This window comes from Nonomuraea sp. NPDC049695 (assembly GCF_040674955.1).
Taxonomy (GTDB): domain Bacteria; phylum Actinomycetota; class Actinomycetes; order Streptosporangiales; family Streptosporangiaceae; genus Nonomuraea; species Nonomuraea helvata.
This window is the reverse complement of the sequence record NZ_JBFANV010000011.1, coordinates 57672-112804: the sequence shown is the minus strand read 5'-3', so window position 1 is coordinate 112804 and position 55133 is coordinate 57672. Positions and strand designations below refer to the sequence as shown.

General features: G+C 70.4%; 56 protein-coding genes and 1 tRNA gene (2 of these 57 cut by a window edge). 32 read left to right on the top strand and 25 right to left on the bottom strand.

The genetic code is table 11. The annotated features are described in order from the left end of the window. The 6 genes in view from sucC to AB0J64_RS13000 are tightly spaced (at most 10 nt apart) and all read left to right on the top strand, a layout consistent with a single transcriptional unit that may run on beyond the window. On the top strand, positions 1 to 633 hold the 3' portion of the coding sequence (gene sucC, locus AB0J64_RS13025; RefSeq protein ID WP_364025126.1) for an ADP-forming succinate--CoA ligase subunit beta. 498 nt of this gene lie to the left of the window's left edge; only the last 633 of its 1131 coding nucleotides appear in the window; the start codon falls outside the window, past its left edge; the stop codon is at positions 631 to 633. Then, positions 633 to 1508 carry a succinate--CoA ligase subunit alpha gene (gene sucD, locus AB0J64_RS13020; protein WP_364025123.1) on the top strand — a complete coding sequence of 292 codons (876 nt, stop codon included), beginning with the start codon at positions 633 to 635 and terminating at the stop codon, positions 1506 to 1508. The genes sucC and sucD overlap by 1 nt, the downstream gene beginning before the upstream one ends. Beyond that, positions 1505 to 2269 carry a TIM barrel protein gene (locus AB0J64_RS13015; RefSeq protein WP_364025120.1) on the top strand — a complete coding sequence of 255 codons (765 nt, stop codon included), beginning with the start codon at positions 1505 to 1507 and terminating at the stop codon, positions 2267 to 2269. The genes sucD and AB0J64_RS13015 overlap by 4 nt, the downstream gene beginning before the upstream one ends. After that, positions 2266 to 3126 carry an NAD(P)-binding domain-containing protein gene (locus tag AB0J64_RS13010; protein WP_364025117.1) on the top strand — a complete coding sequence of 287 codons (861 nt, stop codon included), beginning with the start codon at positions 2266 to 2268 and terminating at the stop codon, positions 3124 to 3126. Before AB0J64_RS13015 ends, AB0J64_RS13010 begins: the two co-directional genes overlap by 4 nt. Then, on the top strand, positions 3123 to 4844 hold the full coding sequence (gene gcl, locus AB0J64_RS13005) for a glyoxylate carboligase (protein ID WP_364025114.1): 1722 nt from the start codon (positions 3123 to 3125) through the stop codon (positions 4842 to 4844). The genes AB0J64_RS13010 and gcl overlap by 4 nt, the downstream gene beginning before the upstream one ends. A gap of 10 nt (positions 4845 to 4854) precedes the next feature. After that, complete coding sequence (locus AB0J64_RS13000) at positions 4855 to 6384, top strand: aldehyde dehydrogenase family protein (protein ID WP_364025112.1); 1530 nt, start codon at positions 4855 to 4857, stop codon at positions 6382 to 6384. Positions 6385 to 6424: 40 nt separating this feature from the next. Here AB0J64_RS13000 and AB0J64_RS12995 read toward each other — a convergent pair whose 3' ends face one another. Next, on the bottom strand, positions 6425 to 6769 hold the full coding sequence (locus AB0J64_RS12995) for a DUF6703 family protein (protein ID WP_364025109.1): 345 nt from the start codon (positions 6767 to 6769) through the stop codon (positions 6425 to 6427). Between the two features lie 58 nt (positions 6770 to 6827). Between AB0J64_RS12995 and AB0J64_RS12990 the strand changes: the two genes are divergently transcribed. The 3 genes from AB0J64_RS12990 to AB0J64_RS12980 all read left to right on the top strand — a co-directional run bounded on the left by AB0J64_RS12990 (position 6828) and on the right by AB0J64_RS12980 (position 9428). Then, on the top strand, positions 6828 to 7115 hold the full coding sequence (locus AB0J64_RS12990) for an antibiotic biosynthesis monooxygenase family protein (RefSeq protein ID WP_364025106.1): 288 nt from the start codon (positions 6828 to 6830) through the stop codon (positions 7113 to 7115). Between the two features lie 95 nt (positions 7116 to 7210). Then, positions 7211 to 8596 carry a glycine--tRNA ligase gene (locus tag AB0J64_RS12985; RefSeq protein WP_364025103.1) on the top strand — a complete coding sequence of 462 codons (1386 nt, stop codon included), beginning with the start codon at positions 7211 to 7213 and terminating at the stop codon, positions 8594 to 8596. 271 nt (positions 8597 to 8867) lie between these two features. Then, positions 8868 to 9428 carry a GNAT family N-acetyltransferase gene (locus tag AB0J64_RS12980; RefSeq protein ID WP_364025100.1) on the top strand — a complete coding sequence of 187 codons (561 nt, stop codon included), beginning with the start codon at positions 8868 to 8870 and terminating at the stop codon, positions 9426 to 9428. A 6-nt stretch (positions 9429 to 9434) separates the two neighbouring features. Here AB0J64_RS12980 and AB0J64_RS12975 read toward each other — a convergent pair whose 3' ends face one another. Continuing rightward, a complete protein-coding gene (locus AB0J64_RS12975; RefSeq protein WP_364025097.1) occupies positions 9435 to 10442 on the bottom strand; it encodes a WYL domain-containing protein in 1008 nt (335 codons plus the stop codon). Positions 10443 to 10543: 101 nt separating this feature from the next. Here AB0J64_RS12975 and AB0J64_RS12970 point away from each other — a divergent pair, with 101 nt between their 5' ends. Then, the gene (locus tag AB0J64_RS12970) at positions 10544 to 11122 is read left to right on the top strand and encodes a DinB family protein (RefSeq protein WP_364025094.1); all 579 of its coding nucleotides are present in this window, start codon (positions 10544 to 10546) and stop codon (positions 11120 to 11122) included. 103 nt (positions 11123 to 11225) lie between these two features. Here the strand turns inward: AB0J64_RS12970 and AB0J64_RS12965 are convergent, their stop codons facing one another. Then, positions 11226 to 12494 carry a sigma-70 family RNA polymerase sigma factor gene (locus tag AB0J64_RS12965; protein ID WP_364025091.1) on the bottom strand — a complete coding sequence of 423 codons (1269 nt, stop codon included), beginning with the start codon at positions 12492 to 12494 and terminating at the stop codon, positions 11226 to 11228. Further along, complete coding sequence (locus tag AB0J64_RS12960; RefSeq protein WP_364025088.1) at positions 12491 to 12853, bottom strand: YciI family protein; 363 nt, start codon at positions 12851 to 12853, stop codon at positions 12491 to 12493. Before AB0J64_RS12960 ends, AB0J64_RS12965 begins: the two co-directional genes overlap by 4 nt. Positions 12854 to 13456: 603 nt before the next feature. On the opposite strand from AB0J64_RS12960, the gene AB0J64_RS12955 reads away from it, so the two are divergent. Further along, on the top strand, positions 13457 to 13765 hold the full coding sequence (locus AB0J64_RS12955; RefSeq protein ID WP_364025085.1) for a helix-turn-helix domain-containing protein: 309 nt from the start codon (positions 13457 to 13459) through the stop codon (positions 13763 to 13765). Between the two features lie 343 nt (positions 13766 to 14108). On the opposite strand, the gene ppdK is transcribed toward AB0J64_RS12955, so the two are convergent. Continuing rightward, positions 14109 to 16742, bottom strand: coding sequence for a pyruvate, phosphate dikinase (gene ppdK / locus AB0J64_RS12950; protein ID WP_364025082.1), 2634 nt, complete (start codon positions 16740 to 16742; stop codon positions 14109 to 14111). A 231-nt stretch (positions 16743 to 16973) separates the two neighbouring features. Between ppdK and AB0J64_RS12945 the strand changes: the two genes are divergently transcribed. Continuing rightward, a complete protein-coding gene (locus tag AB0J64_RS12945; RefSeq protein WP_364025079.1) occupies positions 16974 to 18326 on the top strand; it encodes a cytochrome bc complex cytochrome b subunit in 1353 nt (450 codons plus the stop codon). On the opposite strand, the gene AB0J64_RS12940 is transcribed toward AB0J64_RS12945, so the two are convergent. Continuing rightward, entirely contained in the window at positions 18323 to 18892 is a 570-nt protein-coding gene (locus AB0J64_RS12940) for a helix-turn-helix domain-containing protein (protein WP_364025076.1), read from the bottom strand. The two genes, AB0J64_RS12945 and AB0J64_RS12940, sit on opposite strands and share 4 nt — an antisense overlap. Positions 18893 to 18973: 81 nt before the next feature. Here AB0J64_RS12940 and AB0J64_RS12935 point away from each other — a divergent pair, with 81 nt between their 5' ends. After that, positions 18974 to 19408, top strand: a complete 435-nt coding sequence (locus tag AB0J64_RS12935) for a nuclear transport factor 2 family protein (protein WP_364025073.1) — start codon at positions 18974 to 18976, stop codon at positions 19406 to 19408. Here the strand turns inward: AB0J64_RS12935 and AB0J64_RS12930 are convergent. Then, positions 19389 to 20174 (bottom strand): FHA domain-containing protein, encoded by a 786-nt coding sequence (locus AB0J64_RS12930; RefSeq protein ID WP_364025070.1) that lies wholly within the window; start codon positions 20172 to 20174, stop codon positions 19389 to 19391. The two genes, AB0J64_RS12935 and AB0J64_RS12930, sit on opposite strands and share 20 nt — an antisense overlap. 88 nt (positions 20175 to 20262) lie before the next feature. Further along, positions 20263 to 21132 carry a GNAT family N-acetyltransferase gene (locus AB0J64_RS12925; RefSeq protein ID WP_364025067.1) on the bottom strand — a complete coding sequence of 290 codons (870 nt, stop codon included), beginning with the start codon at positions 21130 to 21132 and terminating at the stop codon, positions 20263 to 20265. 96 nt (positions 21133 to 21228) lie between these two features. Here AB0J64_RS12925 and AB0J64_RS12920 point away from each other — a divergent pair, with 96 nt between their 5' ends. Further along, a complete protein-coding gene (locus AB0J64_RS12920) occupies positions 21229 to 21603 on the top strand; it encodes a VOC family protein (protein ID WP_364025305.1) in 375 nt (124 codons plus the stop codon). A gap of 103 nt (positions 21604 to 21706) precedes the next feature. On the opposite strand, the gene AB0J64_RS12915 is transcribed toward AB0J64_RS12920, so the two are convergent. Beyond that, complete coding sequence (locus tag AB0J64_RS12915; RefSeq protein WP_364025064.1) at positions 21707 to 22246, bottom strand: DUF1062 domain-containing protein; 540 nt, start codon at positions 22244 to 22246, stop codon at positions 21707 to 21709. Between the two features lie 418 nt (positions 22247 to 22664). Here AB0J64_RS12915 and AB0J64_RS12910 point away from each other — a divergent pair, with 418 nt between their 5' ends. Together AB0J64_RS12910 and AB0J64_RS12905 are read left to right on the top strand one after the other, a co-directional pair. Further along, entirely contained in the window at positions 22665 to 23522 is an 858-nt protein-coding gene (locus AB0J64_RS12910; protein ID WP_364025061.1) for a methyltransferase domain-containing protein, read from the top strand. A gap of 40 nt (positions 23523 to 23562) precedes the next feature. Continuing rightward, complete coding sequence (locus AB0J64_RS12905; RefSeq protein ID WP_364025058.1) at positions 23563 to 24093, top strand: GNAT family protein; 531 nt, start codon at positions 23563 to 23565, stop codon at positions 24091 to 24093. Positions 24094 to 24096: 3 nt separating this feature from the next. Here AB0J64_RS12905 and AB0J64_RS12900 read toward each other — a convergent pair whose 3' ends face one another. Further along, positions 24097 to 24564 (bottom strand): DUF6194 family protein, encoded by a 468-nt coding sequence (locus AB0J64_RS12900; protein ID WP_364025055.1) that lies wholly within the window; start codon positions 24562 to 24564, stop codon positions 24097 to 24099. Positions 24565 to 24650: 86 nt separating this feature from the next. On the opposite strand from AB0J64_RS12900, the gene AB0J64_RS12895 reads away from it, so the two are divergent. Then, positions 24651 to 25382, top strand: a complete 732-nt coding sequence (locus tag AB0J64_RS12895; RefSeq protein ID WP_364025052.1) for a phosphotransferase — start codon at positions 24651 to 24653, stop codon at positions 25380 to 25382. Positions 25383 to 25388: 6 nt separating this feature from the next. On the opposite strand, the gene AB0J64_RS12890 is transcribed toward AB0J64_RS12895, so the two are convergent. Further along, the gene (locus AB0J64_RS12890; protein ID WP_364025049.1) at positions 25389 to 26915 is read right to left on the bottom strand and encodes a M48 family metallopeptidase; all 1527 of its coding nucleotides are present in this window, start codon (positions 26913 to 26915) and stop codon (positions 25389 to 25391) included. Positions 26916 to 26995: 80 nt separating this feature from the next. Between AB0J64_RS12890 and AB0J64_RS12885 the strand changes: the two genes are divergently transcribed. After that, on the top strand, positions 26996 to 28216 hold the full coding sequence (locus AB0J64_RS12885; protein ID WP_364025046.1) for a deoxyguanosinetriphosphate triphosphohydrolase: 1221 nt from the start codon (positions 26996 to 26998) through the stop codon (positions 28214 to 28216). Positions 28217 to 28283: 67 nt separating this feature from the next. Further along, a complete protein-coding gene (locus AB0J64_RS12880) occupies positions 28284 to 29447 on the top strand; it encodes an FAD-dependent oxidoreductase (protein WP_364025043.1) in 1164 nt (387 codons plus the stop codon). On the opposite strand, the gene AB0J64_RS12875 is transcribed toward AB0J64_RS12880, so the two are convergent. Next, positions 29407 to 30330 (bottom strand): peptidoglycan DD-metalloendopeptidase family protein, encoded by a 924-nt coding sequence (locus tag AB0J64_RS12875; protein WP_364025040.1) that lies wholly within the window; start codon positions 30328 to 30330, stop codon positions 29407 to 29409. The genes AB0J64_RS12880 and AB0J64_RS12875 overlap by 41 nt on opposite strands. Positions 30331 to 30472: 142 nt before the next feature. On the opposite strand from AB0J64_RS12875, the gene dnaG reads away from it, so the two are divergent. From dnaG to rpoD, 4 genes are all read left to right on the top strand, one after another. Further along, entirely contained in the window at positions 30473 to 32314 is a 1842-nt protein-coding gene (dnaG, locus tag AB0J64_RS12870) for a DNA primase (protein WP_364025037.1), read from the top strand. 79 nt (positions 32315 to 32393) lie between these two features. After that, positions 32394 to 33350 carry a hypothetical protein gene (locus tag AB0J64_RS12865; protein WP_364025035.1) on the top strand — a complete coding sequence of 319 codons (957 nt, stop codon included), beginning with the start codon at positions 32394 to 32396 and terminating at the stop codon, positions 33348 to 33350. Beyond that, positions 33350 to 34237 carry a hypothetical protein gene (locus tag AB0J64_RS12860; RefSeq protein ID WP_364025033.1) on the top strand — a complete coding sequence of 296 codons (888 nt, stop codon included), beginning with the start codon at positions 33350 to 33352 and terminating at the stop codon, positions 34235 to 34237. Before AB0J64_RS12865 ends, AB0J64_RS12860 begins: the two co-directional genes overlap by 1 nt. Before the next feature lie 305 nt (positions 34238 to 34542). Then, positions 34543 to 35679, top strand: coding sequence for an RNA polymerase sigma factor RpoD (rpoD, locus tag AB0J64_RS12855; protein WP_138670751.1), 1137 nt, complete (start codon positions 34543 to 34545; stop codon positions 35677 to 35679). Positions 35680 to 35737: 58 nt separating this feature from the next. Here rpoD and AB0J64_RS12850 read toward each other — a convergent pair whose 3' ends face one another. The 7 genes from AB0J64_RS12850 to AB0J64_RS12820 form a co-directional block, all read right to left on the bottom strand. Next, a complete protein-coding gene (locus AB0J64_RS12850) occupies positions 35738 to 36544 on the bottom strand; it encodes a transporter substrate-binding domain-containing protein (RefSeq protein ID WP_364025031.1) in 807 nt (268 codons plus the stop codon). Next, positions 36541 to 37926 (bottom strand): hypothetical protein, encoded by a 1386-nt coding sequence (locus AB0J64_RS12845; RefSeq protein ID WP_364025028.1) that lies wholly within the window; start codon positions 37924 to 37926, stop codon positions 36541 to 36543. The genes AB0J64_RS12850 and AB0J64_RS12845 overlap by 4 nt, the downstream gene beginning before the upstream one ends. Further along, positions 37923 to 38555, bottom strand: a complete 633-nt coding sequence (locus tag AB0J64_RS12840) for an FHA domain-containing protein (protein WP_364025025.1) — start codon at positions 38553 to 38555, stop codon at positions 37923 to 37925. Before AB0J64_RS12840 ends, AB0J64_RS12845 begins: the two co-directional genes overlap by 4 nt. After that, entirely contained in the window at positions 38555 to 39841 is a 1287-nt protein-coding gene (locus AB0J64_RS12835; RefSeq protein WP_364025022.1) for a VWA domain-containing protein, read from the bottom strand. The genes AB0J64_RS12840 and AB0J64_RS12835 overlap by 1 nt, the downstream gene beginning before the upstream one ends. Further along, positions 39834 to 40688, bottom strand: coding sequence for a protein phosphatase 2C domain-containing protein (locus AB0J64_RS12830; protein WP_364025302.1), 855 nt, complete (start codon positions 40686 to 40688; stop codon positions 39834 to 39836). Before AB0J64_RS12830 ends, AB0J64_RS12835 begins: the two co-directional genes overlap by 8 nt. 68 nt (positions 40689 to 40756) lie before the next feature. Beyond that, positions 40757 to 42874: a tetratricopeptide repeat protein gene (locus AB0J64_RS12825; protein ID WP_364025019.1), complete on the bottom strand. Its 2118-nt coding sequence runs from the start codon at positions 42872 to 42874 to the stop codon at positions 40757 to 40759. Then, positions 42871 to 44037, bottom strand: a complete 1167-nt coding sequence (locus tag AB0J64_RS12820; RefSeq protein WP_364025016.1) for a hypothetical protein — start codon at positions 44035 to 44037, stop codon at positions 42871 to 42873. Before AB0J64_RS12820 ends, AB0J64_RS12825 begins: the two co-directional genes overlap by 4 nt. Before the next feature lie 180 nt (positions 44038 to 44217). On the opposite strand from AB0J64_RS12820, the gene AB0J64_RS12815 reads away from it, so the two are divergent. Genes AB0J64_RS12815 through AB0J64_RS12805 form a run of 3 tightly spaced genes read left to right on the top strand, consistent with a single transcriptional unit; the run spans position 44218 to position 46156 of the window. Then, on the top strand, positions 44218 to 44376 hold the full coding sequence (locus AB0J64_RS12815) for a hypothetical protein (protein ID WP_364025014.1): 159 nt from the start codon (positions 44218 to 44220) through the stop codon (positions 44374 to 44376). A gap of 32 nt (positions 44377 to 44408) precedes the next feature. Then, positions 44409 to 45683 carry a hypothetical protein gene (locus AB0J64_RS12810; protein WP_364025011.1) on the top strand — a complete coding sequence of 425 codons (1275 nt, stop codon included), beginning with the start codon at positions 44409 to 44411 and terminating at the stop codon, positions 45681 to 45683. Then, positions 45680 to 46156, top strand: a complete 477-nt coding sequence (locus AB0J64_RS12805; RefSeq protein ID WP_364025008.1) for a hypothetical protein — start codon at positions 45680 to 45682, stop codon at positions 46154 to 46156. Before AB0J64_RS12810 ends, AB0J64_RS12805 begins: the two co-directional genes overlap by 4 nt. Before the next feature lie 22 nt (positions 46157 to 46178). Here AB0J64_RS12805 and AB0J64_RS12800 read toward each other — a convergent pair whose 3' ends face one another. Beyond that, positions 46179 to 46496 (bottom strand): YtxH domain-containing protein, encoded by a 318-nt coding sequence (locus AB0J64_RS12800; protein ID WP_364025005.1) that lies wholly within the window; start codon positions 46494 to 46496, stop codon positions 46179 to 46181. A 126-nt stretch (positions 46497 to 46622) separates the two neighbouring features. On the opposite strand from AB0J64_RS12800, the gene AB0J64_RS12795 reads away from it, so the two are divergent. Together AB0J64_RS12795 and AB0J64_RS12790 are read left to right on the top strand one after the other, a co-directional pair. Then, positions 46623 to 46694 (top strand) — tRNA-Asn (locus tag AB0J64_RS12795). 137 nt (positions 46695 to 46831) lie between these two features. Further along, positions 46832 to 47896 (top strand): M48 family metallopeptidase, encoded by a 1065-nt coding sequence (locus tag AB0J64_RS12790; RefSeq protein ID WP_364025002.1) that lies wholly within the window; start codon positions 46832 to 46834, stop codon positions 47894 to 47896. A gap of 7 nt (positions 47897 to 47903) precedes the next feature. Here AB0J64_RS12790 and AB0J64_RS12785 read toward each other — a convergent pair whose 3' ends face one another. Beyond that, positions 47904 to 48086, bottom strand: a complete 183-nt coding sequence (locus tag AB0J64_RS12785) for a hypothetical protein (RefSeq protein ID WP_364024999.1) — start codon at positions 48084 to 48086, stop codon at positions 47904 to 47906. Between the two features lie 78 nt (positions 48087 to 48164). Here AB0J64_RS12785 and AB0J64_RS12780 point away from each other — a divergent pair, with 78 nt between their 5' ends. The 3 genes from AB0J64_RS12780 to AB0J64_RS12770 all read left to right on the top strand — a co-directional run bounded on the left by AB0J64_RS12780 (position 48165) and on the right by AB0J64_RS12770 (position 50454). Then, complete coding sequence (locus AB0J64_RS12780) at positions 48165 to 49310, top strand: sensor histidine kinase (protein ID WP_364024997.1); 1146 nt, start codon at positions 48165 to 48167, stop codon at positions 49308 to 49310. After that, entirely contained in the window at positions 49295 to 49915 is a 621-nt protein-coding gene (locus AB0J64_RS12775; RefSeq protein WP_364024994.1) for a response regulator transcription factor, read from the top strand. The genes AB0J64_RS12780 and AB0J64_RS12775 overlap by 16 nt, the downstream gene beginning before the upstream one ends. Before the next feature lie 95 nt (positions 49916 to 50010). Next, the gene (locus tag AB0J64_RS12770) at positions 50011 to 50454 is read left to right on the top strand and encodes a hypothetical protein (RefSeq protein ID WP_364024991.1); all 444 of its coding nucleotides are present in this window, start codon (positions 50011 to 50013) and stop codon (positions 50452 to 50454) included. Positions 50455 to 50493: 39 nt separating this feature from the next. Here AB0J64_RS12770 and AB0J64_RS12765 read toward each other — a convergent pair whose 3' ends face one another. The 3 genes from AB0J64_RS12765 to galK form a co-directional block, all read right to left on the bottom strand. Then, positions 50494 to 51267 (bottom strand): enoyl-CoA hydratase-related protein, encoded by a 774-nt coding sequence (locus AB0J64_RS12765; protein WP_364024988.1) that lies wholly within the window; start codon positions 51265 to 51267, stop codon positions 50494 to 50496. Between the two features lie 43 nt (positions 51268 to 51310). Next, a complete protein-coding gene (locus AB0J64_RS12760; RefSeq protein WP_364024985.1) occupies positions 51311 to 52444 on the bottom strand; it encodes a nitric oxide synthase oxygenase in 1134 nt (377 codons plus the stop codon). Between the two features lie 414 nt (positions 52445 to 52858). After that, positions 52859 to 53971, bottom strand: a complete 1113-nt coding sequence (galK, locus tag AB0J64_RS12755) for a galactokinase (protein ID WP_364024982.1) — start codon at positions 53969 to 53971, stop codon at positions 52859 to 52861. A 43-nt stretch (positions 53972 to 54014) separates the two neighbouring features. Here galK and AB0J64_RS12750 point away from each other — a divergent pair, with 43 nt between their 5' ends. Further along, complete coding sequence (locus AB0J64_RS12750; protein WP_364024979.1) at positions 54015 to 54815, top strand: pyridoxal-phosphate dependent enzyme; 801 nt, start codon at positions 54015 to 54017, stop codon at positions 54813 to 54815. Here the strand turns inward: AB0J64_RS12750 and AB0J64_RS12745 are convergent. Beyond that, a protein-coding gene (locus AB0J64_RS12745) for a DUF6766 family protein (RefSeq protein ID WP_364024976.1) crosses the window boundary here: on the bottom strand, positions 54788 to 55133 show its 3' portion. It continues 326 nt past the right edge of the window; the window shows 346 of its 672 coding nt (coding positions 327–672); the start codon falls outside the window, past its right edge; it ends in the stop codon at positions 54788 to 54790. The genes AB0J64_RS12750 and AB0J64_RS12745 overlap by 28 nt on opposite strands.

The window sequence follows — 55133 nt, the reverse complement described above, 5'->3', positions numbered from 1 at the left end:
GAGGTGCTGGAGCGGCTGTGGCGCGTCCTGGTCGAGGAGGACGCCCTGCTCGTCGAGGTGAACCCGCTGATCTGCACCACGGACCAGCGCATCGTGGCGCTCGACGGCAAGGTCACCCTGGACGACAACGCCGCGTTCCGGCACTCCCGGGAGCACGACGAGCCCTCGGACGGCTTGGAGGCCCGCGCCAGAGCCAAGGGACTGAACTACGTCAAACTGGACGGGCAGGTCGGGGTGATCGGCAACGGGGCCGGGCTGGTCATGAGCACGCTCGACGTGGTCGCGGGAGCCGGGGCCCCTCCCGCGAACTTCCTGGACATCGGCGGCGGCGCGTCCGCCCAGGTCATGGCCGACGGGCTGGAGATCATCCTGGCCGATCCCGACGTGCGCTCGGTCCTGGTCAACGTCTTCGGCGGCATCACGGCCTGCGACGCGGTGGCCAACGGCATCGTCACCGCGCTCGGGCTGCTCGGCGAGCGCGGCCTCGGCAGGCCCATCGTCGTACGGCTGGACGGCAACAACGCCGAGGTGGGCCGGCGCATACTCAGCGACGCCAGGCACCCGGCGGTACGGCAGGTCTCCACCATGGACGGCGCCGCCGAGATGGCGGCCAGACTCGCGGCAGGTGCGTGATGGCGATCTTTCTGACCAAGGAGAGCCGGGTGCTCGTGCAGGGCATGACCGGCGCGGAGGGCACCAGGCACACGGCCCGCATGCTGGCCGCGGGCACCGACGTCGTGGCCGGGGTCACGCCCGGCAAGGGCGGGCGGTCCGTGGACTTCGGCGAGCGCACGGTGCCCGTGTTCGGCTCGGTCGCGGAGGCGATGGAGGAGACCGGGGCCGACGTCTCGGTCGTGTTCGTGCCGCCCCGGTTCACCGGCCCGGCTGTGGAGGAGGCCGTCGCGGCCGGGGTGCCGCTCTGCGTGGTCATCACCGAGGGCGTCCCCGTGCACGACACGGTACGCTTCCGCGCCCTGGCGAGCGGCCGGACCAGGATCATCGGGCCCAACTGCCCCGGCCTGATCAGTCCGGGGCAGTCGTCGGCCGGGATCATCCCCGCCGACATCACCTCGGCCGGGCGCATCGGGCTGGTGTCGAAGTCGGGCACGCTGACGTACCAGCTCATGTACGAGCTGCGCGACCTCGGCTTCTCCACCGCCGTCGGCATCGGCGGCGACCCCGTCGTCGGGACCACCCACATCGACTGCCTCCAGGCGTTCCAGGACGATCCCGGCACGGACGCCATCGTCATGATCGGCGAGATCGGCGGCGACGCCGAGGAGCGGGCCGCCGCCTACATCGCCGCGAACGTCACCAAGCCCGTGGTCGCCTACGTGGCCGGCTTCACCGCGCCGGAGGGCAGGACCATGGGGCACGCGGGCGCGATCGTGTCCGGTTCGTCCGGCACCGCCCAGGCCAAGAAGGAGGCACTGGAGGCGGTCGGCGTCCGCGTCGGCCGCACCCCGTCGGAGACGGCCCGCCTCATGCGCTCGGCGATCCCGTCATGAGATTGGACGTCAACCTCTCCATCCTGTTCACCGAGCTGCCGATGCTGGAGCGCCCCGCCGCTGCGGCCAAGGCCGGGTTCGACGCCGTGGAGCTGTGGTGGCCGTTCGACGGGCCGGAGCCGTCGAGCAGAGAGCTGGGCGCGCTGCGGCAGGCCATCGAGGACGCCGGCGTCCGGCTCGCCGGACTGAACTTCGACGCGGGCGACCTGGCCGCGGGGGAGCGCGGCCTGCTGGCCAGGCCGGACGGCTCCGCCCGGTTCCAGGCCAACATCGACGTGGCGGTCCAGCTGGCGGGCGAGCTGGGCTGCGGCGTGCTCAACGCCCTGTACGGCAACGAGCCGGGCACCGACCGGGCCCTGGCCCTGGCCAACCTGCGCAGGGCGGCCGACGCGGCGGCGGGCATCGGCGCGACCGTGGTGGTCGAAGCCCTCAACTCCCACGAGAACCCGAAATATCCGATCACGTCGTCGCGGGCGGCGTTCGAGCTGATCGACGAGGTGGACCGGGAGAACGTGGCCTTCCTGGCCGACCTCTACCACCTGCACCGGATGGGCGAGGACGTGCTGTCGCTCATCGACCGGCACAGCGCCAGGTTCGGCCACGTACAGATCGCCGACGACCCCGGCAGGGGGCGGCCGGGCAGCGGGCGCATGCCGTACGACGAGATCTTCGCCCGGCTGTCGGCGGCGGGTTACCGGGGCCACGTCGGCCTGGAGTACCGGCACGAGGGGCCGGGCGCGTTCGACTGGAGGCGGCCATGAACATCGGGTTCATCGGCTTGGGGATCATGGGCAGCCCGATGGCGGCGAACCTCCTCAAAGCCGGACATGTAGTGATCGGATATGACGTGAGCGCCGAGCGCGTCGCGCAGCTCGTCGCCCTGGGCGGCAAAGGCGCGTCCGGCGTGGTCGAGGCGGTCGGCGGCGCCGACGTGGTGATCACGATGCTCCCCGACTCGCCGCAGGTGGAGGAGGTCGCGCCGCTGGTCGTCGAGTACGGCCGCCCGAACCTCCTCTACATCGACATGAGCACCATCAAGCCCGAGACCTCCCGCCGGGTCGCCCGGCAGGCCGCGGCCGCCGGCGTACGGGCACTGGACGCCCCGGTCAGCGGCGGCGAGCGCGGCGCGGTGGACGGCACCCTGTCGATCATGGTGGGCGGCGAGGCGGAGCACGTCCAGGCGGCCAGGGCGGTGCTCGGGGTGCTCGGCACGACGGTCGTGCACGTCGGCCCGGCCGGCGCCGGCCAGACCGTCAAGGCGGCCAACCAGCTCGTCGTCGGCGGCATCTACGGGCTCGTGTCGGAGGCGATCGTGCTGCTCGAAGCCTCCGGCGTGGACCCGGTCGCCGGGCTCGACGTGCTCGCGGGCGGCCTGGCGGGCTCCAGGATCCTGGAGCTCAAGCGGCACACCATGGTCAGGCGGGAGTTCGCCCCCGGGTTCCGGATCGACCTGCACCACAAGGACATGGGCATCGCCGTCGCCGCCGCCCGCGAGGCCGGCGTCAGCCTGCCGCTCACCGGCCAGGTCGCCCAGCTCGTGGCCGCGGCCAGGGCGCAGGGCCACGGCTCGCTCGACCACTCCGCCCTGCTCAAGGTCGTCGAAAGGCTGAACGGATGACTCGAATTCCGTGCATGGAGGCCGTGGTCGCCGTGCTGGAGTCGGAGGGGGTGGACACCGTCTTCGGCATCCCCGGCGCGGCCATCCTGCCGCTCTACGCCGCGCTCCAGCAGAGCTCGATCAGGCACATCACCGTACGCCACGAGGAGGGCGGCACCCACGCGGCCGACGGCTGGGCCAGGGTGACCGGGAACGTCGGCGTCTGCGTCGGCACCTCCGGCCCCGCCGGCACGAACATGATCACCGGCCTCTACACCGCCCTCGCCGACTCGATCCCCATGATCTGCGTCACCGGGCAGGCGGTGAGCTCCAAGCTGCACCAGGAGGCGTTCCAGGCGGTGGACATCGTGGAGATCGCCCGGCCGGTGACCAAGTGGGCGGTGCAGCTGAAGGAGCCGGCGCAGGCGCCGTGGGTGTTCAGGGAGGCGTTCAGGATCGCCCGCTCCGGACGGCCCGGGCCGGTGCTCATCGACCTGCCGCTCGACGTCCAGCGGGGGACCTGCCGGTACGACCGGGAGCTGGACGCGCCGCTGCCCGTCGAAGAGCCCAGGCCGCTGCCCAGGGTCGTGCGCAAGGCCATGGACCTGCTGGCCGGCGCCAGGAGGCCGATCATCCTGGCGGGCGGTGGCGTGATCATCGCCGAGGCGTGCGACGAGCTGCGCGCGCTGGCCGAGCACCTCCAGGTGCCCGTGCAGGTGACGCTCATGGGCAAGGGCGCCTTCCCGGAGGACCACCCGCTGTTCGCGGGCATGGCGGGCATCCAGACCCAGACCCGCTGGGGCAACGCCGCGTTCCTGGACAGCGACCTGGTCCTGGCCGTGGGCGCCCGCTTCGGCGACCGGCACACCGGCGACCTCGACGTCTATCGCAGGGGGCGCACGTTCGTGCACGTGGACATCGAGCCCACGCAGATCGGCCGGGTCTTCGAGCCCGACCTGGGGATCGTCGGCCACGCCCGGCCGGTGCTGGCGGAGCTGCTGGCCGAGGCGCGCCGCCGTACCGCGCCGAAGGAGCCGGGCAAGTGGGTACGGAGGGTCGCCGACCTGCGCCGGACGATGGCCCGCCGCGACGACTTCGACGACGTGCCGATCAAGCCGCCACGGGTGTTCAGGGAGATCAACGAGTATTTCGGCAGGGACACCACGTTCGTCACCGCCATCGGGCTCTACCAGATCTGGTCGGGCCAGTTCCAGACGACGTACCTGCCGCGCCGCTACCTGGTCTGCGGCCAGGCCGGTCCGCTGGGCTGGGAGGTGCCCGCGGCCATGGGCGTCAAGTGCGCCCATCCCGAGCGCCAGGTCGTGGCGGTGGTGGGCGACTACTCCTTCCAGTTCCTCATGGAGGAGGTCGCGGTGGCCGCCCAGTACCGGATCCCGTTCGTCATCGTCATGATCAACAACGAGTACCTGGGACTCATCCGGCAGGCTGAGCTCCCGTACGGCATGAACTACGCCGTGGACCTGCACTACGGAGAAGGCGGCATCGACCATGTCAAGGCCATGGAGGCGTTCGGCTGCCCGGCGCGGCGGGTGGAGCTGCCGGGCGACATCCGCGACGCGCTCGCCTGGGCGACGGCGGAGTCGGCGCGGGAGCGGCTTCCGGTGCTGGTGGAGGTGATGGTGGAGCGCGAGGCCAACGCCGCCATGGGGCCCTCGCTGGAGAAGATCAAGGAGTTCGAGCCGCTGCCCGAGCTCATCACCGCCGACTGGTCCGACTGAGGAGGGACGCATGCGGCTCAAGCCGGGTACGGCCTGGCGGGACGCCTACGACAGGTGCTGTTCCGCGGCTCCCGAGGCCTTCCACGACGACCGGGTGCTGAACCACTGGGGCGGCATCTGGCACCGCGACGGGCGCACCGTGCCCGGCTTCTCGCCGCTGGACGGCACCGCCATCGCGGGGCTGCCCAGGCTCGACCGGGCGGGCGCGGGACGCGCGGTGGCGGGCGCGGTCGAGGAGCACCGGAGGTGGCGGCACGTGCCGCTCGCCGAGCGCAAGGCCATGGTCTCCGCCGCCGTGGAGTCCATGGCCGCGCACCGCGACCTGCTGGCCCTGCTGCTGGTCTGGGAGATCGGCAAGCCGTGGCGGACGGCCTGCGCGGACGTGGACCGCTGCCTGGACGGCGTGCGCTGGTACGTCGAGGAGATCGACCGCCTGATCGCGGGACGCGCGCCGCTGCCCGGTCCGGTCAGCAATATCGCGAGCTGGAACTACCCGATGAGCGTGCTCATGCACGCCATGCTCGTGCAGGCGCTGGCCGGCAACGCGGTGATCGCCAAGACGCCCACGGACGGCGGGCTGTGCTGCCTCACGCTCGCCTGCGCGCTGGCCGTGCGGGAAGGGCTGCCGTTCACGCTGGTCAGCGGGGGAGGGGCGGAGCTGTCGCCGGTGCTCGTCGGCGGGCGCGCGCTGGGCTGCGTGTCGTTCGTGGGCGGCAGGGACGCGGGGGCGAAGGTGGCGACCTCGCTGGCCGACGTCGGGCGCCGGCACGTGCTGGAGCAGGAGGGGCTCAACTGCTGGGGCGTGTGGGAGTACGGCGACTGGGAGCTGCTCGCGCGGCAGATCCGGGCGTCGTTCGACTACGGCAAGCAGCGGTGCACCGCCTATCCGCGGTTCGTGGTGCAGCGGTCGCTGTTCCACGAGTTCCTGGGGGCGTACCTGGCGGCGGTGGGCTCCCTGCGGTTCGGGCATCCGCTCGCGGTGGACTCTCCCGGCGACCCGCTGCCCGAGCTGGACTTCGGGCCGCTGATCAACGCCTCGAAGGCCAAGGAGCTGGCCGATCAGGTGGACGAGGCGGTGGCCAGGGGCGGGGTGCCGGTGCACCGGGCGCCGCTCGACGCCGGACATTTCCTGCCAGGGCAGGATATTTCGGCGTATTTCGCGCCGACGGCACTGCTCAACCCGCCCCGCTCCTCGCCGCTCTTCCACGCCGAGCCGTTCGGGCCGGTGGACACGTTCGTGCTGGTGGACACGGAGGCGGAGCTGCTGGCCGCGATGAACCCCAGCAACGGCGCCCTGGTGGCCACGGTCTCCTGCGACGAGGAGGAGACGTTCCGGCGGCTGGCGCCGGAGGTGCGGGCGTTCAAGGTGGGGCACAACCGGCCGCGCTCACGGGGCGACCGGGAGGAGTTGTTCGGCGGGCTCGGGGCGTCCTGGCGCGGCGCGTTCGTCGGTGGCGAGCTGCTCGTCCGCGCCGCCACCACGGGCCCGGACGGCGAGCGCCTGCCGGGCAACTTCCCCCACTACACCCTGCTCCCTTAGCCCGTCGAACGGCCCTTCGAAAGGCCCGTCGAAAGGCTTCTCAGAAGGCGCCGAAGCGGGTCGCGACAAGCAGCACGAGGAAGGTCAGCATGGCGACCCGCAGCACCTTCCCGCCGATCCCCAGCGACGGCCACGACAGGTACGCCAGCCAGCCGATGAACGCGATCACCGGCAGCACGGCCACACCGCCCAGCGGGTTGGCCACGGCGAACCCGGCCAGCAGCAGGATCACCAGCACGGCGGGCGCCACCCAGCGGGGCACCTGCGTGAACAGATAGGTCATCGGCACGGCGCTGCGCTGCTCGACGGCCTTGCGCAGGCCGGTCACGCCCGGCGTGAAGAACTGCTCGCCCTCGGGAAGCGGGCGCTTGCTGTCAGGGGCCACCCCCAGAGCCTACGGCAGTTGGCATGTCAGGCTCTCGTAACGCCTTTAATCTGGTCGGGTGCTCGCCGTGATCCGATACACCGTTCCTGAGTCCCAGTCCCAAGATTTCGTCAAGCAAGGCCAAACCATCCTCGACACACTCGCCGCCCAGCCGGGCTACCGGCGTGGCAGGCTGGCCCGTTCGATCGATGAGCCCAACCTGTGGGCGCTGGTCACGGAGTGGGAGGGCGCCGGGTTCTACCGCAGGGCCCTGTCGGCTGCGAGGATGGCGATGTACCCGCTGATGATCCTCATGGTCAACGAACCCGGCGCCTACGAGGACGTCTACACACAAGACGGGCAGTAACGATTACTGGCGAGCGAGAGGGTGCGAGCGTCCCCTAAGCTGGGATCTCATCAATTTCACTCGCCGACCTCCAGCCGGAAAGAGAATCAACCAAAATGGCACGACGCACCGACGTCATGGACACCATCGTCAGCCTCGCCAAACGCCGCGGGCTCGTATACCCGTCGAGCGAGATCTACGGCGGACTGCGCGCGTCGTGGGACTACGGTCCACTGGGTGTCGAGCTCAAGAACAACGTCAAGCGGCAGTGGTGGCTGTCGATGGTCCAGTCGCGCGACGACGTGGTGGGCCTCGACTCCTGCGTCATCCTGGCGCCCGAGGTGTGGCGGGCCAGCGGTCACGTCGACACCTTCACCGACCCGCTGACCGAGTGCCTCTCCTGCCACAAGCGCTTCCGCGCCGATCACCTCATCGAGGCGTACGAGGAGAAGAACGGCAAGTCGCCCGAGGGCGGCCTGTCCGACATCACCTGCCCCAACTGCGGCAACAAGGGCACCTTCACCGAGCCCAGGCAGTTCAGCGGTCTCCTCAAGACCTACCTCGGCCCGGTCGAGGACGAGTCGGGCCTGGCCTACCTGCGGCCCGAGACCGCGCAGGGCATCTTCATCAACTACCTCAACGTGCAGCAGTCGGCACGCAGGAAGATCCCGTTCGGCATCGGCCAGATCGGCAAGTCGTTCCGCAACGAGATCACGCCGGGCAACTTCATCTTCCGCACCCGCGAGTTCGAGCAGATGGAGATGGAGTTCTTCGTCAAGCCGGGCACGGACGAGGAGTGGCACCAGTACTGGATCGACGAGCGTTTCCGCTGGTACTCCGACCTGGGCATCAGCAAGGACAATCTGCGCCTCTACGAGCACCCGGCCGACAAGCGCTCCCACTACTCCACGCGCACGGTGGACGTCGAATACCGCTTCGGCTTCGCCGGCTCGGAGTGGGGTGAGCTCGAGGGCATCGCCAACCGCACCGACTACGACCTCACCGCCCACTCCAAGGCTTCGGGCGTCGACCTGAGCTTCTTCGAGCAGGACACGGGCGAGCGTTACGTCCCCTACGTCATCGAGCCGGCGGCCGGTGTCGACCGGGCGGCGCTGACGTTCCTGCTCGACGCCTACAGCGAGGACGAGGCGCCCAACGCCAAGGGCGTCATGGAGAAGCGCACGGTCATGCGGCTCGACCACCGGCTCGCGCCGGTCAAGGCCGCGGTGCTGCCGCTCTCGCGCAACGCCGACCTGTCGCCGAAGGCCCGCGACCTGGCCGCGCAGCTGCGCCGCCGGTGGAACGTGGAGTTCGACGACGCGGGCGCGATCGGCCGCCGCTACCGCCGCCAGGACGAGATCGGCACGCCGTTCTGCATCACGGTCGACTTCGACACGCTCGAGGACCAGGCGGTCACCATCCGGGAGCGCGACTCGATGGCCCAGGAGCGCATCTCCATCGACGCCGTCGAGTCCTACCTACGCCAGCACCTCAATGATTGATTTCTGATATTCCTCTGACGGGCCGCTCGCCGTTGTTGCGGCGGGCGGTCCGTTGTGTGTGCAGAACCATGATTTTTTACGGCTGCGCACGGGCAGGCCACCCGCCGCACTTCGGCTGACCCCCTTCCAGGAAACGGCCGCTGACCCTTCACCGGCTGAGCGCCGTTACGGTGCGCATGCTTGACCGGCTCCGTGGTCACTCGGGAAGCACCGGCTTCGAGAGGTCCGCAGTCTGTACGCATCCCGTCAGGTTCGCTGCCAGGATGGGCCCATGATCCAAATGCCCACGCTGTCCGCGACGGAAATCGCCACAGACCGGCTCCTGCTCCGCAAAGCGCAGGGCGCCGACCGCGAAGGGCTCATCGAGCTCGCCACCGATCCCGAGATCAGGACATATCTCGGCGGCCCGAGACCCCGCGGCGACGTCGAGCGGTACATCGACGCGGTCGGCGCCGCCGGTCTGACGTCCGCGCCGGGAAGTTTCGTCATCGCGGACGCTGTGACCGACGAGCTCATCGGAACACTGGCCCTCGCCCGCCGGTCCGCCGAGCGCCCCGGGCACGTCACGGAGGACGGCGAAGAACTGGAGCTCTCCTATGTGCTCAGGCGGAGCGCGTGGGGCGTGGGGCTCGCGTTCGAGGCCGCGACGGCCGTGCTGCGCGCTGCCGCCGGCGAACTCCCCGACCAGCCGGTCGTGGTCGTGACCCAGACGGCCAACCGGCGTTCGCTGAAGCTCGCTGCCCGCCTCGGCTTCCGCCAGGTCGGCACCTTTGAGCAGTTCGGCGCGGAACAGACACTCAGCACCGCCGACCTGCATTCGTTTGCCGTCTGACCTGGCTCATCGGGCCGGGGGAGGCGTTGCGGGCGCACCGTCTGCCGCATCGGCATAGCGGCGGGCCAGGTGCGCGAAGGCGTCCCTGAGCTCGGCCGGGCCGACGACCTCGATGTCGGCGTCGAACCTGCCGATGGTGGCGGCCAGGCCGGGCCATGACCACGAGCCCAGGACGAGCCGGCAGCGGTCCGGGCCGAGCTCCTCGACCACTCCGTCCCTGGTGAAGCGGGACACGGCCGAGGCGGGCAGGCCGAGGATCACCTCGCCGCGGCAGGGCCAGTCGCCGGAGCCGTCGGAGCCCCGGAACCTGCCTGTCACGAAGGCGGCCACCCCGCCTCCGGGCAGCTCGCGCGGGGTGAAGCGGGGCCCCGTCGGGGTGCGCGGGGCGATCCGGTCGGCCCGGAAAGTACGCCAGTCCTCGCGGTCGAGGTCCCAGGCGACGAGGTACCAGCGCCCGCCCCAGGTGACAAGGTGATGGGGCTGCACCCGGCGCGGTGGGGGCTGCATGACCTGGTCGTCCGGGTATACGGGGGTGTAGTCGAAGCGCAGCACCTCGCGGGCGTGGACGGCCGCGCTGAGTGCCATCAGCACGCCGCTGTCGACCTGTGGGTCCGGTCTCGTCGCGGGCCGCTCGACGGCGGTGACCTGGAGGGTGTCGATCCGGCGGCGTAGCCGTACGGGCATGACCTGCCGGACGGTGTTCAGCGCGCGCGCCGCGGCTTCCTCGATGCCGGCACCGGTGGTGGTGGCGATCTGGAGTGCGATGGCCAGAGCGACGGCCTGCTCGTCGTCGAACAGCAACGGGGGCAGCTCCGTGCCGGCCTCGAGCCGGTAGCCACCGTCGGGTCCCTTGAAGGCCACGATGGGATAGCCGAGCTCGCGCAGGCGGTCGACGTCGCGGCGCACAGTGCGCGGGCTGATGTCCAGCCGCTCGGCCAGCAGCGCTCCCGGCCAGTCGCGGCGCGTCTGGAGCAGCGAGAGCAACGCCAGCAGTCGCGCTGAGGTCTTCGGCATGATTCCCATAGTGCCCTGAGTAGCGGACACTTCCTGTCCGCTTCATCTGCGACCGTTGTCGCGTCCCAGTCAGTGACAACAATGCGAAGGACCCGAACGCCGTGACCGACACCACCACGCCCCCCTCAACCCTCGACGCCGAGCGGGCCGACCTGCTCGCCGCGCTCGCGACCGCGCGCTCCGCCCTGACCAACACCATCCGGGAGCTCGGCGACGAGCAGCTCGGCGAGCACCCGACGGTCAGCGCGCTGTGCCTGGGCGGGCTGATCAAGCACGTCACCTCGATGGAGGAAAGCTGGCTGCGCTTCGTGCTCGAGGGCCCGTCGGCGATGCGCCACGACCTGCCCGACGGTGTCACCTGGGCCGACCTCGCGGCCGGCACCGCACGGGAGATCCCGCAGTGGGCGATCGACCACCAGAACGACTTCCGGATGCTGCCCGGCGATACGTCGGCCGGGATCCTGGCCCGCTACGAGCAGGTCGCCGCCCGTACCGAGGAGATCATCGCCACCGTGCCCGACCTGTCGGCGACGCATCCGCTGCCGGAGGCGCCCTGGAACGCGCCGGGAGCGGTGCGCAGCGTGCGCCAGGTGCTGATGCACCTCATCGCCGAGACCGCCCAGCACGCCGGGCACGCCGACATCCTGCGCGAGACGCTCGACGGCCAGAAATCGACCTGACCGGCGATCGGGGCCCTGCCGGATCGGCTACGCCCCGCCCAGCCACGGGTTGCCGGGCAGGGCGGGGCCTTTGCGTTTTCGACCAAACGGTCTAACTCGGTACCTATGCCCGATGCGGACCCGCGAGGCGTTCGGCCAGGAACTCGCGCTCGGCGTCGTTCGCGGTCAACTCCAGCGCCTGGCGGTAGGCGATCGAAGCCTCCTCCGAGCGGCCGAGGCGATGCAGCAGGTCCGCCTTGATCGCCGGTAGGTACTGGTATCTCGCGAGTCGGCCGTCCTTCTCCAACTCCGCAACCTCTTCCAGCGCCTGTGCCGGCCCGGAGACCATCGATACCGCCACCGTGCGGTTCAACGCCACCACCGGTGAGGGCCACACCGACAGCAGTTCGTCGTACAGGGTCACGATCTGTGGCCAGTCCGTCTGGTCGTAGGACGGCGCCTCGGCGTAGAGCGAGGCGATCGCGGCCTGCAGGACATAGCGGCCCGGTCGACCGCCGCGCAGCCCGTCCACGATCAGGTCGTGCGCCTCAGCCATCGCCGAGCGGTCCCAGAGCGACCGATCCTGGTCTTCCAGCCGCAGCAGGCGACCGTCGGCGTCGACCCGGGTGCCCCGACGGGCGTCGGTGACCAGCAGCAGGGCGAGCAGCCCCCACACCTCCCGCTCGTCAGGCATCAGCTCCCGCAGCAGCCGGGCCAGCCGCAGCGACTGGTCCACCAGGTCCATACGCACCAGCGATGCGCCGGACGGCGCGGTGTGCCCGGCGGTGAACAGCAGATGGATGACGCCGAGCACCGCGCGCAGTCGATCCGGCAGCTCAGCCGCTCCCGGCAGCCGGTAGGGGATCCGCGCAGCCGAGATCTTCTTCTTCGCCCGGGTCATCCGTGCGGCCATCGTCGACTCCGATACCAGAAACGCCCGGGCGACAGTGGCGGTCGTCGCCCCGCACACCAGCCGCAGTGTGAGTGCCAACTGCGCGTCCTGCGCCAACGCCGGATGACAGCACATGAAGATCAGCCGCAGCCGCTCGTCCGGTACCACGTCCTCCGGCCCGAGGGCGGTCGGTTCGTCGATGGCCGCCTCGTCCTCCGTCTTCGCGGGCTCTACCAGCAGCGGGAGCTTCGAACGGAACGTCTGCTGACGCCGCACCGCGTCCATCGCACGGCGCTTGGCCGCAGTGGTGAGCCAGGCCACCGGATTGTCCGGGATCCCGTCGCGGGCCCAACTCGCCAGGGCCGCGGCATACGCCTCCTGCACGCACTCCTCGGCCAGGTCCACGTCGCGCGCGACGCGCGCCGTCGCGGCGAGCACCAGGGCCCACCCGCGACGGTGCGCGTCGGCGACCGCGGCTTCGACGTCTGCCCAGGGCGTCATCCCGCGGCGGGCCGATCCGAGATGAAGCCGCCTTCGACGGGCCGCACCTCGACACCACCGCCCTGCTGAGCGGCGGGATTGGCCCGAGCGATCTTCAAAGCGGCGTCCAGGTCGGGCGCCTCGATGATGGCGAAGCCGGCGATGACCTCCTTGGCATCGACGAACGGACCGTCCGTCACCACGTCGCCGCGGATCGAGGTTGCTGTGTCTGCGGCAGGCTGCAGCGCGAATGCCGCGACCAGGGCGCCGGACTCCACCATGTCCTCGAAGTGGCGGTCATGGCCCTCCCGCGCCCCGGGAATGACCTCGGCCTCGGTGACGTGGGCCTTCGCGTAGATGAGGATCGCATACTGAGCCATGGCAGCTGTCCTTCCAGGTGCTTGTTGTTGCCTGACACCCTTACGTCGAACGGTCGGCCCCGATTCGACAGCCCACCTCGAAATTTCTTCGGCCGATACCCCGCGACGTGACGGTCAGCCAAGCAGACGCGGCGGACCAGTGAGGGATCGGTCTCTCGCCGGGCCGTCACTCGGCGTGTGGCAGGCCGCTGCCAGCTCACGCCGATCAGATGTCGGTGCAATGATCGTCCAGAGGACAATGTCAGAACTGTCCAAGGCTATAGGCGGCAACTGTCCCCCGATAAATGTCAGAACTGTCCGTCCGCACGCCCGGAGACGGTGCGCCGCCCCCTTGAGTGCGAGGTCGAGAGAGGCGAACGCGGGCCGGGTGGCTATCGTCTCGCCGACGCCGACTTCGCCGGGTACCACCCAAGGGCGCGTTCGGCGACGCGCAGGTGATGCGGGCGGCGACTTCGATGGATGCTTTCACCGTGCCGGTCGGAGCTGCTGGCTTGCCACGCATACAGACGGCCATTCCCCTCAGGGGGAGCTCCGAGTTCGGCTTCGTGTCTGCGAGCGAGATCATTGGGGTCCGATAACCGAGGTCTTCGAAAGGCATGTGTGATGTCCGGGTACCACACCCGCTGGGTACGCCCTTCCGAACAGGTCGAAGACCCCGAACGGATCGCTATTCGCGAGGCGCTGGCGTTCGGCAAGGCCCTGTACGATCGGCGCGTCGCACTCGGGCTCAGCACTGCCGAAGTCGCCGAGCGAGCGGGCATGGCCGAGGACGAGATCGAGTGCATCGAGGAAGGCGGGACCGCGCCGACCGTTGCGCTGCTGCGTCACCTGGCCGCTGCTCTGGATGCCGACGTCCGCCTCACCGCTGGCCATGATCTTGGATCAGTCTGGTTCGGAGCCCACGCCGCCTAACATGGCGGTCTCGATCGCCAAACCGGAAAGGCGCTGAGTCCCCCCTCGTCCCTGCCGTTCCTAGCCGCAAGCGTTTCGCTTCGACTGCCGCAGTGGTGACCGTGTGCCCTCTTCTGCTGGTCCGTTTGGCCCTTGAACTGTGGCTTCACGGCATACGACTTGACCGCGTGGAATACCGGCCCACGACCCGGGGGAGCGCGAGGGGGCAGGCATGCCCCCTCACCCGGGGATCGGGGCGGAGCCCCGATCCCATCGGCACGCCCGAGTGCTCGCATGGCGCGTAGCGCCCCCGAATGCGAGGACCGCGCTTCTCGGGCCGGAGCTCCAGGAGGCGTTGGTGGGGTCAGCGGGTGTCGGAGTCGGTTTCGGCGAGGGCGGCGCGGCCGGCCTCCAGGCGGGCCACCGGGATGCGGAACGGTGAGCAGGAGACGTAGTCCAGCCCGACCTCGTGGCAGAAGTGCACCGAGTCCGGGTCTCCGCCGTGCTCCCCGCAGATCCCCAGGTGCAGGTCCGGCCGGGCCGATCTGCCCTCCTCCACGGCGATCCTGATGAGGCGGCCCACGCCCTCCCTGTCCAGGGTCTCGAACGGGGAGACGCCGAAGATGCCCAGGTCGAGGTAGCGGGAGAAGAAGGCCGCCTCCACGTCGTCCCGCGAGAAGCCCCAGGCCATCTGGGTGAGATCGTTGGTGCCGAACGAGAAGAACTCCGCCGCCTCCGCTATCTGGGCCGCCGTCAGGGCCGCCCGGGGGACCTCGATCATGGTGCCGATCAGGGCCTCCACGCCGGTCTCCGCGAGGATCCGCTCCGCCTCCTCACGTACCGACTCCAGCTCCTGTACGGCCGCCACCAGCGGGATCATGATCTCCGGTCGAGCGCCGGGCACCTCCTTGGCCGCCTGGGCGATGGCCCGCACCTGCATCGCGAACAGGCCCGGGATCACCAGGCCCAGGCGGACGCCCCGCAGGCCCAGCATCGGGTTCTGCTCGTGGAGGCGCTTCACCGCGGCCAGGAGCCGGCGGTCCTTCTCGGTGGCCTCCTCCGTGGCGACCTTGACCGAGAGGTCCACGATGTCGGGGAGGAACTCATGGAGGGGCGGGTCGATGAGGCGGATGGTGACGGGAGCGCCGTCCATCGCCTGAAATATCTGGGTGAAGTCGGCCTTCTGGAGCGGCTCCAGCGCGTCCAGCGCCGCCTGGCGCTCCTCGTCCGTCGAGGCCAGGACCAGGTCCTCCACCAGCTGCCTGCGCTCGCCCAGGAACATGTGCTCCGTGCGGCACAGCCCGATGCCCTGCGCGCCGAAGCGGCGGGCCCGCGCCGCGTCCTCCGGGGTGTCGGCGTTCGCCCGAACACCCAGCCGCCGCGCCGAGTCCGCGTGACGCATGATCCGGTCCACGGCCTTGACCAGCTCGTCCTCCGGCGGGGCGCCCTCGAAGTACTCGACCACCGCCGAGTCCACGACCGGCACCTCCCCGAGGAAGATCTCCCCGGAGGTCCCGTCGATGGAGATGACGTCGCCCTCGGACACCACCACCCCGCCGGGCGCGGTGAAGCGGCGCTCGGGAGGAGAGACCTCCAGTTCCTCCGCCCCGCACACGCACGTCTTGCCCATGCCCCTGGCCACCACGGCCGCGTGGGAGGTCTTGCCGCCACGGCTGGTCAGGATGCCCCTGGCGGCGATCATGCCGGCCAGGTCGTCGGGGTTGGTCTCGCGGCGGACCAGGATGACGTCCTCGCCCTGCTCCGACAGCTCCACCGCCCGCTCGGACGAGAAGACGGCCTTGCCCACGGCGGCGCCGGGGGAGGCGTTCATGCCCTTGGCGATCCGCTTCTTGTCGGCGTCGCCGTCGAAGCGGGGGAACATGAGCTGCGCCAGCTGGTCGCCGGTGACGCGGGTGACGGCCTCGTCGAGCGTGATCAGGCCCTGGTCCACGAGCTGCGTGGCGATGCAGAACGCGGCCGCCGCCGTGCGCTTGCCGACCCGCGTCTGCAGCATCCAGAGCTTGCCGCGCTCGATCGTGAACTCGATGTCGCACAGGTCCTTGTAGTGGTTCTCGAGGGTCTTCATGATCCCGAGCAGCTCGTCGTACGAGGTCTTGTCGATGCGCTCGAGCTCCTCCAGCGGGATCGTGTTGCGGATCCCGGCCACCACGTCCTCGCCCTGGGCGTTCTGCAGGTAGTCGCCGTAGATGCCCTGCGTGCCGGTGCCGGGGTCGCGGGTGAAGGCGACGCCGGTGCCGGAGTCGTCGCCGACGTTGCCGAAGACCATGGCCACGATGTTCACGGCGGTGCCGAGGTCGGCGGGGATGCGTTCCTGGCGGCGGTAGAGGATGGCCCGGGGGGCGTTCCAGGAGTCGAAGACCGCCATGACGGCCAGGCGCATCTGCTCGCGCGGGTCGGTGGGGAAGTCCTTGCCGGTCTGCTCGCGGACGATGCCCTTGAACGTCTCCACGAGCCGCTGCAGCTCGCCCGCGTCGAGGTCGGTGTCCTGGCGCCTGCCCTTGAGCTCGTCGAGCGCGCGCTCGAACAGGTCGCCGTCGATCCCGAGCACCGTCTTGCCGAACATCTGGATGAGCCTGCGGTACGAGTCCCACGCGAAGCGGTCGTTGCCGCCCGCCTGCTTGGCCAGGCCGTGGACGGACTCGTCGTTGAGCCCGATGTTGAGGACGGTCTCCATCATGCCCGGCATGGAGAACTTCGCCCCGGACCGCACGCTCACCAGCAGCGGGTCGTCGGCCTGTCCGAGCCGCCGGCCCATCTGCTTCTCGAGCGCGTCGAGGTGCTCGGCGACCTCCTGCTCCAGGCCGTCCGGTACGACGCCGTTCGCCAGGTAGTGGCGGCAGGCGTCAGTGGTGATCGTGAATCCGGGGGGAACGGGCAGTCCGAGGTTGGTCATTTCGGCAAGATTCGCGCCCTTGCCGCCGAGAAGATCCTTGAGATTCCTGTTGCCCTCGGTGAAGTCGTAAACGTACTTGGCCACCACACGCTCCAATCCAACGCCTCTGCCCGGGACTCTACCGGCGAAATTGATGATGAAACTGCACCACCTGGATAAGTTGCCGTTTCCGCTGGTAAACCGCACAGGAGAGGTCTAATCCAATTAAAGTTCTGGAAGATAGCAAATTGGATTAGACCAATTGGTTTACACCAATTCTTGAGAAAGGCGGGCGGCGGGTGCAGAATCAGATCACACCCCCATCAGGAGACCCTCATGGCCACTCCTACCAAGCCCAAGCGGCGCGCCCGCATAGTCGCGGGTTCCGCAAAGGCGGCCGTCGATTCCGTGATCTACCTTGACGACCGCCTGCCGTTCGCCCGCTGGCTCCGGCCGCAGCTGCGCAAGCTGTTCCCGAGCCACTGGACGTTCCTGCTGGGCGAGCTGGCGCTCTACTCCTTCGCGCTGCTGGTGCTCACGGGCACGTTCCTCACGCTGTTCTACAAGCCACACCCCGGCGTGGCCTTCGCGTCGGCCACGGAGATCAGCCTCGACGTGCGCGGCGGGCTGCTGATGCGGCAGCTCCACCACTGGTCGGCCACGGTGTTCGTGCTGGCGATCGTGGCCCACCTGTGCCGGGTGTTCTTCACCGGGGCGTTCCGGCGGCCGCGCGAGCTGACCTGGATGCTCGGGGTCGTGCTGTTCGGGCTGGTGCTGTTCGAGTCGTTCCTGGGCGTCTCGCTGCCCGGTGACCAGCTCGCGATGACCGGGCTGCGCGAGGCGCACGGGCTGCTGCTGTCGATCCCGCTGGTGGGCACGTACCTGGCGGCGTTCGCCTTCGACGGCGGGTTCCCCGGGCAGGTCATCCCGCGGGTCTTCGTCACCCATGTGCTGCTGGTGCCGGGCATCCTGATGGCGGTGGTGCCGCTGCACGCGCTGGTCCTGACGTGGCGGCAGAAGCACACCGAGCGCAGAGCCACCGCAGCCGATGAGCACCGGGTGACCGGTGGCCCGTTCTTCCCGTACTTCGCGGTCAAGAACGGCGCCACGGCGCTGTTCACGATGGCAGCCATCGCGGCGCTGGCCACGTTCGTCCGGGTCAACCCGGTGTGGGAGCACGGGCCGTACCGGGCGGGCGGATATGTGCCGTCGGCGCAGCCGTTCTGGTACTTCGGGGTGCTGGACGGCGCGCAGCGCCTCGTCCCGCCGTGGGAGATCACGATCGGCGGGTACGTGTTACAGCCCGGCCTCTGGATCCCGCCGCTCGTCCTCACGGTCTTCTTCGGCGTCCTGCTCCTCTACCCGTTCATCGAGCGGCGCTTCACCGGCGACGGAGACCATCACCACCTGCTGGACCGGCCGTCGCAGGTCCCGGTGCGCACGGCGCTGGGGGTCGCGGTCATCGCGTTCTTCGCGGTGTCGTGGGCCGGGACGTGGGTGTCGGAGGCGTCGCCGCGGATGCACTCCGCGCCCGGCTTCCCGCAACCCGCGCAAGCCCCCGGCGCGCTGCTGACCGTGCCGCACGACACGTACACGACGGTCGTGGCCGGGCTGCGGGCGGCCGTGTTCGTGGTGCCGGTGGTGGCGTTCCTGATCACTCGGGCGGTCTGCCGCAGGCGAGCCGGTTAGGGGCCCGCGGGCAGCAGGCAGTCGAGCACGACGGCGGCCATGCGGCCGGGCCGGTCGGGGGCGGGATTCTGCCGCTCGGCGGTGAGCGCCCCCAGGACCACGGCCTGCACGTCCTCGGCGTCCACGTCCGTCCGTACGGCGCCGGCCTCCTGCGCGCGTACGAGCAGCTCGCCGAAGGCCTGGCGCAGGTGAAGGGCCGTCTCCTGGGTGCGCTCGGACAGCTTGACGTCGGCCTGGGAGAGCGCGTCGGCCAGGTCCTGCTTGGCGCGGGCCTCGCTGATCAGGCTGTGCAGGAACGGGAAGAACGCCGAGCCGTCCCGGTCGGTCCTGACGGCCTGGCGGGCCTGCTCGGTGAGCGAGGCGAGGTGCTCGGTGAGAACCTCCTCGACCAGCGCTTCCTTGGCCGGGAAGTGGCGGTGGACGGTGCCGGGGCCGACTCCGGCCCGGCGGGCTATCTCGTCAAGTGACACGCCCAGACCCTCGGCGGCGAAGGCCTGCCGGGCGGTCTGGAGTATGCGTTCCCTGTTGCGCCGGGCATCGGCACGCATCGGCCGCTGGCTCTCCACTCGACCCCCTTGTTATCCGGGGCGGTCGCCCCGCATAATGATTAAGCGGTGCGAACGCCCCGCTTAATTGAGGAGTATGCCATGACTGTTGCCAGCGCACACCAGATCGTCGAGCAGCTGCTGCACCTCGTCGCCCACGGCCCGTCAGAGGAGATGGCCGACCTGTTCGCGGAGGACGCCGTCTTCGAGATGCCGTACCTGCCGCCGGGCATGCCCGCCCAGGAGCCGGGCCGCGAGGCCTTCCGCGCGCATCTGCGCGAGGGGGCGCGGGTGCAGCGCTTCGACGGCGTCACCGACGTCCGGATCCACCGGACGGCCGACCCGGAGGTCGTCATCGCCGAGTACCGGCTGCACGGCACCGTCACCGCCACCGGCAGGCGCTTCGCCTCTGACCTGGTCATGGTCGCCCGGGTACGCGACGGGCTCATCGTCACCCACCGGTCTTACGCCAACCCCCTCGACGCGGCGATCGCCTTCGGCGCCGTCGGGGACCTGCTCACCGCTCTGGCAGATTGACGAGCGTGGACTCCAGGAGATCCAGGTCCGGCGGCACGAGGGTCGTCGACTCCACCAGGCCTCTGAGGAGGTTGTGCAGCAGGTTGTTGTCGTAGGGGCGGCCTTCTGCCTTGTCGTGACGGAGCGGGTACGGGAAGCCGGCGGCGTGGAGGCGGTAGCGGACGGCCTCGACGCGGTCCTCGATGATGTTCGGCCGCCAGTCGTCCTCCGGGCGGAGATACGCCAACCGGGCCGCCGCCTGCTTGTAGGTCAGCGGCCGAGGGGCCTCCTCGTACAGCAGGTAGCGTTCGCCCAGGACCACCAGGAGGAGGCGCTCCGTGGGGCTGATCTCCCAGATCTTCGGCGGGACGGTCTCGGCCTCGTGGCGCTCGGTCTGGGTGTCGCCGTAGGGGCCGGTGACGAAGAGCTCCACCAGGTGCTGACGGTAGCCGGAGCCCCTGATGAACAGCGGGGTGTAGCCCGCCGCCAGCGGGACGGGATCGGATGACCGGTGCATCAGCTGGCCCCGTGGCAGGCGCATGAGCTGCCGGCCCACGTTCCGCAGCCACCAGTAATCGTCCTCGTACGTCACCTCGGCGTGCAGACGGCTCACCGACTGGTCGTCCGTACCCACGCTCAGGTCGACCGTCGGCCGCTTGGCCCGGCCGAAGCGGACCTGGCGGCCCGGGCGCGGCCGGACCCTGATGCCGCCGGTGATCGTGCGGGCGTGGAGTGTGCCGGGGACGGCCGCCTCCACGCCGTGCGCGAGGCTGTCGGCGACGCTCATCCACTCGCCTCCTTGGTGCTCGTCGTACGCGCGTCCCGGTATGGTGCCGCACCCTAACCGGGACCCTCCCCGAAGGGTCGCACAAGTCTCAGGGAGCGTTGCGGCACAGGTCCCGTCTCTCGGGCAACTGCTCGAGGCCGGCCGACCGGTAGGTGGCGACGGCGCCGACGTTGGAGCTCGGCGTGCACACGGCCACGCTGGACGAACCCAACTCCTGGAGTGCGCGCGCCGCGGCGAGCGTGATCGCTCGGCCGAAACCCTGACGGCGGTGTGCCCGGTGCACCCCCATCGGCTCGATCAGCCCTGGCCTGCCCTCACCCGCCGACCACACCGCCACGACCGCCACCGCGTCGCCCTGCTCATCGCGGACGGCCAGGCACCGCGCGTCGGCATACGGCGCACCTGCCGCCATCGCGTGCCAGCGCTCGTCGGTGAACGTCGACCCGTCGAATGACGCCCGCATGACCGCCGCCCACTCGTGCGCCTGTTCCGGCCCGATCACCTCGACGCGAACGCCGGGATCCGGCACGGGCGCGCCGAGGTCACGCCGGAGCGGTGTCCACGGCTCGCCGCTCTCCCAGCCGTCCTTGACCAGCAGGTCCTGGACCAGCGCACCCGTCGGCGCCTCGACGTACGCCTTGCCCTCGGGCAGCACACCACGCTCAGGTGCCGACACATCCTCGACCACCTGCCGCGCCAGCTCCTCGTCCCGCAACGCCTGCGGCGCGAACGCCAGCCTCAGCAACTCCGCACCATCCAGCAGCCCGACCGCCAGAACCTCCCCAGCCCGGCTCCAGGTCCGCGTGGCCTCCGCCGTCCGCTCCGCGCCGAACCGCCAGAACCACCCCACATCCCCCGGATGCAACTGCACGGGCCCTCCGTCGTCCGGCCACTCCGCCAGCACCCGCACCACGTCACCGAGCCCGTCGATCCCCGGCCGGCCCATCTCGATCGTCATCCCCCGATCACACACCACCTCACCGACCCACCGCACCCGGATTTCCCGCCTTCGAGGATTGGCTGCGTGCGGTTGACGCCCTGTAGTGTGCCGATCATGGCTTGCCGCATTTCCGAACTGATCATCGCATGCCAGGACCCGCAACGACTGGCGGCGTTCTGGTGCGAGGTGCTGGACTTCATCGTGCTCGACACCGAGGACGACGGCTCGATTGAGATCGGACCACGCGAAGGGTTCGGCGGACTGCAGCCGACTCTGATCTTCAGCCCCACCACCGAGCCCAAGTCGGGCCTGCTTCGGCTGCACTTCGACGTCAACGCCACCGACCGCGATCAGGACGCCGAACTCGAACGCCTCCTGAAGCTCGGGGCGCGCCCGGCCGACGTCGGCCAGACCGGCGAGGAGCCCTGGCACGTCCTGGCCGACCCTGAAGGCAACGAATTCTGCCTCCTGCGAGCCCGCCTGAGCTGAGCACCGGCCCGATCCGCCCTGGGCGACTCCATGCCGCTGGAGCCGCCCAGGGCGGATTGCGTACGGATGCGTGACGGGATCGCGCGCCCCGGCTACATCCCCGCTAGTCCCCGGCCATCACGGTGAAGGTGAACCCGGAGCTGGTCGGACGGCGCAGCGGAATGTCGCACTTGATCCGGCGCAGCACCTCGTTCCTGCTGAGGCCGAGCCCCTGCGCGATGAGCCAGTCCGGGCGCATCGGCACCGGATCCTCGAAGACGACCTCCACCTTGACCGGCCACGCCTCGTCGAGCCATGCCGACGGGATGTCCACCCGCCAGGCCTCCGTCCAGTCCAGGGTGAAGCGGTTGCGCCGGGCGAGCAGCGGATCCAGCAGCCTGGACGCCACCAGCTCCGGATCGTTGGCGTGGTAGCCGTCGAGCTCGGCCGGATCGAAGGATCTGACCGGCGCTCGCTCGTGCACGGTGAGCTTGCTCGTCCGGCCGCAGGACACGCAGCGGACCAGCAGCCACACGTCCAGCAGCTTGCCATTGGCGTTGACGCGGAACCTGCCCTCGCCCGCGGTGGCCGACTCCGACCGGCAGTCCACGCACCGCAACGACAGCAGAGGCAGCCTGGTCCGACGCACGACCCAGGGCAGCACGGTATGAGGTTGTGAAGACATGATCTCTCTAGACCTGACACGAGGCCGATTGCGCGCGGCCTCAAACGCTGCATGACCGGGCGCACACGGGCAGCCCGGCAGAGCCGACGGGAGGGTCGGCTTGAAGGTGAGCGGAAGAAGATGTCAGGTCTGAAGAGCAGGCGGGGTCACGCGGTCTTGTCCTCTGTCCTCACTGCGATGGGGTCGCAGGCAACCTAACGGAACGCTGAAGGAAGGCTCAACCGGTTTTCCGGCGGCGGTGGCCCGTGTGTACCGGGGGCTCCCGTCACTTCCCTGGAACCCCTTGCCGCATTCGGATCGTAGCCGTACCGTCACGGATAGCGTTTCCCGGCGGTTATGGAGGTGGAGCTGTGGGATGGCACGAAAGCGGGCATCCTCGCACGTACGGGGAGGCGTGATGTTGCCGCACATCGCTTGGCGGGTGGACGCCATGATCGCGGCCATCACCGAGCACCGCGCACCCTTGACCCGCCCGATCGAGCAGGCGCTGCGGGCGGTTCCCCGCCACTGGTTCGTGCCGCTCGCCGGCGAGTCGCTCGAGCGTGACGGGGCTCGCGCGCCGATCGACCGCGACGCCGACCCGTCGGCCTGGTGGGACGCCGTCTACGCGGACCGGCAGATCATGGCGGGCGAGTGCTCGTGTCCCGCACCGAGCGCGGTCGCCGACCTGCTGGAGCTGCTCGGGCCGGTGTCCGGGCAGCGGGTGCTGGAGGTGGGCACGGGCACGGGGTGGACCGCCGCGCTGCTCGGCCGCCTGGTCGGCCAGCAGGGGAGCGTGACCACGGTCGAGGCGGACGCCGCCGTGGCCGAGCAGGCCGCCAAGAACCTGGCCGCCGCCGGCGCCATGCCGCACCTGGTCGTGGGCGACGGCACGGGTGGCTGCCCCGACCGGGCGCCGTATGACGGGGTGCACGGGACGTACGCCGTGCGCCCCGTGCCGTACGCCTGGGTCGCGCAGGCCCGGCCCGGGGCGGTGATCGTCTGCGGGTTCGGCGACGATCACGCCCTGCGGCTGGTGGTGGGGCCTGACGGCACGGCGAGCGGCCGGTTCTCGCCGCTCACGACGATGTGCGCGCGCCAGGACGACCCGCCGGGCGCGGTCCTCGTCGAGGAGGTGCTCGGATCGCGGGGTGCGGCAGAGCGGATGTGGCCGATATGGGGCGAGCCCGGGCCGGAGCGGTTCGGCGTGACGGTCACGCCCGAGGCGCAGTGGATCTGGCTGAACAGCCCCGAGTACAGGATCGCCAAGGATTAATTCGTTTGCCGGGGGTGGAGCCGACGCGGAGGATGCGGGGATGCGCATCGAGTTCGCGAGATTCTCCACCGACGACACCGACCTGCTCGTCGACTTCCTGACCCGGCAGGAGTGGCCCTTCCACGCGGGCACCCAGGACCCCGATGCCGTGAAGAGCCGCGCCGCCGACGGGCTCTATGACAACGAGGACGTCAGGACGTTCTGGGTGCTCGCCGACGGGGAGCACGCCGGCCTGATCAAGCTGATGGATCTCACCGACGGGACACCCATGTTCGACCTGCGGATAGGGCAGGAGTGGCGGGGCCGGGGCCTCGGCACCAAGGCGGTCGCCTGGCTGACCGGCTACCTGTTCGCCGAGCTGCCTGACATCAACCGGATCGAGGGCAACACCCGCCAGGACAACCGGGCGATGAGAGCGGTCTTCCGCAAGAGCGGCTACGTCAAGGAGTCGCACTACCGGGAGGCGTGGCCCGACCCGGACGGCAAGCTCCACGACTCCGTCGGCTACGCGATCCTCCGGCGCGACTGGCTCTCCGGCACGGTCACACCGGTGGACCTGCACGACGAGTGATCCCTACGCGTCCCTGAGGGGGCGGTGGTGGGCCACGGCGCGGGCGTGGGCCTCGGCCAGGAGGGGGCGGGCCTGCTCGCCCGGGTTCACGATCGAGATCCAGCCCTGACGCGCGTAGACGGGGTGCGGGACGACGCGGTCCTCGGCCGTGTAGTCGGTTTCGGCGTGGTGCTCGGCGTGCTCCTTCGGCGGATAGCCGACGAGCCGCCGGAACTCACTGCTCCCGACGGCGATGTTCAGCCGGAACACGCCCGGCCTGTTGAGGTCGGAGGCGGTGTCGTACCCGTCGTAGTCCTTCGTGACGATGGTCGCGAATGGCTGACGCGGCCGGGCCTCCAGCGTGCCCTCCGGGTCGTAGTAGAAGAACGTGTCTCCCCAGGCGATCTCGGGCGCGCCGCTGTCCTCGCTGACGGTCATGGCCACGACTCCGGGGAAGCCGGACACGAATCCAATGATCTCGTTCTCGTTCATGGCTTAAAGTCTTTCATTGACGCACCCAGTGAGACTTTTCACTCGATTTCTGCGGCTGACCGTACAAAACCCTCAAAAGGAGGACCATGTCCGAGGCGCACCTTCCCGGGGGCTTCGTCAACGCCGTCGTCCGCGTCGGCGACACCGTCCGCAGAACGCCCGGGCAGCGGGCCGCGTACGTGCACGAGCTGCTGCGCCTGTTCGAACGGAACGGGTGGGCGGGCGCGCCCCGGTTCCTGGGCCTCGACGAGCAGGGCCGCGAGGTCCTGAGCTTCGTGGACGGCCACGTGGCCTGGGAGGAGGCGCAGCCGGACGGCGTCACCTCGGACGAGAGCCTGGCGCGGGTCGCCGAGCTGGTGCGCGAGTTCCACGACCTGACCGCCGGCACGGCGCCGGCCGGGGACGAGGAGGTCGTGTGCCACAACGACCTGTCGCCCAGGAACACCGTCTACCGGGGCGAGGAGCTGCGGCCGGTGGCGTTCATCGACTGGGACATCGCCGGGCCGGGCCGGCGGATCCACGACGTGGCGCACGTCTGCTGGCAGTACGCGGGCCTCGGCCCCGCCGTCGAGGACCCGGCCGACGCCGCCCGGCGGGTACGCCTGATCTGCGACGCCTACGGGCTGCGCGAGCGCGGCGAGGTGGTCGAGACGATCCTGTGGTGGCAGGACAGGTGCTGGCGCGGCATCGCGGCCGACGCGGCCGCCGGGATGGCGTACGCGGTCAGGCTGCGCGAGGGCGGGGCGGTGGCGCACGTTCGCGCCTGCCACGACTGGGTCGCCGAGCGCCGCCCCATGTTGGAGCGGGCGCTGCGCTGAACAGAGCTAGACGGAGGAGACCGGGGAGAACGGCGAGGCCGGGGCTCCGGGGGCGGGCTCCTCGAAGGGGACGTAGTCGTGGCGCATGCCGTGGTCGCCCAGCCACTGCCGCAGCCCCGGCACGGCCGCCGGGTCGGTCGCGACCTGCGCGGCGTACTCCGACAGCGCCACCTCCTCCCCGTCGTCGTACAGCAACCGCGCCGGCCCCGACCACGACAGGGTCCACTTGGCCTGACCGAGCTGGATCAGCACCGCCTCCAGCGCCTGCCCCAGCACACCGGCCAGCAGGGTGTCGGACGGGTTCCAGCCGAGCTCACGCAGCGCGGCCTCCAGGTCCGCCTGCCGCCCCCGCGCGATCGCCTCGAAGGCGGCGTCCAGGTACGGCCGCGCGGCCCCCATCACCCGCTGCCCGGCCACCGCCAGGTCGCGCAGGGCGTCGGCGTTGCGGCCCGCGTACATGCCGTGGGCCACCAGTTCCTCCCACGCCACCGGCCGCAGCTCCGTGAGCGCCTCCGGCGTCCACATGGCCTGCTCCACCGCCTGCACCGCCACGTTCGCGTCGTGCAGCAGCGTCAGCGCGGACCGGGGATCGGGTACGTGCGGCGGCTCAGGCAGGTGCTCGATGGCGGCCAGGCGCTCGGCCAGGCTGGGATGGGAGTCGTACGGCGAGACCTCCTCCGGCTCGGCGCCCAGCTTGGCGATCTCGGCCTGGCGGTCGGGGTCGCTCATGAGCGCGTGGAAGCCTCCGAACACCGAGGACGGCCTGGTGCCGCCCGCGCCGGTCAGCGAGAGGTAGTCGTTGACGTACAGGTTCCAGCCCGTCGCGGTGGCGTGGATCTTGCGCAGGGCGCCCGCCATGGCCTGCCGGCCGCTGATCGCGACCGCGAACTGGTCGGCCTCCAGCTCCTGCTTGCGCGAGACGGCTTGGGAGACCCGGAAGTAGAGCTTGGCGTACCAGGTGAACAGGCGCTGGAAGAACGGCTGGTTGCGCAGCCCCTGGATGGTCGCGATGAGCGAGACCCGCCCCCGGTAGACCGGCGCGCCCAGGCGGGTGTGGGCGCCGCTGTAGTGGCCCAGCTCGTGCCCGAGCACCGCCCGCATCTCGTCCACCGTGAGCGTCTGCAGCAGCGGCAGGCCGACGAACATCCGCCGCCGCGTCGCCTTCATCCCCAGCCAGCGCGTGTCCTCGGAGACGGCCGCGTTCACCTCCGCGACCAGCCGGATCTCGTCCGGCGGAGCCGTGCGGACGCGCTGCGCGAGCTCCTCGACGGTCTGCCAGAGCACCGGCTCGTGCTCGCGCCCGACCGGCACTCCGGGCTGCTCGCCGCCCTGGCGGCGGCTCACCACGAACAGCGCCCGTACGAGCGCGCCCGCGGCCAGGGTGAGGACGATCGCGATCTTGAGAGCGTTGGCGTGGAAGTCCACGAGGAGCAGGACGTCGAAGAAGATGGCCGCCACCAGGATGAGGCCGACCAGAACATAGAAACCGGCGAGCAGTGTGAAGGCCAGCACCGCTCGGAACGCTGTCGTCATGGGGGAGGGCTCCCGGGGAAGGGGTTCTCGCGAGGCTTGACCTTAGCGGAGACCGGAAACTGGATAAAATCACCGAAGCAATGCCGTACTACGACGAGCACGATCAGGACCGTTGGGTTCCGGAACCTCCCGGCAATCCTGAACGGTCCGCGTTCGAGCGCGACCGGGCCCGGGTGCTGCACAGCGCCGCACTCCGCAGGCTGGCCGCGAAGACGCAGGTCGTGGGCCCTGGCGAGACGCTCGGCGGCGGCCAGCACATCCCGCGCACCAGGCTCACGCACTCTCTCGAATGCGCTCAAGTCGGCAGGGAGATGGGCGCCACACTGGGCGTCGATCCCGACCTGGTGGAGACGGCCTGCCTGGCGCACGACCTGGGGCACCCGCCGTTCGGGCACAACGGGGAGGTGGCGCTCAACGCGCTGGCGACCTCCTGCGGCGGCTTCGAGGGCAACGCGCAGAGCCTGCGCCTGCTGACCAGGTTGGAGGCCAAGGTCCTCACCGAGGACGGCCGCAGCGCGGGGCTCAACCTGACCCGGGCCGCCCTCGACGCTTCCATCAAATATCCCTGGACATGCGAAAAATCCCCGAAATTCGGCGTATACGACGATGATCTGCCCGTGTTCCGGTGGATCAGGGACGGCGCGCCGGAGGGGCGGGTGAGCTTCGAGGCCCAGATCATGGACTGGGCCGACGACGTCGCCTACTCCGTGCACGACCTCGAAGACGCTCTCCACTCCGGCCACGTCACCCCGGAGGTGCTCCGGTCGCCTGTCGAACGCACGCTGGTGTGCGAGACCACCCGCACGTGGTACGCCCCGTACGCCGACCTCAACGAGCTGGACGAGATCTTCGCCCGGCTGATCATCGACCCGCTCTGGCCGCGCCGCTTCGAGGCCACGCTCGCCGACCTGGCGGGCCTCAAGGCCCTCACGAGCGGGCTGATCGGCCGCTTCTGCCGCTCCGCCCAGGCGGCCACCAAGGAGGTGTACGGCTCCCGCCACCGCGCCGACCTCGTCGTCCCGCACGCCACCCGCCTGGAGTGCGCCCTGCTGAAAGGCGTGACCGCCCACTACGTCATGACCACCAGGGACCACAACGCCAAACAGGCCAGGCAGCGTGAGCTCATCACCGAGCTGGCCGCGATGATCACGCTGGGCGCGCCGGGCACGCTGGAGCCGGCCTTCAGGCCCGCGTACCTGGAGGCCTCCGACGACGCGGCCCGCGTCCGCGTCGTGATCGACCAGATCGCCTCGCTCACCGACACCTCGGCCGTGGCCTGGCACCGCAGGCTCTCCCGCTGACCAAGCTTTCTCCATGAGCCTGGTCACCAGCCTTTTCCCATGACCTGAGGGGGCGGATACTGCGCCCATGGCCACATATGTGATCGTCGGCGCCGGGCTTGCGGGGGCCAAGGCCGCGGAGGCGCTGCGCGAGGAGGGCTTCGACGGCGAGATCGTGTTGATCGGCGCCGAGTCCGAACGGCCCTATGAACGACCGCCTCTGTCCAAGGAGTACCTCCAGGGCAGGAGCGAACGAGAGAAGATCTTCATCCATGGCCAGGAGTGGTACGCCGACAACGGCGTGGACCTGAGGCTCGGCACCCGCGTCACCCGCATCGAGCCCGACCACCACCTGGTCAGGCTCAGCGACGGGTCGCGCCAGCCGTACGGCAAACTGCTCATCGCCACCGGAGCCACTCCCAGACGGCTGCCGGGGCCCGCTTACTACCTGCGTACCGTCCAGGACAGCGAGGCGCTCAAGGAGCGTTTCGCCGCCGTCGGCAGCGTGCTCATCGTCGGCGCGTCCTGGATCGGGCTGGAGAGCGCGGCGGCCGCCCGCGCGGCGGGCTGCGAGGTGACCGTCGTCGAGCCCGAGCCCACCGCGCTCAACCGGGCGCTCGGCCACGAACTCGGCGACCTGTTCGCCCGCCTGCACGCCGGCAAGGGCGTGGACCTGCGCTTCGGCACCGCCGCCGCCGAGATCACCGACACCGGCGTGCGGCTCAGCTCCGGCGAGCGGCTCGCCGCCGACATGGTGGTGGCCGGCATCGGCGCCGTGCCCGAGGTGGGGCTCGCCCGCGAGGCCGGGCTCGATGTCGGCCAGGGCATACTCACCGACGCCGCCCTGCGCACCTCGCACCCCGACGTGTTCGCCGCCGGCGACGTGGCCGAGCCACACCACCCGCTGTACGGGCGCCGCCTGCGCGTCGAGCACTGGGCCAACGCCCTGCACGGCGGCCCGGCCGCCGCCAGGTCCATGCTCGGCCAGGACGTGGTCTACGACCGGATCCCGTACTTCTACACCGACCAGTACGAGCTGAGCATGGAGTTCTCCGGCGACATCGAGGGCTACGACGAGATCGTCTACCGGGGCGAGCCCGAGAGCCTGGAGTTCATCGCGTACTGGCTGCGCGGCGGCCGGGTGATCGCCGGCATGAACGTCAATGTCTGGGACGTCGTGGACGAGATCCAGGAGCTCATCAGGTCAGGCGTCATTGTTGACCAAAAGGAGCTATCGACGGGGTCACAGTGACCACCGTGCCGTCGTCCCGCTTCGGCCGCTTCGTCCTGTGGGCCTGCGGGGTCTTCTTCGACGAGCACTGCACGGCGCAGCGCGGCGTCTCGCCCAGCTTGCCACGCAGTGCCAGCGTCTCGTCCCTGGGCGAGTACGTGCGGTTGCCGGACTGCCAGGCGTCGAGGTAGTCCCACGGCTTGACCATGCCCCTGCGTACCCACCAGTAGGCCGGCCCCGTCTTCCACGAGATCGCGAAGTAGAGATTGGCCCCGGTGTCGCGGGCGTTGCCCGACTTGCCCACCCGGCCGAGCAGCTGGCCCGCGTTGACGCGGACGCCCGGCTTGATGCCGTCCGCGACCGAGTCGAGGTGGCCGCCGAGGTAACGCACCCCGTCGTCCCCGATGATCGTGACGAACCTGCCCTCGCGGTCGGCCCCGGCGTCCGTGGCCGGGCGCCACTTGTTCTGGACGTTCACCTCGTCCACGACGCCGCCGATCGGCGCCACGAACGCGCACCCCTGCTGGGCCCAGATCGTCGTCTTGGGCAGCACGAGCAGCTTGCGCTGGTACGTCGTCCTGCAGCCCTTGACCGGGAACGCGTACTCGTACTTCGACAGCTTCGGCGGCGGCACCCTGACCGGGGCGTCCCCCTTGGGCGGCTGCTCGGCCGCCTGGTGCTGAGCCGTGGGGCTGGGCGTCGCGGAGGTCGCCGGGCCCGTCGAGGCCACAGTGGTCGAGGACGGGGCGGTGGAGGGCCGGAGGGTGGCGGGCGACTGGGCGCTCACCCCGGCCAGCCCGGTGGCCTGCGAGCAGCCGGCAGCCAGCAGCACGGCGCCCATGACGGCCGCCCATCGTCCGAGATGCCCCGATCGCATGATCTCCACCTGTGTCACCGTTTCCACCGACAACCTTTACCTTTGTAGCCGACCGGGGGACCTCGCAGAGCCGCTTTCCCCCTTTAGCAACTCACAGGTGATGCCCGCCTATCCCGTACCGCACCCGTACCGGCCGGAAGCGTCGGTGGGGCGGCATAGACTCACCGGCGTGGCTGGCCGGATCCGTGATGTCGACATCGCGCTCGTACGCGAGCGTTCACCCATCGCCGACGTGATCGGCGAACACATCCAGTTGCGCAACGCGGGGGGCGGCAATCTCAAGGGCCTGTGCCCCTTCCACGACGAGAAGAGCCCGTCCTTCAACGTCACCCCCGAGCGCGGGATGTACTTCTGCTTCGGTTGCTCCGAAGGCGGCGACGTGATCACGTTCGTCGAGAAGATCGAGCATCTCTCGTTCGGCGAGGCGGTCGAGCGGCTGGCGCAGCGGGCCGGGATCCAGCTGCAGTACGAGCAGGGCGGCTACGTGCCGCGGCGCGACCACGGCGAGCGGGCCAGGCTGATCGAGGCGCACAAGGCGGCGGCGGAGTTCTACGCGGACAAGCTGTTCGCGCCTGATGCGGCGGCCGGGCGGCGGTTCCTGTCGGAGCGGGGCTTCGAGCGGGCCGACGCCGAGCTGTTCGGGGTGGGGCACGCGCCCGCCGAGTGGGAGGCGCTCACCCGCCATCTCCTGGGGCGTGGGTTCACCGCCGAGGAGTTGGTCAAGGGTGGCCTGGCCAAGGAGGGGCGGCGGGGCCCCATGGACCGTTTCAGGGGGCGGCTGATCTGGCCGATCAGGGATGCCACCGGGGACGTGATCGGATTCGGGGCGCGAAAGTTGCTCGATTCCGATGAAGGTCCGAAATATCTGAATACGCCTGACTCGCCGCTTTACAAGAAGAGCCAGGTGCTTTATGGCATCGACCTCGCCAAACGGGAGATCTCCAAGCGGTCTCAGGCGGTGATCGTCGAGGGCTATACCGATGTGATGGCGTGCCATCTGGCCGGGGTGCCGACGGCGGTGGCCACGTGCGGCACGTCGTTCGGCGAGGAGCACATCAAGATCCTGCGCAGGTTCCTGCTCGACCAGGCCGAGTTCCGCGGTGAGGTGATCTTCACCTTCGACGGTGACGCGGCGGGGCAGAAGGCGGCGCTGCGGGCGTTCGCCGACGAGCAGAAGTTCGTCACGCAGACCTACGTCGCGGTGCAGCCTGACGGGCTCGACCCGTGCGACCTGCGCGTCAAGCAGGGCGACGCGGCCGTGCGGGATCTGATCGCGAGCAGGGAGCCGCTCTTCCAGTTCGCGATCAGGAGCACGATCTCCCGTTACGACCTGCGCAGCAACGAAGGCAAGATCGCCGCTCTCGACGCCGCCGCGCCGATCGTGGCCGGGATCAAGGACGTGGGCCTGCGCAAGCGCTACGCCGTCGACCTCGACCGGTGGCTGGGGTTCATGGACGAGCGGTTCGTCATGCAGCGCATCGCCGAGGCCGCGGGCGCGCAGCAGGGCCGCCCGCGGCGCGCGCCCCAGGCGGCGCCCGTCGATCCGAGCGTGCGGGTGGAGGGCGAGCTGCTCAAGCTGGCCGTGCAGCGCCCCGCGCTGCTCGGGCCGCGCTTCGACGCGCTCGACCCGCAGGCGTTCACGGCTCCCGATCACGTGCTGCTGCACAAGGTCATCGTGGCCGCCGGGGGTGTGGCCGCGGGTGCCTACGGCGGTCGCGAGTGGGTCGACCTGCTGCTGGAGCACGCGCACGAGGAGGGCGCCCGGGCGCTGGTGACCCGCTTCGCGGTGGAGCCGATCCAGGCCGACGCGCACGCCGAGGAGCGCTATGCCGGGGCCATGCTGGCGGCCATCGAGGCCATCGCGGTGGACCGGGCGATCGCCCAGGTGAAGTCGCGGATCCAGCGGCTCAATCCGGTGGAGGAGCAGCAGGAGTACAACAAGCTGTTCGGGGAGCTGGTGGCCCTGGAGCAGCAGCGCCGCGTGCTCCGCGACCGCGCCGCCGGCAGCTGACCGTCGTGACGCGTTCGTGATCAACCTTCGCGGGGGCGGTCTGGTCTAACCTGGTGTGAGAGCCAAGATCATTACTGCCTTGGTGGCCCTGGCGGTGGCCGGTGCCGCGCCCGCGGCGGCGGGGGCGGGGGCGGCGAAGGGCCCGTCCATCAGGGCGGCGTACCTGCCCAACTGCGGCGGCGACTACTTCATACCCTGCAAGGGCGCCCCCTGGTACCTCTACCTTCGCGACGGCCGCTGGGTGAAGTTCCCCGACGCCGCGAGGTACGCCACCGAGGCCGACGGCAGCAGGGCCGACGAGATAGATGACGCCCCGGCGCCGTTCGAGGTCAGCGGGGACGGCGGCACGATCGCCTACGTCAGGGCCCGCGACGGCCGGGTGGTCGTCCAGCGGTGGCCCGGCGGCAAGGCGGCCGTCCTGCCCGCCTACGGCAAGGGCGTGGGCACCAAGTACGTTCAGCTGCACCTGTCGCCCGACGGCCGCCGCCTGCTGGTCGCCTACCCCGAGGCGGCCAGGAAGCGGCCGGGGCTGGTGGTGGACGCGGCCGACGGCACGACACTGACGACGATCCCGGCGGGCGACGTGCCCCTGGGCTTCAGCGCCGACGGCGACGAGGTGCTCGCGACGAGGGAGAAGTCCGACAACACGGTCGAGGTGCTCGCCCATCCCCTCGACGGTGAGCCCGTCGTCGACACGCCGCCCCAGGTGGTGGTCTCCAACTACGTCAGCCTCGCGCTGGGGGCCGACGGCCACACGGTGCTGGTGCTCTCGGAGCCGACGGGCAAGCGGCCCGAGCAGATACGCGCCTACGACCTCCAGGCCCGCGGCTGGGCGGGCAAGGCCAAGGCGATCAAGCCGAAGCAGGGCGGGTCGAGCCTGGCCTGGGGGCCGGGCGGGCGGCTGGAGCTGCACCGGGACGAGGGCTCCGCCGATGACGGCCGGTGGGCCACCTGGGTCTACGCCCTCGACGCCGCGACCGGCGCCACCAGGCAACTGGACAAGTACACGATCCTCTCGGGGGTTCCGAAGAAGTGATGAGGATGCGCATCGCCGTCGCGGCCGGACTGCTGCTGCCGTTCGCGATCGTTCCCGCCGCCCAGGCCCGGAAGAGCGACCCGATCCGGTACGCCGTACCGCTCAAGGACGGCAAGCTCCGCGTGGTGCTGCGCAGCGGCGCCGCGCGGACGCTCAAGGCGCTGGCGGAGGGCACGGCTCCGGTCGCGGTGAGCGAGGACGGGACCCGGGCGGCGTACTTCAGGCCCAAGGACAGGGCGCTCGTCACCTATCCCGCGGGCAGGCGCATGGGGTCGATCAGGCAGCCCAGGAACGAGGCCGGCGTCGACGAGACGCGGCTGATGCTGTCACCGGACGGCAGGAGGCTGGCGTACTTCGGCAACGACGGGCTGTATCGGGCACGGGTGTTCGACACCGCCACGGGAAAGAAGATCGGCACGCTCCCACCCCCCACTGACCTGTGGGCCGCCGGGTTCAGCGGCGACGGCGGCGAGGTGCTGCTGGTCAGCAGCTACGCCCCGACCACCGACGCCGTCGTCACGGACCTGCGCGGCCGTGTGCTCCGCCGCGACACGCCGCCTCAGATCGTGGGCCACAACCTGCCCAGGGACGACAGCGAGGGCAAGGTCGCGGCGCTGGCGGCCGACGGGCGCCGGATCGTCGTCTATGTGCCGGGCGAGGCCCCCGGCTTGGTGGTGTACGACCTGACGACCCGGCAGACCGGCCAGAAGCTCCCGCTGAAACAGCGGCCCGCCGCCGCAACGTGGACGGGAAACCATGAGGTGACGCTCCGGGTGGACGACGGGAAACGGACACAGCGTCTCAAGGTCGACGTGGAGAGCGGAGCGATCGAGGTCGTGGACGCATACCGAACCCCCACAAACCGGGCGTACCACGCCGGAGGTTGATAACAGTTTGGACGCGGTGTCAAGCGGCATACCAGGGTGGTTGGCCAGGGAACTGGCCCGGTCCAATAGCTGACAGAGGCGATGGACAACGAGGTCAGGGCAGCAAAAGAGTCGCGTCCGGCCGGGGGGTGTCGCCGGGCGCCTGAAACCAGACTGCGTAATTGACTTTGATTTCCTGATCAAACTCCGGCCAAACCTATAAGCGATCTCAATTCGGTAAGGACGATCGCCTTACCTTCGGTGACAAAAATGGGTCTGCCATTTGATGGAACCAATACTGCAGACTGTCTCCCGTGGGTGCATCGGTGCTGCCAAGCAGTCCGCCATCGGTAGATCAGGTGGCGGATCTCGTCGCGAAGGGAAGGGAGCGCGGGAGCGTAACCGTCGATGACGTCGCAGCCGCGCTTGACCGGTCCGAGTTGCCGTCCGACGCGCTTGAACGCGTCGTACGAATGCTCGCCGAGAACGGCGTGGAGGTCCTCGAGCCCCAGGGCGACGAGGAATCCACCCGCGCCGATGAGGAAGACGTTGGCAAGCGGGCGCCGACCAGTGATCTGGTCCGTATATATCTACGGGAGATCGGCCGCGTGCCCCTACTGACCGCTGAGGAGGAGGTGGAGCTCGCCAAGTCGATCGAAGCCGGCCTGTTCGCCGAGGACAAGCTGGCCAACGGGGTCTCGCGTCTGGCCTTCCCGGAGTTCAGGGAGCTCGTCTGGCAGGGCACCAGAGCCAAACAGCGGCTCATCGAAGCCAACCTCAGGCTCGTGGTGTCGATCGCCAAGCGGTACGTGGGCCGCGGCATGCTGTTCCTGGACCTGATCCAGGAGGGCAACCTCGGGCTCATCCGGGCGGTCGAGAAATTCGACTACACCAAGGGTTACAAGTTCTCCACCTACGCGACCTGGTGGATCAGGCAGGCGATCACCCGTGCCATCGCCGACCAGGCGCGGACGATCCGCATCCCCGTGCACATGGTGGAGACCATCAACAAGCTCGTACGCGTGCAGCGTCAGCTCCACCAGGACCTCGGCCGCGAGCCGATTCCCGAGGAGATCGCCAAGGAGATGGACCTCCCTGTCGATCGCGTGGTGGAGATCCAGCGCATCGCCCAGGAGCCCGTGTCGCTGCAGTCGCCGATCGGTGAGGAGGACTCCGACCTCGGTGACTTCATCGAGGACGCCGACGCTGTCGTGCCCATGGAGGCCGCGGCCTTCATCATGCTGCAGGACCAGCTCGACGACATCCTGGCCACGCTGTCCGACCGCGAGCAGCGCATCATCCAGCTCCGCTTCGGCCTGGCCGACGGCCATCCGCGCACGCTGGAGGAGGTGGGCAGGGAGTTCGGCGTCACGCGGGAGCGCATCCGGCAGATCGAGTCGAAGACCCTGGCCAAGCTCCGCCATCCGACGCGCGCGCAGATGCTCAGGGACTACCTGGACTGATCCACGGGAACGGGCCCGGGCGAGTGCCGCCCGGGCCCGTCCCATGTCCGGGAACTGTTCAGGAGCAGCCCTCGAACTGCGGCACCGCGATGGTCGACAGGTCCAGCCCCGCCTTGCCGAACCACCGGTGCAGCAGCCTGCTCGCCGTCCCGTCCTGGTACATGTCGGTGATCGCCCGGTTGACCGCCTCGCACCCCGGCACGTCGCTCTTGCGCATGCCCACTCCGGTGCGCTGCTCGTTGAACTGCGCGTTGGCCAGCTTCAGCCCCGAGCCGTCCTGGTTGGCCAGCCCCGCCAGGATGACGTCGTTGGTGGTCACCGCGTCCACCTGCTTGCTCTTCAGCGCCGACAGGCACGCCTTGTAGTCGTCGAACGGCACGAGCTGCGCCGCCACCTCCCGCTCCTCCACGACCCGCTGGGCCGCGTTCGAGCCCTGAACCGCGCAGATCCTGCGCCCCTTGAGGTCGCGCACGTTCTTGATCGTCTCGTCGGGCCGCTGCAGGATGTCCTGGTAGGAGACGTGGTACGGCCCCGCGAAGAGCACGTCCTTCTTGCGCTCCTGGTCGATCGAGAAGGTGGCCAGCACCAGGTCCGCCCGGCCGTTGGTGATCACCTTCTGCCGGTCGGCGGCCAGTACCCCGATGTAGGTGGCCTCCTTGTGCAGCTTGCGGGCGATGTAGGCGGCCACGTCCACGTCGAAGCCCTCGAACGTGCCGTCGGGCCGGCGGAATCCGACCGACGGCAGGTCGGGGCGTACCGCGATGACGATCCTCTCCTTGTCCACGACCGATTCCTGCCCGTCCGTCCCGCAGCCCGCGACCGCCGTCGCGACCAGGGCCAGCACCACCACCAGCGCCCGCTTCACCGGTACTCCTTGAGTCGTGGCCACACGCCCGCGATCACCAGCAGGCCGATCCCGCCGATGGCGAACGGCAGCAGCCGCCACAGGTTGTCCAGCGCGCTCTCGCCGTGCTCGATCGCGCGCGTGAACTGGGTCTGGCTCTTGGCGGACAGCGCCAGGAGCGCACGGTCGTACGCGTCGAACGCCGTGGTCACCGGGCCGAGCCGCTCGGCGACCGCCTCGTTGGTCCTGCCGTTCGCCGCCAGCTCACGGAACTTCGTGTCGGAGGCCTGGAAGCTGCGGTACGCCTCCAGCGCGTCGGCGCCCTCCTTGCCGATCAGCTCGGGCCCCAGCATGCCGAGGAAGTCCTTGGAGCCCGTGGCGACCTGGTTGTGGTACGTCCGCAGGTTGCCCGCCTTGAAGTAGACGACCGACATCGCCTTGTCCAGGAACGTGTGCTCGTAGGTGTCGGCCCACTCCTTGTCCAGCAGGTAGCGGCTCTCGTCGCCCTGCATGCTGTTGCTGATCGAACGCGCCTTGGCCAGCGTCAGCACCGAGTCGAACCCGGCCGACTTGGCCTGGCGCAGCGCGTTCTCGTCCGTCCCGAGCACGTTCAACCCGGCGAGAAGCGCGATCGCGGTCGTCACGGTGGCGACCAGCAGCGCCGGCCCGAAGACCCGGCGGAAGCGGCGCGCCAGGTAGACCTGGAGCCAGATCAGGCAGCTCAGCGCCAGTATCCCGGCCAGCACCACCGCGATCCGCAGGAGCGGCACCATGACGGTCTTCTCGTCATAGGTCGCGCGCACGATCGTGCCGCTCTCCAAGGTCAGGTTGTACGCCTGGGGCAGCAGCTCGACCCGCATCAGCTTGGTGGCCTCGCGGTAGGTCAGCACCACCTCCTGGGGAGGCGGCCCTGGCGCGTGCTTGGACCGCTCGTCGAGCAGCAGCGCCTGGCCGGCCAGCCGTTCGTAGCGGCCCAGCTTGTCGAGCACCGAGCGCACGGTCTCCCGCTCGGCCCTGGTATCGGCGAGCGAGAGCGCCTGCATCAGCGCCTCGTTGGCCTTGGACCGCTGCTGCTCGTAGCGGTCGAGCGCCTGCTTGCGCTGCGTCGCGTACTGGTCGCCCATCACCAGCACGTTCGCCACCTGCGCGTCCATGTCGCTCAGCCCCAGGTAGAGATCGGCGGTGGCGACCACCTGCGGCCCCGCGTCGCGCCCGATGACCCGCAGGCCGTCGCGGGCGCTCATGCTGCCGACCGCGAGCGCCGCGAAGAGCAGGGCGAGCGAGGCGACGGTGACGCCGGTGACGACCCGGATCCTGCCGGGCACGCTCCGGCGCACGGGTGCCGGAGCGGCCTGGGCAGGCGCCACCACGGGCGCCTGGGACTGGGACTGCACCATGGTCACGGCGTGCCCTCCCTGATGGTGATGACGGTCCACGCGCCCAGGTGGATCTTGTCGCCTGGGCCGATCCTGACCGGCACGTTGACCTTGACGGGCTTGCCGTTCACCTGGGTGCCGTTGGAGGAACCGGGGTCGACCAGCGTCCACGAGCCGTCCGGCTGGGCCAGCAGCACGGCGTGCAGGTGGGAGATGCCCGGGTCCTCGGGCGGCCCGGTCAGGTCGATCTCGGGGGCCACGTTCCTGGCCCTGCTGCGCCGCCCTACGCGTACCTGCTCGCCGACCAGCGCGAACGAGCGCTCGGGGCAGTACGGCGGGAACGCCATCGCGGCCGCGTCAGGACCACCCTCGGCGATGACCTTCTCGTAGTACGTGCGGTCGGCGGCGGTCACGGCCTCCCACTGGGCCCCGCCGCCCATGGGGACGGAGACAGGGGCGCTGCCGCCGGTGTAGTCGTGGCCGCACACCTCGCAGAACTGCCCGGCGCGCGGCGTCTGGCAGACCGGGCACGACTCGGTCCCCGGCGCGGCGGCCTGGGCCTGTGGCTGGGGTGCGGGGGCGCCGGCCATCTGGGCGCCGCAGACGTCGCAGTATTCGTCGTCGCCCGACGCGTGGCCCTGCGGGCAGGTGGCCATCAGCTTCCTTCCTTGCGCAACCGGCTGGTACGGACGGAGCCCGTGTCGAGCTCGAGCTCGTCGGACTTGTCCACGTTCCTGCGCAGCCTGGCCGTGCCGGTGGCCGGATCCACCTCGACCACCTTCTCCAGCAGCCTGGCGGTGTCCTCGCGCCCCGACTCGGCGGCCAGCTCCTTGGCCTTGGCCAGGCGGGCGGTCGCGGTGTCGACGTCGCCCATCGCCCTGGCGCTCAGCCCGTCCTGGATGAGCTCGTGCAGCTCGGCCTGGCCGGTGTAGTGGGCGACCTTGTTGTTGATCCGGGTGGAGGCCGCCAGGTCGTCGGTCCACTGGGCGAGCACGTTCCCGCTGGCCAGGACCTCCTGGGTGTCGGGGCGTACGAGCTTGACCCAGCCGGCCCTGATCTCCTGGCCGATCTGGCCCGGCGGCACCTCCACGCAGATGTGGTACTCGCGCTCCTCGGTGCCCCACGAGCCGGTCGGGTAGTCGCCGGTCAGCGGGTTCACGTCGGTGCGCTTGCCGGTCAGGTCGAGCAGCGTGGGGGAGACCTGCTTGACGAACTTCAGCGTGGCGGTCTGCGGCACCCACACCCGCAGCGACAGCTCGGCCACGGTCTTGCTCATCGACGCCTGCGTCAGCCTCCGGAAGAACTCGGACAGATCCCCTTGGTTCCGTACGAAGTCAAACGTGCCGAGCATCGCCTCCGCGACCTTCCGCAGCTCCGCGGGCACCCAGTCCTCGCCGATCCCCAGCGAGTCGCACACGAACGTGCCGCTCCAAGCCGCCAGCACGGACGCGAACACCTCGGGGCGCTCGTTGTTCTGGCCGTCGGTCATCAGCAGCGCGTGCCTGATCGCCGACGGGTGCGCCGACAGCAGGTGGCCCGCCAGCTTCAGCCACTCGCCCATGGCGGTGCCGCCGTGCGCGGACAGCCGGCTGATCGCCCGCTCGGCCTCGGCCCTGGTGGCCGGGCCGGCCTTGACCAGGCTGGCGTGGTTGCCGGGGTAGATCACCTTGGCCCGCTCCGTGCCCGCGATCACGGCGAAGTTGACCCCGTCGCGCAGGGTGTGCACGGCGGTCGCCGCCGCCTGCCTGGCCTCGCGGATCTTGCTGCCGCTCATCGAGCCGGACGTGTCAATGATGATCACTTCGGCGGCCTCCGCGGTCACGGACTGCGTGACCACGCCGCCGGTGGAGGTGACCGTGAGGATGGCGTGTACCTCGCGGCCGTCGGTCGGGAGGTACTTGTTCTGGTCGATGGTCAGGGTGAAAGTGGGCAGGTCACCCATGCGTCGCTCCTAAGGGGATCAAGGCGATGGTCACGTTGTCCTGGCCCCCGGAGTCGAGCGCGTGGCGCAGCATCTCGCGGGCCATCTCGATGGGGGTTCCGGTGGTGGGGAAGGCGTAGCCGTCCAGGTAGCGCCACAGGCCGTCGCTGCAGACGAGCAGCAGGCCGGGCTCTTTCGGGGCGAAGGTGCGTACGTGGGGTGCGACGTCGACGGCGTCCGCGCCGAGCCAGGCGGTGATCTCGCCGGTTTCGACCGCGTCGTCCTCGGTCAGCAGCACGCCCTGGTTCATTGCCGAGCCCCGCTCGGGGTCCGGCAGCCAGTAGGCCCGTGTGTCGCCGGCCCAGCCGAGCGTGAACCGGTCCCTCTCGACGACGGCGGCGATGTACGTGCTGGCGGGCGCGTCGTGCACGGACGTGGCGAGCTTGGCCACCGCCCGACCGGCCAGGTCGAACGCCTCCTCGTGCGGCAGCCCCCTGGCCAGCGCGGCGGAGGCGGTCTCGACGGCGATCGCGGACGCCTCGTCGGCCCTGGGCGAGCTGCCCACGCCGTCGCAGACCACGGTCACGATCGCCGCCCCGGACGTGAGCAGCGCCACCGCGTCCTCGTTGCGGCTGCGGCGCAGCCCCTTGTCCGTGACGGCCGCCGCCGCGCCGCCGTCGAGCACGGTCTCCGCGTGGTCCCTGCCGGTGGGCTGGCGCACGCCGCACCGCTCGCAGTAGCCCTCCGCGTCCACGGCGTGCGCACCGCACGACGCGCAGGCCGGCGCACCGAGCGTGTGGCCGCACGCCTCGCAGTAGGTCTCACCCTCCAGCACGGACGCCTCACACACAGCACACATCACGGGCATCACAGCGTCTGATTGCCGAGCTTCGCTCGGAGTGTTGTGATGGATGTCCTCGCTACGCTGCGGATCCATCACAACCACGTCCTCGGTCGTACGGCGTTCGCCTGGTCGATGAGCGCGTGGCGCTCCTGGCGTGACTCGGCCGCGACCGCCAGCTTGCGGTAGATCGACTCGAGCCGTCTGCGCAGCCCCGTCTCGCTGAACGGAGCACCGGCCAGTTGGGTGCCGGACGACGGGGTATGGCCGTCGAGCCAGGTCAGCGCAGAGGTGAGCAGCTCGGCGGTGAGCAGGTCGCGGCGGCGCTGGTCGAGGTCGGACTGCCTGTCCAGCCGGTCGGCCGCGCCCACGAGGTCGGCCGTGGTGAGCAGGCTCAGATCGGGTCGCCGTACGACGGAGATCGCCTGCGCCACCTGCGCCGACACCCGGTAGATCGAGTGGGACGGCACCTCGTCCAGCACGCTCATCCGGCCCGACCTGGCCAGCCCGAACGCCGCGCTCACGTAGGAGTGATCGGTCCGCCAGACGCCCTCGTACCAGCCGGCCGCCGGCTTGCCCGCGCACTCCAGCGCGAACGCCAGCGCCAGCTTCGGCGCCAGCTCGCCCGGCAGCGCCGACAGGCACCAGTCGAACAGCGACACGGCCTGGTCCGTCTGCCCCGTGGTCAGCGAGAGCACGCCGCGGTACCAGGTCACGCGCCAGTCACCCGGCAGCTCCCTGTCCAGCTCGCTCAGCACGACCGGAGCCCCCGCCGCGCCCTCCTCCGCCAGCAGCCTGGCCCGCATGAGCTTCGTCTCGGGCGTCTGCGGCATCGCGGCGAGCTGGTCGATCAGCTCCTTGCCGTCGCGGCCGAGCAGCCCGGCCAGCGCGCCGGCCGCCGGGTCGGCCGGATCGACCAGCGGCACCGGCAGGGCGGCCGCGACCGCCGCCGGGTCGAGCGGCCCGAACACCCTGTCGCCGTCCTTCGACAGCGCCGTGCCCACCGCGCTCCGCTCCGGCCCGAACATCGGCGAGGGCGCCGGGTACGGCACGCCGTCCTCGAGGGCGCTCACCTCCCGCAGCACCCCGATGAGCTGCTCCTCCATCTCCTCCGCGCTCTGGAACCTGTCAGCGGGATTGACGGCGGTCGCCTTGCGCAGCAGCCGGGTGAAGGACGGGTGCCCGCAGTCGTCGGGCAGCGGCGCGGCCACGCCGTTCGCGTACGGGACGAAGCCCGGGACGGCCAGCACCGCCAGCGTCCTGGCCACAGTGTAGAGGTCGGCGGTGGCCGCGGCGGAAGCGGTCTCGACCTCCGGGGCGTGGTAGCCGGGCGTGGCCCACCCGGAGCCCGCCGGCGAGCCGATGGGCAGCACCGCGCCCATGTCGATGAGCTTGAGCCGCTTGCCGACCCTGATCACGTTGGCCGGCTTGAGATCGCAGTAGACCATGCCGTGCTCGTGCAGGTAGGCGAACGCCTGGAGGATCTCCCTGCCGTACATGAGGGTCTCGCGCAGCGGCAGCGGGCCCTGGCGGCGCAGCTCGTGGAGCGACTGGCCGCCCACGTACTCCATGACGATGTAGCCGAAGCCGCCGGAGCGCTGGAAGTTGAGGATCTTGACAATGTTGGGGTGGTCGACCGTGGTGAGGAACTTCCGCTCCGCCTCCGCCGCCGCCAGAGCCTCGGCGTCGTTGGTGTTGAGCAGGCCCTTGAGCACCACCCACATGCCGTCGAGGTTCTCGTCGGAGGCCAGGTAGATCCAGCCCAGCCCGCCGTGCGCCAGGCAGCCCAGGACCCGGTACTGGCCCGCCACCAGGTCGTCCTTGCCCAGCTTGGGGGTGAAGGAGAACTGGGTACGGCAGTGCGGGCAGAACCCGTCCGTCAGCCCGGGCCGCCCCTCCCTGGACCGGCCGACCTTCTTCCCGCACGCCGGGTTGGCGCAGAACCGCTTGTCCTCGGGCACCACGGGGTCGCTCATGACGGCCGTGGTCGGGTCGCGGTAGGGCACCGACGGCAGGTCGGCGATGGTGGCCAGCCTGCCCGCCCGCGACCTGCCGCTGCTCACCGGCGAGGTGACCGACCTGCTCACCGGCTGGGTCTGGACCGGGACCGAAGATGGGGAGGGAGGTGCGGGTGCGCTCGCCGAGTGGCCGCACAGGTCGCAGTAACCGTCCTCGATCGTGCCCGTGCAGCCGGGCTGCGCGCAGCGGGTCATCCCTTACCTCCGTGTATCGCGCGCTGGTATGTCTCGACGGCCGCCGCCGCCTTCGTCAGATCACAGGGCGCGCTCCACAGCAGCACGCGCGCCCGTTCGAACAGCTCGGAGGCCGCGGGGTCCTCCGCCAGGCCCTTGCGCACCGCCATCACCTGGCAGGCGCCGAGCCGCCCGCGCAGCTCGTCACGCCTGCCGACCAGGCCGTAGAGCGCCTTGGCCGTGGCCAGCGACTGGTCTGCGGCCTTGCGGGCCTCCTCCTCCAACCCCGCCAGGCGCTTGGCCCGCAGCACCCACGTGTCGGCGGAGGCGTCGAGCGCGTCCAGCCCGGCGGCCAGCGACTCGGCCCGGCTCCGCGGCTGGGCCTGCGGCGGCAGGGCTATCTTGACGACGACCGCGCCGTGGGCCAGCCGGGCCTCGCTCTCGGCCGCCCGGACCCGGTCGAGCGCGGCCACGAGGTCCTCCCTGCGCCTGGCGTACTCGGCCTTGACGGTGAGCGCCAGCTCCAGCTCCGCGCGGGAGCCGGCCAGCAGCCGTGCCAGCCGGTCGAGGTCCTGTTCGACGGGCGCGCCGAGCGGGTCTTCGAGGACCGAGGCGCGCAACCGCTTCAGCTCCGCCTCGTGCGCCGTCAGGTCCGCGCTCTCGCCGAGCTCGCGTTCGAGGTCGCGGATGTGGCGCACGTCGCTGTCGGCTCCGTCGAGCCGGGGCAGCACGGTGTTCCACACCGCGTCGATGTCATTGAGGGCGGAGGTGACCTCACGGAAGGCGGCGTCCATCCGCGCCACTGTCTGGTCGAGGGTCAGCCGTTCGTCCTGCTGGGGGAGGAGCGAGCGCTGCTCGACCGGCTTGGCCGCGGTCCGCAGCACCACGGACGAGCCGGCGAGCAGCTCGGTCAGCTCCGCCAGCTGCTCGGCGCCCACCTTGGCGCGGGCGGCCCTGATCTGCTCGGCGTCGCGTAACACGGCCCGGTACGCGTCGTTCAGCGACCACAGCGTGGCCAGCGACTCCTGCGCCGCGGCCCATCTGCGCTGGGTCGCCCCGCGTAAGGAGGCTCCCTTGAGCAACTGGTAGGTGGTGTGGGATTCGAGATCGAGCAGGTCACCGGAGATACGGTCACGTTCGTCGGCGCGAGCGCGCAGTGCGTGCTCGACGCCCTCCCTGCTCATGGGTGGTCCCAGGCTAATCACGCTCCCCGGTGAAGCGGGCCCCCGATGCCCCCTTGGTCCTACCGGCTAAACGGGGGATTCGACCGGTTGGTTCCAAGGGTCGGGGAGACCCCTGACTTGTCCCTGATTCAACCCTGCCTCGCCTGCAATCCACTTAAAGGATCTCTTACTGTTGCGGACATGGGACGAATTCTGTTGTTCGCCGCGGCGATCGTGGCCGCGCTCGTGCTCCTCGGCCCCCTCGTGGGCCTCGCCTTCACGTTGCTCAAGTGGGGCCTCATCATCGGCGCCGTGGCGCTGGGCGCCATGTTCCTCACGAAGTGGGCCAAGAGGACGTAGCTTCCTGCGGCATCCCCGGGCATAGTTGGGTGATGGAGGCGCGGCCCGCGGTCGACGATGCCGCGCTCGGGCGTGAGGCGCTGGCCGTGCTCGAGGCGAACTGGACAGGCACTGGCACCGTGCCCGCGCCAGGTCTCTATCCGCACCAATGGAGCTGGGACTCCGCGTTCGTCGTCATCGGCCTGGCCAGGCACCGGCCCGACCGGGCCCGCGACGAGCTGCTCAGCCTGCTGCGCGGGCAGTGGGCCACGGGCATGGTGCCGCACATCGTCTTCCACACGCGGGAGGCGTACTTCCCCGGTCCTTCCGTGTGGCGCTCGCAGGAGCACGCTGCCGCGCCACACGTGCTGACATCGGGGCTCACCTCGCCGCCGATGCACGCGCTGGCCCTGTGGTGGCTCTACCGGCACACCGGCGACGTCGCATTCGTCAGGAGGGCCTTCCCGGCGCTGGTCGCCCAGCACGCCTACCTCTCCTCGGCCCGCGACCTCGGAGGGGCGGGCCTGGCCGCGATCGTGCACCCGTGGGAGTCGGGCATGGACGACAGCCCGTCCTGGGACGACGCGCTGGCGGCGCTGCCCGTGATCAGGTACGGCTATCGCAACGTCGAACTGGACGAACGCCATCCGGACAGCGACCACGACCGCTACGTCTGGCTGGCCATGCGCTACCGGGACGCCGGATACAGGGCCGAGTACCTGCGGGACGAGCACCCGTTCGCGATCGAGGACCCGATGTTCAACGGGATCTGGCTGGCCTCCTGCCAGGCCCTGGCCGAGCTGGCGCCCCTGGCGGGCGCCGACCCGGCGCCCCACGCCGAGCAGGCCGACCGCATCAGGCAGGCCATGCTCGACCGCCTCTGGGACGGCTGCTTCTACGCCCGCGACCTGCGGACCGACCGGCTGATCCGGGTCTGCACGGTGGGCGCCTTCGGTCCGCTGCTGGACCCGGGGCTGCCCAGCGACCGCCTGCACGCGGCCGTGGAGGTGCTGGAGTCGGCCAGGTTCATGGGGGCCACCGGCTATCCGGTGCCGAGCTGCGAGATCCGCGCCGCTCAGTTCGACCGTACGCGCTACTGGCGCGGCCCTTCCTGGGTGAACACCAACTGGCTGCTGCGCAGGGCCGCGGCCGTGCACTCGCTCGACCAGCTCGGCCAGCAGCTCACCAACTGCACGCTGCGCCTGGTGCGGCAGGCCGGCTTCCGCGAGTGCTTCGACCCCTTCGACGGCAGCGGGCGCGGGTGCAGGGATTTCTCGTGGAGTGCGGCGCTCACCCTCGATCTGCTCGCCGATACCGTGGTGGAATGAGCTTTTTCCGCCGCCTGCCCGCCGATGTGCGCAAGTCCCTGGACACCGAGCCGGGGGAGCGGGTGCTGACCTACGCCGCCGGCGCGACCTCCGGCTACGTGGTGGCCACGAACCTCGCCCTCTACCTGACGGACGGGACGCGGGTGCCGTACGAGGAGATCGACAAGGCGTCGTGGGACGAGCAGGGGGTGCGGGTGCTCACCATGGACGGCGCGTGGCACGTCGAGCAGATCTCAGAGCCGCGGCTGGTGCCCGAGACCGTGCGCGAGCGCGTCAACTCCACGATCGTGGTCAACAAGCACGTCAAGCTCCCCGGAAGGGGCGGGGTGCGGCTGGTGGCCAGGCGCCGGCCCGGCGGCGAGGTGCTCGGCTGGACCTTCGTCTTCGACGACGGCCTCGACCCCGAGGACCCCGGCCTGCGTGCGCAGGCCGAGCAGGCCCTGGAGGGGTTGCGGCGCAGCATGGGCGTCTGAGGCGCCCATGCTGCGCGCATGATCAGTACGGTATGCCGCTTTCGCGGGCCTTGCGGTCCACGACGTCCTCATCCGGCCAGCCGGTGCCCGTGTCGGGATTGTGCCGGTCGGAACTGAGGAAGGGAATGCGGTTCTGCAGCGTGTCGCCCACCCTGGAACGAGCCATGCCCGCCAGCTTCGACGCCTGCGCGCCCATCACACCGGCGACCTCCTGGACCCTCGGGTTGTCGGCGACACGCTGCGCCGTCCGCTTGATCTGCTCGTACCGCTCGCGACCCGCCCGGCTGCCCAGCACGTAGCCGATCGCCATACCAGCAGCGAATGTCATCCGATAACGCATCTTGCACCTCCGCTGTCTCCGGCCCTACCCCGCTTACGATGCGACACGCACTCCAGGAGTGCGCTAATCTATTCCTGCGCACAGCGAAGGGGCCCCAAAGCCCCGGCGAAGTGCGCAGATGCACGATCCCGCGTAGCTCAACGGCAGAGCAGCCGGCTGTTAACCGGCAGGTTATAGGTTCGAGTCCTATCGCGGGAGCTTCGGTAGAGCTGAGAAACTCAGAGCTCAGGCCCCCGGTCCTAGATCAAGGACCGGGGGCCTGAGTCGTTCCGGAGCCACTCGGGGGCGTCAGGTCGTAACCTTGGCGTGTCCGCGCTCTGGCACGTTGCTGTGTCGTGTCCTCTGCATCATTCTCAGCGTCCGGCTTATCCGTAGGCCTGGCCCGCATCGCCTCCTATGCCGTGGCCTGCCTGGTCCACTTGCTTGGCCCGGCCTTCCTCGTCGCCGGCGTGTTCCTGCTGTCCCGCATGACGATCTTCGCCTTCTTTCTCGGCGTCGTGGCCCTCGGCCTGGCGTGGCTGGTCCGCCCCCGCATCCCCCGCTTCCCCGCCGACGTTCAGCCCCTGACCCGCGAGGAGGCCCCGAATCTGTACGCTCTCCTCGACCGGATCGGCGCCGGGGTGGGAGCGCCGAGAGCCGACGCCGTGGCCCTCGACGGCATGGTGAACGCGGCGTTCGGCACCTATGGATGGCGGCGCCGGCGCCTGGTCATGATCGGTTACCCTCTCTGGCTGATCCTCACTCCGCAGGAGCGCATCGCGGTTCTCGCGCATGAGATGGCCCACTCCAGCAACGGCGACGCCAGGCACGGGCTCTTCGTGGGCAGCGCGCTGGACTCCCTCAGGGAGCTGCGCGGGGTGACGAGGTTCGACTGGCATCAGGACGATGGTCTGGCCCATCTCTTCGCACAGGCCCTGCTGGTGCTGGCCGGTCTTCCCGTACGGGCACTCATCTTCGCGTTGGAGCTCCTGCTGTACCGCTCGTCGCAGCGTGCCGAATACCGGGCTGACGAGCTGGGCGCGCGCGTGGCGGGCTCCCGGGCCATGGCCTCGATGCTTGATGTGCTGACCACCCGCGCCCCCTCGGCCAGGAATTTCCTGGAGCCGAGCGCGGTCCTCTTGGGGGCATCGGACCTGTGGGACAAACTGCAGGCAAGCGTGGCCGCGGTCACGGACGAGGAGCTCGAACGCCGTCGCCAGGCCGCCCGCGAGGAGAAGGCCCGCGTGGATGCCACGCATCCGCCGACGTACCTGCGGATGGAACGAGTGCGGCACCTGCCGTACATGGAGGGGGAGATAGGAGCGGCGGAGGTGGAGAAGGTCGAGCCCGAGCTGGAGCAGGCCGCCTGCCGCGTGGCCGGGACCATCAGGGATGCCGCCCGATCAGCCCTCTACCGCTGATGAGAGGTCAGGTGGTGGGGCCGCGCTTGGCGACGACGGCGGTGAGCGCCCAGCCGAGGCCCACGACGAGCCCGCCGACGATGGCCACGAGGCCGATGTTGCCGATCTCGAGCATCGCGAGCGCGGCGATCAGGACGCCGTAGGCCATGGTGAGGATGAGCATCAGGCGTCGATAGGTGTTCTGGTTCATACCGACACCATTCCGCGGATGAGGGTCCGGTTGTATCCACTGATCGGTGGACATGTCCCCCCGGTAAGATCCCGGTTCATGGGTGGTCCCGTGGACCCGCGGGCGGAGAACGCCTGGTTACGCTCCTACCCCTTCTGGGACGCGTACTTCGCGATCGTGCTCGTGGCGACCATCGTCGCCATCGTGGTGGATGGCGGGTCGCCGGTCGCCATCGTGCTGCTGCTCCTGATCACCGTCTCCTACGTGGTGTGGGGTCACGAGGCGGTGCGGGCGCCCGTCGCGCCCATCAAGGAGGGCTGGTGGCACGTCGCCGCGATGCTCGTCCTGTTCACCGCGGCCGATCTGCTCGCGCCGCAGTCCGCCGTCGCGCTGTCGGCGCTGATCCCCATGACGTTCATGGCGTTGCGGGCGGCACGGGCGGTGGCCGTGATGGTCGCGATGTTCGCCGGTCCCGCGATCCAGCTCATGGCGGAGAACGGGTCGAATCCGCTGCTGATCATGGTGGCGATCGTCATCGGCCTGTTGGCCAGCTCGCTGCTGGGGATCTTCATCGACCGGCTCGGGCGGCAGAACACCGAGCGGGCCCGGCTGATCGAGGAGCTCGACCGCACCAGGGAGGAGCTGGCCGAGGTGAGCAAGGAGGCGGGGATCCTGGCCGAACGCGAGCGGCTGGCCGGTGACATCCACGACACGCTGGCCCAGGGGTTCGCGAGCATCCTCATGCTGCTGCAGGCCGCAGGGGACGGGCACGACCCGCACGTCGCGCGGGCCGCGCAGACCGCCAGGGAGAACCTCGCCGAGACCCGCGCGCTCATCGCCGCCCTGGCGCCGCCCGCGCTGGAGGGCGCCTCGCTGGAGGAGGCGCTGGGGCGGCTGGCCAGGGGGTTCGAGCTGCCGGTGGAGATGACCGTCAACGGGGACGTCGGCGTGCCGCGCCCCGTGGAGGAGGTGCTGGTGCGGGCCGCCCAGGAAGGGCTGGCCAACGTGCGCAAGCACGCCCGCGCCCGCGCCGTACGGCTGGAGCTCGAGCAGGTCCCCGGCTCAGCCGTGCGCATGTCGATCAGCGACGACGGCTGCGGCTTCGACGCCTCGGCCGTCCGTGACGGGTACGGCCTGCGCGCCATGCGCAACCGGGTGGCGCGGCTCGGCGGCACCGTACAGGTCACCGGCTGCCCCGGCGAGGGCACCACGGTCGCGGTGGAGCTGCCGTGCTCAGGGTGCTGATCGTGGACGACCACCCCGTCGTGCGCGAGGGGCTGCGCGGGATGCTCCAGGCCGAGCCGGACATCGAGGTCGTCGGCGAGGCCGGGTCGGCGGACGAGGCCGTGGCGGTCGTGCCCCGGTTACGGCCCGACGTGATCCTCATGGACCTGCGCATGCCGGGCGGCGACGGCGTCAGCGCCATCGGGCGGCTCGGGTCAGATCGGCGGGTGGTCGTGCTGACGACGTACGAGGACGACGGGGAGATCCTGCGGGCGGTGTCGGCCGGGGCGGCCGGATACCTGCTCAAGGACGTGTCACGGGCCGACCTCGCGCGCGCCGTGCGGGCGGCGGCCCGCGGCGAGACCGTGCTCTCGCCCTCGGTCGCCGCGCGGCTGGCCGACCGGCGGGCCGCGCCCGGGCAGCCCGTGCTGTCGGCTCGTGAGCGGGAGGTCCTGGAGCTGGTGGCGGAGGGGCTCACGAACGCGGAGATCGGCAGGCGGCTGTATATCGGGGAGGCCACGGTCAAGACGTACCTGCTGCGGGTCTTCGGCAAGCTGGGCGTCTCCGACCGCACCTCGGCCGTACTGGCCGCCCTGGACCTGGGCCTGGTACGGCGCCGCGGCTGACACGTACCTGAAGATCACTTCGGCTGTCTTAAGCCTCGCTTCAGGTGCGGCGGGCCACCCTCGGGCTGTCTCATCGACTCGGGGAAGGAGACCCCATGTTCAAGCGACGCGCCGCCGTAGTCGTCACCGCCGCCGTGCTCGGGCTCGCAGGAATGGCCGCAACGGCCGGAGCCGCGCTGGCCGACGACGGCTCACTCAAGGTGCGTGACGACGGCCCGGTCAAGGTGCGCGACGAGGGGCGGGTCAAGGTGCACGTCGGGCCGGACTTCCGAGGTGGCCGGCTGACCTGCCGGCTGAGCGACGGCAAGGTCGTCAAGTTCTCCAAGGCGAGGGTGACCGAGCTAGTCGACGAGGATCTCATCGACCCTCAGCTCGCCGAGCCCGCCACCGTCGACGGCGTGACGACCGTGCCCGACGACCGGCTGTCCATCAGCGTTCCGGCCAAGGAGCTGCCGCGCAAGGTCACGGTCGGCAAGCGGTGGCACCACAAGCGCGTCGTCCACCTCACCTGCGTGTGGGACGACCGCGTGGGCCGATAGCCTCTCGCCGCCGCGCCCCTGGGACACCTCCCAGGGGCGTCAGAGGGGCGGGAAGTTCGGCGGGCGGCGCTCCAGGAAGCTCGCGACGCCCTCCGCGAAGTCCGGGCGGCCGAAGGAGGCGACCATCTCCTGGACGGCCGCCGCGGACGAGGCCTCCAGGGTGGTGTCCCAGTCGTGCCACACCTGCCGCTTGATCACCGCCATCGACGCGGGAGAGCTGTAGGCCGCGAGCTCCCGCGCGTACGCCTGAGCCTCGGGAACGACCGACTCGCCCGCCACCACCCGGTTCACCAGCCCCAGCTCGTACGCCTCGGCTCCGGTGAACACCCGCCCGGACAGCAGGATGTCCATGGCCCGCTGCTGCCCCATGATCCTGGGCAGCACCCAGGACAGCCCGTACTCCGCGATCAGCCCCCGGCGCGGGAACGCGGTGGTCCACTTGGCCTCCGCGGCCGTGAACACGAGGTCGCAGACCAGCGCGTGCACCATGCCCAGCCCCGCGCAGGCCCCGTTGACGGCGGCGATGACGGGCTTGCCGATGGTCGTCGGGAACGTGTTCGGCCGGGGGTCGGGCTCCTCGTCGTAGGAGCCGCTCCGGATCGCGGACAACGCCTTGAAGTCCGCCCCCGAGCAGAACCCCTTGCCCGCGCCCGTGACCACCACGGCCCGCACCTCCGGGTCCTTCTCCGCCTCCGCCAGCAGGTCGAAGTAGCGCCGCCCCATGGCGACCGTCCACGCGTTCAGCGTGTCGGGACGGTTGAAGGTGAGCGTGAGCACGCCCTGGTCGAGGGATGAGAGCACGAGTTCTGCCATGCCCTAACCGAACCATGTTCTAGGCGGGGAAGGCAAGGAGCGGTCAACGGTGGTGGACGAAGGCGGGGACGAGGACGCGGGTGTCGTAGTAGCGGTGGAAGACCGGGGTGACGCTGCCCGACAGCGGCGGCACGATCCACGACCAGTCGGCGGGGCAGACGCGCCCGGCCTGCTCCTCACGTGACAGGTGGGTGAGGAAGCGCCGCGACTCGGTGTGATGGTCGGTCATCGTGACCCCCGCCTGCTCGAACGAGTACAGCACCGCCACGTTCAGCTCCACCAGCGCGTGGTCGCGCCAGAGCGTCCGCTCGGTGGAGGTGTCCAGGCCGAGCCGGTCGGCGACCACCCCGAGCTGGTCGTACCTGTCGGTGTCGGCGAAATTGCGGGCGCCGATCTCGGTGCCCATGTACCAGCCGTTGAAGGGCGCGCACGGGTAGCAGATGCCGCCGATCTCCAAGCACATATCCGAAATAGCCGGTACGGCGTGCCAGCGCAGGCCGAGCTCCTCGAACCACGGATATTCGGGGTGAACCAGCGGCACCTCCAGCACCGCGTCCCCCGGCAGGTTGCACAGGAGCGGATCGCCCAGGCCCGGCTGGATGATCAGCGGCAGCACGTCGAACCGGCCCGACCTGCCGCGCCACCCCAGCGCCTTGGCCGTTTCTGTGAGCTCCACGTTGCGCGGGTCGCCGACGACGCTCCCGTCGCGGCCGCGGTAGCCCGCGTACCGGATGAGCTGGTCGTTCAGTATCCGCGGCCCTCGGCGGGCGGGCGTGTCCGGAGGCAGGACGGTGACGGTGGGCCTGATCTTGCCGTTCCCGGTGGCCTCGCGCAGGTGGGTGACGCACTCGAGGGCCACCCCCTCGGCCGTGGTCACCTGCCGGCGGTCACGTACCTTCAACGAGCGCCAGTAGAGCCGCCCGATGCACCGGTTGCTGTTGCGCCAGGCCACCCGGGCGCCGAACTCCAGCTCCTCGTACGTGTGCGTGTAGGTCCCGTGGCGGCCCACCTCCCTGGCGACGTCGCGCAGGCGGGCGTTCATGCCTCCGGTTTTGGGGTTCTCGGCGTGGAAGAGCCTGATGAAACGCTCTGCCTCGCGGAGGTCGGTGGTTCGCTCGAGCACCGCCTGTACGGCGAGGGCATCGAAAGGACGCAGGTTCGTGATCCAGGTACGCACGCGGCAATCAGCACTTCTCCGTCATCGGATCGCCCCGCCGATTCCGGGTCGGCGGCACGTTCCTGGTGGCGGCGACCTCTCCTCGCCACCGTCACGACTTGTCCGCGGCTACCGGCCCCTGATGACCGGTAGCTTCATCTTTACTCGCCGAGACTCCTTTGTCCCGCCAAACGATGAAATGCACGCGCTCTGACGCCTCGTCCCCGCCCGACGGCCTCCACCGCACGCTGAGGTCGGCCACCGTGCGGGCTGAGCGCCGTTGAGGGGGCGCCGGGCTCCGCCGCACATTGTCGCGCTGACGCGGCGCTCGGAGCGCGTGGCGGGTGACGCCACGGCTCGGGGCCACGGCTGTCCGGCGTCCTGCGGTCGGTCGCCGCCTGGTGCCAAGCGGCCGTCGACGCGTCGCGCGGCGCCTCACGCCACGCGGTGGGCGCCCGGGGCGAGGGTGGCGGGGAGGAAGCGGGGGGCCTGGAAGCCGTGCTCGGCGAACGCGTTCGACACCGACTCCTCGACGCTCGACAGGCGGTCCAGCGGCACCAGGGCGATGGCGGAGCCGCCGAAGCCGCCGCCCGTCATCCGGGCGCCGCGCGCCCCGCCCCGGATGGCGGCCTCCACCGCCACGTCCAGCTCCGGCGACGACACCTCGTACTGGTCGCGCAGCGACAGGTGCGAGGCGTTCAGGATGGCGCCGATCTCGGCCACGGCGCCGGCGCGCAGGAGGCCGATGAGGGCCTCCACGCGGTGGTTCTCCGTGACCACGTGCATCGTGCGCTTGCGCTCGTCCCCCTGGAGCTGATCGAGGGCCGCCGCCAGGTCCGTGACGTCGCGCAGGGCCGGGACGCCGAGCTTGCGGGCCGCCGACTCGCACTCCGCGCGGCGCTTGGCGTACTCCCCGCTCGCGTGCTCATGGTGCGCCTGCGTGTCGATGATGAGCATGCTCAGCCCGTGGGAGGCCAGGTCGAGCGGGATGTTCCTGGAGCCGAGCGAGCGGCAGTCGAGGAACAGCGCGTGGCCCTCCTGGCAGAGCGCGGAGGCGGCCTGGTCCATGATGCCGCAGGGCATGCCGACGAAGTCGTTCTCGGCCTTCTGGCTGAGCAGGGCGATCTCCATGGGCGTCATGCCCAGGTCGTGCAGGTCGTTGAGGGCGGAGGCGACGGACACCTCGAGGGCGGCGCTGGAGCTGAGCCCGGCGCCCGCCGGGATGTCGCCGTCGATGGCGATGTCCGCGCCTGCCACGCGGTCGCCCAGCATGGCGAAGACGCCGACGACGTAGCGGGTCCAGCCCTTCGACGCGTCGTGGCTCGCCAGAGTGACGGGCTCGCCGGGGGACTGGAGCGACAGGAGCCGGATGGTGCCGTCCGCGCGCGGGGTGATCGCGGCCGTGACGCCCCACGGCACGGCGAAGGGGAGGACGAAGCCGTCGTTGTAGTCGGTGTGCTCGCCGATCAGGTTGACCCGGCCGGGCGCATGCCAGACGGTCTGGGGGGACGTACCGTAAGCGGTAGAAAAAGCTTCAACAACGCGCACAATCGCACACTCCTCAACAAAGGCCCGACCGTAGACTAGCGCCATGGAGGAGCTCCTGGATCCAGGGCTCGGGCAGGTCCGGGTGTTTCTGATGCGCGACGACAACAAGCCGCGCAAGCTCAAGTACAACCTGGGCCATTCCCGGCTGCTGACCTTCGGCGGCGCGTACTCCAACCACATCAGGGCCGTGGCCGAGGCGGGGCGGCGGCACGGGATCGAGACCATCGGGGTCATCCGGGGTGAGGAGCACCTGCCGCTGAACCCCTCGCTCGCCCACGCGAGGGCCTGCGGGATGACCCTGACCTATATGGACAGGGCCACCTACCGGCTCAAGCACACCGAGCCCGTGCTGGCCGGGCTGCGGGCGCGGTGGGGGGACGACGTGGCGATCCTGCCCGAGGGCGGGAGCAACGCGGCGGCCGTGCGCGGGTGCGCCGAGCTGCCGGGGGAGATCACCGAGGAGTACGACGTCATCTGCTGCCCGGTCGGCACCGGCGGGACGCTGGCCGGGATCTCGGCCGGGCTGCCGGAGGGCAAGCGGGCGATCGGGTTCGCGGTGCTGAAGGGGGCGGGGTTCCTCACCGATGAGGTGGCCAGGCTCCAGCGCGAGGCGTACGGGCGCACGTGGTCGAACTGGGAGATCAGCCTGGACTACCACTTCGGCGGCTACGCCAAGTCGACGCCCGCCTTGGACAGCTTTATCGCGAAATATCGTGTCGAAGGCGTCTATGTGGCCAAGATGCTCTACGGGATCCTGGACCTCGCACGGCAGGGCGCCTTCCCCCAAGGCGCCCGCGTCGTCGCCGTGATCACCGGTCAGCCCTCCACCCCCGTGGCCGTGTGAGGCGCCCCGACCGGCTTCGACTCGGGTGACCCCCGCTGCCGCAGATAGATCGACAGTGCCACCATCGACAGCACGGCCAGCAGCTCCGACTGCCAGTTCTGCAGGGTCCGGTTCCAGAACTCGGGCGAGGTCACGTACGACCACCAGGACACCGGATCGCGCAGGTCGCCGAGCCGCTCCGAGTTGTACGCCGCCTGCCCCGCCACCGACTGGGCCAGCCACGACAGCACGAAGACGACCCCCATCACCAGCCCGAGCGAGTTGCTGAACAGCCAGAGCCTCGGCCCGCCGACCTTGGCCCACCGGGGAGAATCGGCG

Bases quoted from the DNA above. Each gene is read 5' to 3' on its own strand.
- AB0J64_RS12945 (WP_364025079.1), top strand. From the start codon at position 16,974: ATGGCCACTCCTACCAAGCCCAAGCGGCGCGCCCGCATAGTCGCGGGT.
- AB0J64_RS12825 (WP_364025019.1), bottom strand. From the start codon at position 42,874: ATGACCCGCTGCGCGCAGCCCGGCTGCACGGGCACGATCGAGGACGGT.
- AB0J64_RS12820 (WP_364025016.1), bottom strand. From the start codon at position 44,037: ATGAGCAGGGAGGGCGTCGAGCACGCACTGCGCGCTCGCGCCGACGAA.
- AB0J64_RS12785 (WP_364024999.1), bottom strand. From the start codon at position 48,086: ATGAACCAGAACACCTATCGACGCCTGATGCTCATCCTCACCATGGCC.
- AB0J64_RS12840 (WP_364025025.1), bottom strand. From the start codon at position 38,555: ATGGCCACCTGCCCGCAGGGCCACGCGTCGGGCGACGACGAATACTGC.
- AB0J64_RS12895 (WP_364025052.1), top strand. From the start codon at position 24,651: ATGTCCGAGGCGCACCTTCCCGGGGGCTTCGTCAACGCCGTCGTCCGC.
- AB0J64_RS13015 (WP_364025120.1), top strand. From the start codon at position 1,505: ATGAGATTGGACGTCAACCTCTCCATCCTGTTCACCGAGCTGCCGATG.
- AB0J64_RS13010 (WP_364025117.1), top strand. From the start codon at position 2,266: ATGAACATCGGGTTCATCGGCTTGGGGATCATGGGCAGCCCGATGGCG.
- AB0J64_RS12910 (WP_364025061.1), top strand. From the start codon at position 22,665: ATGTTGCCGCACATCGCTTGGCGGGTGGACGCCATGATCGCGGCCATC.
- AB0J64_RS12930 (WP_364025070.1), bottom strand. From the start codon at position 20,174: ATGAGCGTCGCCGACAGCCTCGCGCACGGCGTGGAGGCGGCCGTCCCC.
- AB0J64_RS13000 (WP_364025112.1), top strand. From the start codon at position 4,855: ATGCGGCTCAAGCCGGGTACGGCCTGGCGGGACGCCTACGACAGGTGC.
- AB0J64_RS12890 (WP_364025049.1), bottom strand. From the start codon at position 26,915: ATGACGACAGCGTTCCGAGCGGTGCTGGCCTTCACACTGCTCGCCGGT.
- AB0J64_RS12905 (WP_364025058.1), top strand. From the start codon at position 23,563: ATGCGCATCGAGTTCGCGAGATTCTCCACCGACGACACCGACCTGCTC.
- AB0J64_RS12805 (WP_364025008.1), top strand. From the start codon at position 45,680: ATGAGCTTTTTCCGCCGCCTGCCCGCCGATGTGCGCAAGTCCCTGGAC.
- AB0J64_RS12980 (WP_364025100.1), top strand. From the start codon at position 8,868: ATGATCCAAATGCCCACGCTGTCCGCGACGGAAATCGCCACAGACCGG.
- AB0J64_RS12985 (WP_364025103.1), top strand. From the start codon at position 7,211: ATGGCACGACGCACCGACGTCATGGACACCATCGTCAGCCTCGCCAAA.
- AB0J64_RS12885 (WP_364025046.1), top strand. From the start codon at position 26,996: ATGCCGTACTACGACGAGCACGATCAGGACCGTTGGGTTCCGGAACCT.
- AB0J64_RS12935 (WP_364025073.1), top strand. From the start codon at position 18,974: ATGACTGTTGCCAGCGCACACCAGATCGTCGAGCAGCTGCTGCACCTC.
- AB0J64_RS12815 (WP_364025014.1), top strand. From the start codon at position 44,218: ATGGGACGAATTCTGTTGTTCGCCGCGGCGATCGTGGCCGCGCTCGTG.
- AB0J64_RS12835 (WP_364025022.1), bottom strand. From the start codon at position 39,841: ATGGGTGACCTGCCCACTTTCACCCTGACCATCGACCAGAACAAGTAC.
- AB0J64_RS12960 (WP_364025088.1), bottom strand. From the start codon at position 12,853: ATGGCTCAGTATGCGATCCTCATCTACGCGAAGGCCCACGTCACCGAG.
- AB0J64_RS12780 (WP_364024997.1), top strand. From the start codon at position 48,165: ATGGGTGGTCCCGTGGACCCGCGGGCGGAGAACGCCTGGTTACGCTCC.
- AB0J64_RS12925 (WP_364025067.1), bottom strand. From the start codon at position 21,132: ATGACGATCGAGATGGGCCGGCCGGGGATCGACGGGCTCGGTGACGTG.
- AB0J64_RS12880 (WP_364025043.1), top strand. From the start codon at position 28,284: ATGGCCACATATGTGATCGTCGGCGCCGGGCTTGCGGGGGCCAAGGCC.
- AB0J64_RS12965 (WP_364025091.1), bottom strand. From the start codon at position 12,494: ATGACGCCCTGGGCAGACGTCGAAGCCGCGGTCGCCGACGCGCACCGT.
- AB0J64_RS12830 (WP_364025302.1), bottom strand. From the start codon at position 40,688: ATGCCCGTGATGTGTGCTGTGTGTGAGGCGTCCGTGCTGGAGGGTGAG.
- sucD (WP_364025123.1), top strand. From the start codon at position 633: ATGGCGATCTTTCTGACCAAGGAGAGCCGGGTGCTCGTGCAGGGCATG.
- AB0J64_RS12765 (WP_364024988.1), bottom strand. From the start codon at position 51,267: ATGGCAGAACTCGTGCTCTCATCCCTCGACCAGGGCGTGCTCACGCTC.
- gcl (WP_364025114.1), top strand. From the start codon at position 3,123: ATGACTCGAATTCCGTGCATGGAGGCCGTGGTCGCCGTGCTGGAGTCG.
- AB0J64_RS12900 (WP_364025055.1), bottom strand. From the start codon at position 24,564: ATGAACGAGAACGAGATCATTGGATTCGTGTCCGGCTTCCCCGGAGTC.
- AB0J64_RS12800 (WP_364025005.1), bottom strand. From the start codon at position 46,496: ATGCGTTATCGGATGACATTCGCTGCTGGTATGGCGATCGGCTACGTG.
- AB0J64_RS12860 (WP_364025033.1), top strand. From the start codon at position 33,350: ATGAGGATGCGCATCGCCGTCGCGGCCGGACTGCTGCTGCCGTTCGCG.
- AB0J64_RS12955 (WP_364025085.1), top strand. From the start codon at position 13,457: ATGTCCGGGTACCACACCCGCTGGGTACGCCCTTCCGAACAGGTCGAA.
- AB0J64_RS12920 (WP_364025305.1), top strand. From the start codon at position 21,229: ATGGCTTGCCGCATTTCCGAACTGATCATCGCATGCCAGGACCCGCAA.
- AB0J64_RS12975 (WP_364025097.1), bottom strand. From the start codon at position 10,442: ATGCCGAAGACCTCAGCGCGACTGCTGGCGTTGCTCTCGCTGCTCCAG.
- AB0J64_RS12770 (WP_364024991.1), top strand. From the start codon at position 50,011: ATGTTCAAGCGACGCGCCGCCGTAGTCGTCACCGCCGCCGTGCTCGGG.
- AB0J64_RS12810 (WP_364025011.1), top strand. From the start codon at position 44,409: ATGGAGGCGCGGCCCGCGGTCGACGATGCCGCGCTCGGGCGTGAGGCG.
- AB0J64_RS12750 (WP_364024979.1), top strand. From the start codon at position 54,015: ATGGAGGAGCTCCTGGATCCAGGGCTCGGGCAGGTCCGGGTGTTTCTG.